General features: G+C 46.1%; 59 protein-coding genes (1 of these 59 running past the window's edge). 36 read left to right on the top strand and 23 right to left on the bottom strand.

Annotated features, from left to right (window positions below; genetic code table 11):
* On the bottom strand, nt 1–272 hold the start of the coding sequence (gene dnaN, locus AB4133_RS20910) for a DNA polymerase III subunit beta (protein ID WP_017058809.1). The gene continues 829 nt to the left of window position 1, outside the view; only the first 272 of its 1,101 coding nucleotides appear in the window; the start codon lies at nt 270–272; its stop codon lies off the left edge, out of view.
* An 81-nt stretch (nt 273–353) separates the two neighbouring features.
* On the bottom strand, nt 354–1,775 hold the full coding sequence (dnaA, locus tag AB4133_RS20905) for a chromosomal replication initiator protein DnaA (protein WP_017058808.1): 1,422 nt from the start codon (nt 1,773–1,775) through the stop codon (nt 354–356).
* A 311-nt stretch (nt 1,776–2,086) separates the two neighbouring features.
* Between dnaA and AB4133_RS20900 the strand changes: the two genes are divergently transcribed.
* The 24 genes from AB4133_RS20900 to AB4133_RS20785 all read left to right on the top strand — a co-directional run bounded on the left by AB4133_RS20900 (nt 2,087) and on the right by AB4133_RS20785 (nt 24,119).
* Entirely contained in the window at nt 2,087–2,836 is a 750-nt protein-coding gene (locus AB4133_RS20900) for an amino acid ABC transporter substrate-binding protein (RefSeq protein WP_009848135.1), read from the top strand.
* A 135-nt stretch (nt 2,837–2,971) separates the two neighbouring features.
* Entirely contained in the window at nt 2,972–3,643 is a 672-nt protein-coding gene (locus AB4133_RS20895; protein ID WP_009848134.1) for an amino acid ABC transporter permease, read from the top strand.
* On the top strand, nt 3,640–4,377 hold the full coding sequence (locus AB4133_RS20890) for an amino acid ABC transporter ATP-binding protein (protein ID WP_017063027.1): 738 nt from the start codon (nt 3,640–3,642) through the stop codon (nt 4,375–4,377). Before AB4133_RS20895 ends, AB4133_RS20890 begins: the two co-directional genes overlap by 4 nt.
* 206 nt (nt 4,378–4,583) lie before the next feature.
* Nucleotides 4,584–4,718, top strand: coding sequence for a 50S ribosomal protein L34 (gene rpmH / locus AB4133_RS20885; RefSeq protein WP_004735800.1), 135 nt, complete (start codon nt 4,584–4,586; stop codon nt 4,716–4,718).
* 45 nt (nt 4,719–4,763) lie between these two features.
* On the top strand, nt 4,764–5,087 hold the full coding sequence (gene rnpA, locus AB4133_RS20880) for a ribonuclease P protein component (protein ID WP_017055478.1): 324 nt from the start codon (nt 4,764–4,766) through the stop codon (nt 5,085–5,087).
* Nucleotides 5,054–5,311, top strand: a complete 258-nt coding sequence (yidD, locus tag AB4133_RS20875; protein ID WP_004735802.1) for a membrane protein insertion efficiency factor YidD — start codon at nt 5,054–5,056, stop codon at nt 5,309–5,311. The genes rnpA and yidD overlap by 34 nt, the downstream gene beginning before the upstream one ends.
* A 2-nt stretch (nt 5,312–5,313) precedes the next feature.
* Complete coding sequence (yidC, locus tag AB4133_RS20870; RefSeq protein WP_017058806.1) at nt 5,314–6,936, top strand: membrane protein insertase YidC; 1,623 nt, start codon at nt 5,314–5,316, stop codon at nt 6,934–6,936.
* Nucleotides 6,937–7,066: 130 nt separating this feature from the next.
* On the top strand, nt 7,067–8,428 hold the full coding sequence (mnmE, locus tag AB4133_RS20865; protein ID WP_029235098.1) for a tRNA uridine-5-carboxymethylaminomethyl(34) synthesis GTPase MnmE: 1,362 nt from the start codon (nt 7,067–7,069) through the stop codon (nt 8,426–8,428).
* A 50-nt stretch (nt 8,429–8,478) separates the two neighbouring features.
* Nucleotides 8,479–8,913: an FMN-binding protein MioC gene (mioC, locus tag AB4133_RS20860; RefSeq protein ID WP_017058804.1), complete on the top strand. Its 435-nt coding sequence runs from the start codon at nt 8,479–8,481 to the stop codon at nt 8,911–8,913.
* A 482-nt stretch (nt 8,914–9,395) separates the two neighbouring features.
* Nucleotides 9,396–11,291, top strand: a complete 1,896-nt coding sequence (gene mnmG, locus AB4133_RS20855; RefSeq protein WP_017058802.1) for a tRNA uridine-5-carboxymethylaminomethyl(34) synthesis enzyme MnmG — start codon at nt 9,396–9,398, stop codon at nt 11,289–11,291.
* Nucleotides 11,291–11,923, top strand: coding sequence for a 16S rRNA (guanine(527)-N(7))-methyltransferase RsmG (rsmG, locus tag AB4133_RS20850; RefSeq protein WP_017058801.1), 633 nt, complete (start codon nt 11,291–11,293; stop codon nt 11,921–11,923). Before mnmG ends, rsmG begins: the two co-directional genes overlap by 1 nt.
* Nucleotides 11,924–11,937: 14 nt before the next feature.
* Nucleotides 11,938–12,711, top strand: coding sequence for a ParA family protein (locus AB4133_RS20845; protein WP_136978676.1), 774 nt, complete (start codon nt 11,938–11,940; stop codon nt 12,709–12,711).
* A 23-nt stretch (nt 12,712–12,734) separates the two neighbouring features.
* Complete coding sequence (locus tag AB4133_RS20840; protein WP_017058799.1) at nt 12,735–13,616, top strand: ParB/RepB/Spo0J family partition protein; 882 nt, start codon at nt 12,735–12,737, stop codon at nt 13,614–13,616.
* A gap of 192 nt (nt 13,617–13,808) precedes the next feature.
* Nucleotides 13,809–14,198, top strand: coding sequence for a F0F1 ATP synthase subunit I (locus AB4133_RS20835; RefSeq protein ID WP_017058798.1), 390 nt, complete (start codon nt 13,809–13,811; stop codon nt 14,196–14,198).
* Between the two features lie 8 nt (nt 14,199–14,206).
* Nucleotides 14,207–15,004 (top strand): F0F1 ATP synthase subunit A, encoded by a 798-nt coding sequence (gene atpB / locus AB4133_RS20830; protein ID WP_017058797.1) that lies wholly within the window; start codon nt 14,207–14,209, stop codon nt 15,002–15,004.
* Between the two features lie 48 nt (nt 15,005–15,052).
* Nucleotides 15,053–15,310: a F0F1 ATP synthase subunit C gene (gene atpE, locus AB4133_RS20825; protein ID WP_004411110.1), complete on the top strand. Its 258-nt coding sequence runs from the start codon at nt 15,053–15,055 to the stop codon at nt 15,308–15,310.
* Nucleotides 15,311–15,369: 59 nt separating this feature from the next.
* On the top strand, nt 15,370–15,840 hold the full coding sequence (atpF, locus tag AB4133_RS20820) for a F0F1 ATP synthase subunit B (protein ID WP_032545592.1): 471 nt from the start codon (nt 15,370–15,372) through the stop codon (nt 15,838–15,840).
* 15 nt (nt 15,841–15,855) lie between these two features.
* Nucleotides 15,856–16,389 carry a F0F1 ATP synthase subunit delta gene (atpH, locus tag AB4133_RS20815; protein WP_017058795.1) on the top strand — a complete coding sequence of 178 codons (534 nt, stop codon included), beginning with the start codon at nt 15,856–15,858 and terminating at the stop codon, nt 16,387–16,389.
* 13 nt (nt 16,390–16,402) lie between these two features.
* A complete protein-coding gene (atpA, locus tag AB4133_RS20810; RefSeq protein WP_102321083.1) occupies nt 16,403–17,944 on the top strand; it encodes a F0F1 ATP synthase subunit alpha in 1,542 nt (513 codons plus the stop codon).
* A 48-nt stretch (nt 17,945–17,992) separates the two neighbouring features.
* Nucleotides 17,993–18,859, top strand: coding sequence for a F0F1 ATP synthase subunit gamma (atpG, locus tag AB4133_RS20805; protein WP_017058793.1), 867 nt, complete (start codon nt 17,993–17,995; stop codon nt 18,857–18,859).
* A 34-nt stretch (nt 18,860–18,893) separates the two neighbouring features.
* Nucleotides 18,894–20,297 (top strand): F0F1 ATP synthase subunit beta, encoded by a 1,404-nt coding sequence (gene atpD, locus AB4133_RS20800; RefSeq protein ID WP_017058792.1) that lies wholly within the window; start codon nt 18,894–18,896, stop codon nt 20,295–20,297.
* Nucleotides 20,298–20,315: 18 nt separating this feature from the next.
* Nucleotides 20,316–20,738: a F0F1 ATP synthase subunit epsilon gene (locus tag AB4133_RS20795; RefSeq protein WP_017058791.1), complete on the top strand. Its 423-nt coding sequence runs from the start codon at nt 20,316–20,318 to the stop codon at nt 20,736–20,738.
* Between the two features lie 182 nt (nt 20,739–20,920).
* Complete coding sequence (glmU, locus tag AB4133_RS20790) at nt 20,921–22,279, top strand: bifunctional UDP-N-acetylglucosamine diphosphorylase/glucosamine-1-phosphate N-acetyltransferase GlmU (RefSeq protein WP_372153141.1); 1,359 nt, start codon at nt 20,921–20,923, stop codon at nt 22,277–22,279.
* Nucleotides 22,280–22,499: 220 nt separating this feature from the next.
* Nucleotides 22,500–24,119, top strand: a complete 1,620-nt coding sequence (locus AB4133_RS20785) for a diguanylate cyclase (RefSeq protein ID WP_372225624.1) — start codon at nt 22,500–22,502, stop codon at nt 24,117–24,119.
* A gap of 71 nt (nt 24,120–24,190) precedes the next feature.
* Here AB4133_RS20785 and punC read toward each other — a convergent pair whose 3' ends face one another.
* Nucleotides 24,191–25,402 carry a purine nucleoside transporter PunC gene (gene punC, locus AB4133_RS20780; RefSeq protein ID WP_017063021.1) on the bottom strand — a complete coding sequence of 404 codons (1,212 nt, stop codon included), beginning with the start codon at nt 25,400–25,402 and terminating at the stop codon, nt 24,191–24,193.
* A gap of 163 nt (nt 25,403–25,565) precedes the next feature.
* On the opposite strand from punC, the gene punR reads away from it, so the two are divergent.
* A complete protein-coding gene (gene punR / locus AB4133_RS20775; RefSeq protein ID WP_017063020.1) occupies nt 25,566–26,480 on the top strand; it encodes a DNA-binding transcriptional activator PunR in 915 nt (304 codons plus the stop codon).
* Between the two features lie 97 nt (nt 26,481–26,577).
* On the opposite strand, the gene ilvA is transcribed toward punR, so the two are convergent.
* The 5 genes from ilvA to ilvG are packed head-to-tail and all read right to left on the bottom strand — an operon-like array spanning nt 26,578 to nt 32,914.
* Nucleotides 26,578–28,122: a threonine ammonia-lyase, biosynthetic gene (ilvA, locus tag AB4133_RS20770; RefSeq protein ID WP_372225622.1), complete on the bottom strand. Its 1,545-nt coding sequence runs from the start codon at nt 28,120–28,122 to the stop codon at nt 26,578–26,580.
* A 3-nt stretch (nt 28,123–28,125) separates the two neighbouring features.
* Nucleotides 28,126–29,967, bottom strand: coding sequence for a dihydroxy-acid dehydratase (ilvD, locus tag AB4133_RS20765; RefSeq protein WP_372225619.1), 1,842 nt, complete (start codon nt 29,965–29,967; stop codon nt 28,126–28,128).
* A 33-nt stretch (nt 29,968–30,000) separates the two neighbouring features.
* A complete protein-coding gene (locus AB4133_RS20760) occupies nt 30,001–30,969 on the bottom strand; it encodes a branched-chain amino acid transaminase (RefSeq protein WP_017063017.1) in 969 nt (322 codons plus the stop codon).
* 12 nt (nt 30,970–30,981) lie between these two features.
* Entirely contained in the window at nt 30,982–31,266 is a 285-nt protein-coding gene (ilvM, locus tag AB4133_RS20755) for an acetolactate synthase 2 small subunit (RefSeq protein ID WP_017055442.1), read from the bottom strand.
* Between the two features lies 1 nt (nt 31,267).
* Nucleotides 31,268–32,914 (bottom strand): acetolactate synthase 2 catalytic subunit, encoded by a 1,647-nt coding sequence (gene ilvG / locus AB4133_RS20750; RefSeq protein ID WP_017058784.1) that lies wholly within the window; start codon nt 32,912–32,914, stop codon nt 31,268–31,270.
* 472 nt (nt 32,915–33,386) lie between these two features.
* On the opposite strand from ilvG, the gene AB4133_RS20745 reads away from it, so the two are divergent.
* Nucleotides 33,387–34,910 carry a YifB family Mg chelatase-like AAA ATPase gene (locus AB4133_RS20745; RefSeq protein ID WP_017058783.1) on the top strand — a complete coding sequence of 508 codons (1,524 nt, stop codon included), beginning with the start codon at nt 33,387–33,389 and terminating at the stop codon, nt 34,908–34,910.
* Nucleotides 34,911–34,972: 62 nt separating this feature from the next.
* On the opposite strand, the gene AB4133_RS20740 is transcribed toward AB4133_RS20745, so the two are convergent.
* From AB4133_RS20740 to AB4133_RS20715, 6 genes are all read right to left on the bottom strand, one after another.
* Complete coding sequence (locus tag AB4133_RS20740) at nt 34,973–35,929, bottom strand: DUF2860 domain-containing protein (protein ID WP_372225617.1); 957 nt, start codon at nt 35,927–35,929, stop codon at nt 34,973–34,975.
* A 140-nt stretch (nt 35,930–36,069) separates the two neighbouring features.
* Nucleotides 36,070–36,669, bottom strand: coding sequence for a thiol:disulfide interchange protein DsbA/DsbL (locus AB4133_RS20735; RefSeq protein ID WP_017063015.1), 600 nt, complete (start codon nt 36,667–36,669; stop codon nt 36,070–36,072).
* A 55-nt stretch (nt 36,670–36,724) separates the two neighbouring features.
* Nucleotides 36,725–37,711, bottom strand: coding sequence for a serine/threonine protein kinase (locus tag AB4133_RS20730; RefSeq protein ID WP_017058781.1), 987 nt, complete (start codon nt 37,709–37,711; stop codon nt 36,725–36,727).
* A 73-nt stretch (nt 37,712–37,784) separates the two neighbouring features.
* Nucleotides 37,785–39,203, bottom strand: coding sequence for a cytochrome c oxidase accessory protein CcoG (gene ccoG, locus AB4133_RS20725; protein WP_017063014.1), 1,419 nt, complete (start codon nt 39,201–39,203; stop codon nt 37,785–37,787).
* A 326-nt stretch (nt 39,204–39,529) separates the two neighbouring features.
* Nucleotides 39,530–39,793: a YihD family protein gene (locus tag AB4133_RS20720; RefSeq protein ID WP_009848104.1), complete on the bottom strand. Its 264-nt coding sequence runs from the start codon at nt 39,791–39,793 to the stop codon at nt 39,530–39,532.
* Between the two features lie 131 nt (nt 39,794–39,924).
* Nucleotides 39,925–40,092 (bottom strand): hypothetical protein, encoded by a 168-nt coding sequence (locus tag AB4133_RS20715; RefSeq protein WP_004739323.1) that lies wholly within the window; start codon nt 40,090–40,092, stop codon nt 39,925–39,927.
* Between the two features lie 283 nt (nt 40,093–40,375).
* Between AB4133_RS20715 and AB4133_RS20710 the strand changes: the two genes are divergently transcribed.
* A complete protein-coding gene (locus AB4133_RS20710) occupies nt 40,376–41,167 on the top strand; it encodes a sporulation protein (protein ID WP_017058778.1) in 792 nt (263 codons plus the stop codon).
* 156 nt (nt 41,168–41,323) lie between these two features.
* Nucleotides 41,324–41,977, top strand: coding sequence for a hemolysin III family protein (locus tag AB4133_RS20705; protein WP_017063010.1), 654 nt, complete (start codon nt 41,324–41,326; stop codon nt 41,975–41,977).
* On the opposite strand, the gene AB4133_RS20700 is transcribed toward AB4133_RS20705, so the two are convergent.
* The 6 genes from AB4133_RS20700 to def all read right to left on the bottom strand — a co-directional run bounded on the left by AB4133_RS20700 (nt 41,974) and on the right by def (nt 48,488).
* Nucleotides 41,974–42,564, bottom strand: a complete 591-nt coding sequence (locus AB4133_RS20700) for a DUF3157 family protein (RefSeq protein ID WP_065584150.1) — start codon at nt 42,562–42,564, stop codon at nt 41,974–41,976. The two genes, AB4133_RS20705 and AB4133_RS20700, sit on opposite strands and share 4 nt — an antisense overlap.
* 26 nt (nt 42,565–42,590) lie before the next feature.
* Nucleotides 42,591–44,036 carry a TrkH family potassium uptake protein gene (locus tag AB4133_RS20695; protein WP_372225614.1) on the bottom strand — a complete coding sequence of 482 codons (1,446 nt, stop codon included), beginning with the start codon at nt 44,034–44,036 and terminating at the stop codon, nt 42,591–42,593.
* Between the two features lie 95 nt (nt 44,037–44,131).
* Entirely contained in the window at nt 44,132–45,508 is a 1,377-nt protein-coding gene (gene trkA, locus AB4133_RS20690) for a Trk system potassium transporter TrkA (RefSeq protein WP_004735766.1), read from the bottom strand.
* Between the two features lie 109 nt (nt 45,509–45,617).
* Entirely contained in the window at nt 45,618–46,898 is a 1,281-nt protein-coding gene (gene rsmB / locus AB4133_RS20685) for a 16S rRNA (cytosine(967)-C(5))-methyltransferase RsmB (protein WP_372225641.1), read from the bottom strand.
* 92 nt (nt 46,899–46,990) lie between these two features.
* On the bottom strand, nt 46,991–47,938 hold the full coding sequence (gene fmt, locus AB4133_RS20680; protein ID WP_017058773.1) for a methionyl-tRNA formyltransferase: 948 nt from the start codon (nt 47,936–47,938) through the stop codon (nt 46,991–46,993).
* Nucleotides 47,939–47,975: 37 nt separating this feature from the next.
* Nucleotides 47,976–48,488: a peptide deformylase gene (def, locus tag AB4133_RS20675; protein WP_017058772.1), complete on the bottom strand. Its 513-nt coding sequence runs from the start codon at nt 48,486–48,488 to the stop codon at nt 47,976–47,978.
* A gap of 140 nt (nt 48,489–48,628) precedes the next feature.
* Between def and AB4133_RS20670 the strand changes: the two genes are divergently transcribed.
* The 4 genes from AB4133_RS20670 to AB4133_RS20655 are packed head-to-tail and all read left to right on the top strand — an operon-like array spanning nt 48,629 to nt 51,891.
* Entirely contained in the window at nt 48,629–49,720 is a 1,092-nt protein-coding gene (locus AB4133_RS20670; protein WP_136979559.1) for a LysM peptidoglycan-binding domain-containing protein, read from the top strand.
* Nucleotides 49,717–50,829, top strand: coding sequence for a DNA-processing protein DprA (gene dprA / locus AB4133_RS20665; protein ID WP_017071760.1), 1,113 nt, complete (start codon nt 49,717–49,719; stop codon nt 50,827–50,829). Before AB4133_RS20670 ends, dprA begins: the two co-directional genes overlap by 4 nt.
* Nucleotides 50,830–50,832: 3 nt before the next feature.
* The gene (locus AB4133_RS20660; protein ID WP_029235095.1) at nt 50,833–51,309 is read left to right on the top strand and encodes a DUF494 family protein; all 477 of its coding nucleotides are present in this window, start codon (nt 50,833–50,835) and stop codon (nt 51,307–51,309) included.
* A gap of 12 nt (nt 51,310–51,321) precedes the next feature.
* Nucleotides 51,322–51,891, top strand: coding sequence for a type I DNA topoisomerase (locus AB4133_RS20655; protein WP_017063003.1), 570 nt, complete (start codon nt 51,322–51,324; stop codon nt 51,889–51,891).
* An 88-nt stretch (nt 51,892–51,979) separates the two neighbouring features.
* Here the strand turns inward: AB4133_RS20655 and AB4133_RS20650 are convergent, their stop codons facing one another.
* Together AB4133_RS20650 and purE are read right to left on the bottom strand one after the other, a co-directional pair.
* Nucleotides 51,980–53,110, bottom strand: coding sequence for a 5-(carboxyamino)imidazole ribonucleotide synthase (locus tag AB4133_RS20650; RefSeq protein WP_372225609.1), 1,131 nt, complete (start codon nt 53,108–53,110; stop codon nt 51,980–51,982).
* 5 nt (nt 53,111–53,115) lie between these two features.
* The gene (gene purE / locus AB4133_RS20645; protein WP_004735777.1) at nt 53,116–53,601 is read right to left on the bottom strand and encodes a 5-(carboxyamino)imidazole ribonucleotide mutase; all 486 of its coding nucleotides are present in this window, start codon (nt 53,599–53,601) and stop codon (nt 53,116–53,118) included.
* A 195-nt stretch (nt 53,602–53,796) separates the two neighbouring features.
* Here purE and AB4133_RS20640 point away from each other — a divergent pair, with 195 nt between their 5' ends.
* The 4 genes from AB4133_RS20640 to AB4133_RS20625 all read left to right on the top strand — a co-directional run bounded on the left by AB4133_RS20640 (nt 53,797) and on the right by AB4133_RS20625 (nt 56,484).
* Nucleotides 53,797–54,354, top strand: a complete 558-nt coding sequence (locus tag AB4133_RS20640; RefSeq protein ID WP_371725277.1) for an L-threonylcarbamoyladenylate synthase — start codon at nt 53,797–53,799, stop codon at nt 54,352–54,354.
* A 19-nt stretch (nt 54,355–54,373) separates the two neighbouring features.
* Nucleotides 54,374–55,291 (top strand): oxygen-dependent coproporphyrinogen oxidase, encoded by a 918-nt coding sequence (gene hemF, locus AB4133_RS20635; protein WP_372225605.1) that lies wholly within the window; start codon nt 54,374–54,376, stop codon nt 55,289–55,291.
* Nucleotides 55,292–55,366: 75 nt separating this feature from the next.
* Nucleotides 55,367–56,197: a shikimate dehydrogenase gene (gene aroE / locus AB4133_RS20630; protein WP_017067739.1), complete on the top strand. Its 831-nt coding sequence runs from the start codon at nt 55,367–55,369 to the stop codon at nt 56,195–56,197.
* Nucleotides 56,198–56,214: 17 nt separating this feature from the next.
* Nucleotides 56,215–56,484 carry a DUF1488 domain-containing protein gene (locus AB4133_RS20625; protein ID WP_017058764.1) on the top strand — a complete coding sequence of 90 codons (270 nt, stop codon included), beginning with the start codon at nt 56,215–56,217 and terminating at the stop codon, nt 56,482–56,484.
* Here the strand turns inward: AB4133_RS20625 and AB4133_RS20620 are convergent.
* On the bottom strand, nt 56,481–57,026 hold the full coding sequence (locus AB4133_RS20620; protein WP_017058763.1) for a gamma carbonic anhydrase family protein: 546 nt from the start codon (nt 57,024–57,026) through the stop codon (nt 56,481–56,483). The two genes, AB4133_RS20625 and AB4133_RS20620, sit on opposite strands and share 4 nt — an antisense overlap.
* Between the last annotated feature and the right edge of the window lie 210 nt (nt 57,027–57,236).

Genomic DNA, 57,236 nt, shown 5'->3' with positions numbered 1-57,236 from the left:
ACCACCGTGATCACTGAGTTATCTGGCAATCCACGGCAGATATCTAGGAATTTACGTGAAGGTACGGTAATGCTACCCGCTTCGAAATCACCTTCAAGCGTTACACGGCTGATCAGTTCAACTTCTAGATCCGTCGCTGTCATCGACAACACGTTATCTTCTACTTTAATCAGTAGGTTTCCTAGAATTGGAAGCGTTGGCCTGCCACCGAGTGCGCCAGATACTTGTTGTAATGGCTTAATCAGGTGACTACGTTCAATGGTAAATTTCATATCTTGCTCTTACGGTCTAAATGGCACTGCGTAATAGTACGTGGCCAAGATTCTGCTTATTAAGGTTAAGAATACTGTGTATTAAGAAGAAAGGGTACGAATCAAGTTCGAATAATCTTCTTTAATGTCGTGGCTCTCTTCACGCAGCTGAGCAATCTTACGACAAGCATGCAGTACCGTCGTGTGGTCACGACCACCGAATGCATCGCCAATCTCAGGCAAGCTGTGGTTTGTTAGCTCTTTCGCCAGTGCCATCGCCAATTGACGTGGACGAGCAACAGAACGAGAACGACGCTTAGACAATAGATCAGCGACTTTGATTTTGTAGTACTCGGCTACTGTCTTTTGAATGTTATCAATAGTGACCAGTTTTTCTTGCAGTGCAAGTAGGTCACGCAGTGCTTCACGCACGAAGTCGATCGTGATCGGGCGGCCAGTGAAGTTTGCATTCGCAATAACACGGTTCAATGCGCCTTCCAGTTCACGAACGTTAGAGCGTAGACGCTTGGCAATAAAGAACGCCACTTCATCCGCAAGGTGAATTTGGTGGTCTTCGGCTTTCTTCATCAAGATCGCAACACGTGTCTCAAGCTCTGGTGGCTCAATCGCTACCGTCAAACCCCAGCCGAAACGAGATTTAAGACGATCTTCTACCCCGTTGATCTCTTTTGGATAACGGTCAGACGTTAGGATGATCTGTTGATTGCCTTCAAGCAGCGCGTTAAAGGTATGGAAGAACTCTTCTTGAGAACGCTCTTTATTAGCAAAGAATTGGATGTCATCGATAAGCAATGCATCAACACTACGGTAGTAGCGCTTAAATTCTTCGATCGCGTTGTTTTGCAGAGCCTTTACCATATCCTGAACAAAACGCTCTGAGTGCATGTAAACCACTTTCGCATTCGGCTTATTATCAACAATGGCGTTACCCACCGCATGCAACAAGTGCGTTTTACCTAAACCAGTGCCGCCGTATAGGAACAACGGGTTGTAGGCTGTACCTGGGTTATCAGAAACCTGACGTGCCGCAGCCAAACCGAGTTGGTTCGACTTACCTTCAACAAAGTTATTGAACTTATGTTTTGGGTTCACGTTTGAGCGGTGATTCAAGTCAACCGCGACAGGCTCTTCATCACGCCAGATATTATGGACAGGTTTGCGAGCTTGTAATTGCGCAGGTGCTGATGACTCAGCGGCCACATCAGCTGCAGTGCGAGTCTGAGTTGGTGTCGGTGTCGCAGGCTTTGGTGCAATCACACGCTTGCTTCCCACTTCAAAATGAAGATGTGGGATATCGTTACCGCAATATTCTTGCAGCAGACGGTTAATGCTATTTAGATACTTATCACGAACCCAATCGAGTACGAAACGGTTCGGTGCAAATAGAGTTAGAGTATTGTCATTGAGTTCCGCTTGTAACGGACGAACCCACATACTGAATTCTGTAGCTGGTAACTCTTCTTGAAGCTGTTGCAAACACTGCAACCAAAGCGAAGATGACACGGTGCCCTCACTCTATTTAAAGTAATATGAAATGACCGCTAATTTTACCTGTTGATAAGTCAGATCACCAGCAATTGATCACAGATCCAGTGAATAAGATCCAAGTTATTCACAATAAATTTGTAATTTATCGGTGGATCCACACATCTTGCCCCTAATTTACTCACACAATGATCCACTTATGCCCGGATCCTTGCTAGTTATCCCCAAATCGGGAATTCAATCTGGTTATGGTTAATAACATCTGGTTATTTATTCTAGTGAGCATTTTCCCAGTAACATCCAAACCCATAAATATAAGGAGTTACCAAATGAATAACTGGATTAAGGCTGCAATTGCGGCTATCGCACTCTCTGCTGCTACTGTTCAAGCTGCGACTGAAGTTAAAGTCGGCATGTCTGGTCGCTATTTCCCGTTTACGTTCGTTAAACAAGACCAGCTACAGGGTTTTGAAGTGGATTTATGGGATGAGATCGGTAAGCGTAACGATTACAAGGTTGAATACGTAACGGCAAACTTCTCTGGTCTGTTTGGTCTTCTTGAAACGGGTCGCATCGATACCATTTCAAACCAAATTACAATGACGGATGCACGTAAAGCGAAATACCTATTCGCAGACCCATACGTAGTAGACGGCGCACAAATTACCGTTCGTAAAGGTAATGACAGCATTAAAGGCATCGAAGACCTTGATGGCAAGACGGTTGCGGTAAACCTAGGCTCAAACTTTGAACAACTGCTTCGCAGCTACGACAAAGATGGCAAGATCAATGTAAAAACCTACGATACAGGTATTGAACATGACGTGGCACTGGGTCGTGCCGATGCATTCGTAATGGATCGCCTATCAGCACTAGAGCTTATCAAGAAGACTGGTCTACCATTACAACTAGCAGGTCAGCCATTCGAAACAATTGAAAACGCTTGGCCTTTCGTCGACAACGATAACGGCAAAAAACTGCAAGCAGAAGTAAATGAAGCATTAGCAGCAATGCGCGCAGATGGTACGCTAGAAAGTATCTCTCAGAAATGGTTTGGTGCGGACATTACTCAGAAGTAATTACTCACTTTCTCCATTCAAGGCCCACTGCTTTATACAGCGGTGGGCTTTTTGCTTTTGTGCACTGATTAAAAAACCTGATACAACAGTACTTACATATAGAACAACACTGCCAATAAAAATACGAGATAGATTATGGGATTTGACTTTAATTACATGCTAGAGCTGTTGCCAATACTACTGAAGTATTTAGGCACCACGATGGAGATGGCGACCTGGGGCTTGTTCTTTGCTCTGATCCTGTCTCTGATACTGGCGAATATTCGTGTATTCAAAATCCCAGTGCTCGACCAACTGAGCCAGCTGTACATTAGCTTCTTCCGAGGCACACCACTGTTGGTGCAGCTGTTCCTCCTTTATTACGGCTTACCACAAGTCTTCCCGTGGATGGTTGGGTTGGATGCCTTCAGCGCCGCTGTGATTGGCTTAACCCTGCACTTTGCCGCGTATATGGCAGAAAGTATTCGTGCCGCGATTATCGGTATTGATCGCAGCCAGATGGAAGCCAGCCTTTCGGTCGGTATGACAACCAGCCAAGCGATGCGCCGAGTGATCTTACCGCAAGCAACTCGCGTGGCACTGCCGTCGTTGATGAACTACTTCATCGATATGATCAAGTCGACTTCACTTGCCTTCACCCTAGGTGTCGCCGAAATCATGGCTAAAGCTCAGATGGAGGCTTCTTCAAGTTTCCGCTTCTTCGAGGCTTTCTTAGCAGTCGCACTGATTTACTGGGGCGTGGTGGTTATCCTCACTCGTATTCAAATTTGGGCCGAAGTGAAACTGAATAAGGCGTATGTACGATGATCAAATTACAAAGTATCCACAAGCAGTTTGGTGACACCGAAGTTTTGAAAGGGATCGACCTAGAAATCAAACAAGGTGAGATAATTGTCATCATAGGTTCAAGTGGTACGGGTAAATCTACCCTACTGCGTTGTGTGAATTTTCTAGAGCAGGCCGATCAAGGCACGATTTCGATTGATGATATCAAGGTTGATACTCAGAAACACACTAAGGCAGAGGTGCTTGCACTGCGTCGTAAGACCGGTTTTGTGTTCCAAAACTATGCACTGTTCGCTCACCAAACCGCGAGACAGAATATTGCTGAAGGTTTAATTACCGTTCGTGGTTGGAAAAAACAGCAAGCCCATGAAAAAGCACAACAAATACTTGATGATATTGGCTTAGGTGACAAAGGTGATAGCTACCCAGCCGCGCTCTCTGGTGGCCAGCAACAACGGGTGGGTATTGGCCGTGCAATGGCACTACAACCCGAGCTTTTACTGTTTGATGAGCCGACTTCAGCGCTCGATCCTGAGTGGGTTGGCGAAGTGCTTAACCTAATGAAGAAACTGGCAAATCAGCATCAAACCATGCTGGTGGTTACCCATGAAATGCAGTTCGCGAGAGAGGTCGCAGACCGAGTGATCTTCATGGCTGACGGTCATATTATCGAGCAGGGATCTCCACAGGATATTTTTGGTAATCCACAGGATCCTAAATTAAAAAAATTCTTAAATAAGGTTGGGATCGACTAAGGATCCTTGTGATTTTAGTTATTCTACGTATAATCCCCCGACCGGAATTTTAGTTAACCCAATCATTGACACTTTTTGTGACAGTGATTACAATTCCGCCTCTTTGTTGAGAGGCGTCGGTTTTCCTTTCTTATATAAAGAAGAGAAAAAATGCCCACGCCGGGTTTAACAAAAACCTAAAACTACTGATCAGTAAGGTAATTACAATGAAACGCACTTTTCAACCTACAGTTCTAAAGCGTAAGCGTACTCACGGTTTCCGTGCTCGCATGGCTACTAAGAACGGTCGCGCAACAATCAATGCACGTCGTGCAAAAGGCCGTAAGCGTCTTTCTAAGTAATCTTTGATTATTTTGAATAAGCTAGCCTTCGGTCGGGAGTTACGCTTGTTAACTCCCGAACATTATCAAAATGTCTTCAAGCAAGCTCATCGAGCTGGCTCCCCTCATTTCACCATCATTGCCCGAAATAACTCTCTTTCAAATCCTCGTCTTGGATTAGCCGTTCCGAAAAAGCAGATTAAAACCGCCGTGGGTCGTAACCGATTCAAGCGTCTTACTCGTGAAAGCTTTCGTAACACTCAACACAAACTTCCTAACAAAGATTTTGTTGTAATCGCTAAGAAGAGCGCGCAAGATTTAAGCAATGAAGAAATGTTCAAGCTACTCGACAAATTATGGCTTCGCCTGTCTCGCCCTTCGCGTGGATAGCGCTAATACCCATCTATTTTTATAGATGGTTTATTAGTCCACTCATCGGCCCACGCTGCCGATTTACTCCAACCTGCTCTTTATATGCGATAGAAGCGTTGAAAGCTCACGGTTTTGTAAAAGGGTGTTGGTTATCAGGCAAACGTCTATTAAAATGCCATCCTTTGAACGAAGGGGGCTTTGACCCCGTTCCACCAGTCCAAAAACAAGACAGAGATAAATAACGATGGATTCTCAACGTAATATCCTGTTAATCGCATTGGCTTTGGTTTCTTTCCTACTGTTCCAACAATGGAACGTAGCTCAGAATCCAGCACCACAAGCGGTTGAGCAGGCACAATCTGGCAGCACCCTACCAGCGCCATCTTATGCAGATGATCTAGACCCGGCTCCTGGTCAAGTTGCTTCTTCTGCTAAAACTATCACAGTAACAACTGATGTACTGACTCTGTCAATTGATACGGTTGGTGGTGATGTCGTTAAAGCAAACCTAAACGATTACTCTGCTGAGTTCGATTCTGAAGATACGTTTGTTCTTCTTAAAAACGAACCAGGTCACCAATTTATCGCACAAAGCGGTCTAGTGGGTCCTCAAGGTATCGATTTAAGCAGCACAAACCGCCCAAGCTACACAGTTTCAGCAGACAGCTTCACGCTTGCTGATGGTCAGGATGAACTACGCATCCCGATGACTTACCAAGCGAACGGCCTTGATTACACGAAAACATTCATCCTTAAGCGTGGCAGCTACGCAATGGATGTTGAATACGATGTAGTCAACAACTCTGGTAACAACGCGACATTCGGCATGTACGCTCACCTGCGTCAGAACGTAATGGATGACGGCGGTAGCCTAACAATGCCAACTTACCGTGGTGGTGCTTACTCTACGGAAGATACGCGTTACAAAAAATACAGCTTCGACGACATGCAAGATCGCAACCTGTCTCTTAACCTAGCAAACGGTCAAGGTTGGGCAGCGATGATTCAGCACTACTTTGCAAGTGCATGGATCCCACGCGACGAAGCAGGCAGCAACCTTTACACTCGTGTAATTGGTAACCTTGGCGACATCGGTGTTCGCATGCCGAACAAAACCATCGCTACTGGCGACGAAGCAAACTTCAAAGCAACGCTTTGGGTTGGTCCTAAACTTCAAGACCAAATGGCTGCTGTTGCACCTAACCTAGACCTAGTAGTTGACTACGGTTGGTTATGGTTCATTGCTAAACCACTTCATACTCTGCTTTCGTTCATTCAAGGCATCGTTGTGAACTGGGGTCTGGCAATCATCTGTCTAACTTTCATCGTTCGTGGTGCTATGTACCCACTAACGAAAGCTCAGTACACGTCTATGGCGAAAATGCGTATGCTTCAGCCTAAGCTGACTGCAATGCGTGAGCGTATCGGCGACGACCGTCAACGCATGAGCCAAGAAATGATGGAGCTTTACAAGAAAGAGAAAGTAAACCCACTAGGTGGCTGTTTACCTATCCTTCTGCAAATGCCTATCTTCATTTCGCTATACTGGGCACTAATGGAGTCTGTTGAACTGCGTCACTCACCGTTCTTCGGTTGGATTACTGACCTTTCAGCACAAGACCCATACTACATCTTGCCACTTCTGATGGGTGCTTCAATGTTCCTAATCCAGAAGATGAGCCCGACAACTGTAACGGATCCAATGCAGCAGAAGATCATGACCTTTATGCCGGTTATGTTCACATTCTTCTTCCTGTTCTTCCCTTCAGGTCTGGTTCTATACTGGCTAGTATCGAACATCGTAACTCTGATTCAGCAAACGCTTATCTACCGCGCGCTGGAAAAGAAAGGCTTACATTCTAAGTAAGTTCGATAATAGAAAGAGACAAAGAAAGGCGACCAAAAGGTCGCCTTTTTGTTTTTAGCTGATTACAATTCAGCTAATTGATTAATCGTGAGCGCCCCTTTTTGGCTTTCACATGCTAGCAGGCACAACTATGACTACAGATACGATTGTTGCTCAAGCGACTGCACCCGGCCGTGGCGGCGTCGGTATTATTCGCGTTTCAGGCCCACAAGCAGCCCAAGTTGCGCTTGAAGTTACCGGCAAAGTACTGAAACCACGTTACGCTGAGTACACCCCTTTTAAATCTCACGATGGTTTAGAGCTAGACCAAGGCATCGCGCTTTACTTTCCTAACCCGCACTCGTTTACCGGTGAAGACGTTTTAGAGCTGCAAGGCCACGGTGGTCCTGTGGTAATGGATATGCTCATCAAGCGCATCCTCGCTATTCCAGGGCTACGCGCAGCACGCCCAGGTGAGTTCTCGGAGCGTGCCTTCTTGAACGACAAGATGGATTTAACCCAAGCAGAAGCGATTGCTGACCTCATTGATGCCAGTTCAGAAGAAGCGGCGAAATCAGCTCTGCAATCGTTGCAAGGTGAGTTCTCGAAACGCATTAATACGCTGGTGGACTCTCTGATTCACTTACGCATCTATGTTGAAGCCGCTATCGACTTCCCAGAAGAAGAGATTGATTTCCTTGCTGACGGTAAAGTAAGTGCTGACTTACAAGCTATCATCGACAACCTCGAAGCGGTTCGCCAAGAAGCCAATCAAGGTGCCATCATGCGTGAAGGTATGAAGGTGGTGATTGCAGGTCGTCCTAATGCCGGTAAGTCGAGCTTACTGAATGCATTATCGGGTAAAGACTCCGCGATTGTGACTGATATTGCAGGTACAACCCGTGATGTACTTCGTGAACATATCCATATTGATGGTATGCCACTGCACATTATTGATACCGCAGGCCTGCGTGAAGCCTCGGATGAAGTCGAAAAAATCGGTATTGAACGCGCTTGGGAAGAAATTGCTCAAGCCGATCGCGTTTTATTTATGGTCGATGGCACCACTACCGATGCAACCGACCCGAAAGATATCTGGCCAGATTTCGTTGATCGTCTGCCGAATAACATCGGAATGACCGTGATTCGTAACAAAGCCGATCAAACCGGTGAAGATCTCGGGATTTGCCATGTTAATGATCCAACTCTGATTCGACTATCAGCAAAGACGGGACAAGGCGTTGATGCACTACGTAATCACTTAAAAGATTGCATGGGCTTTGCTGGTGGCAATGAAGGTGGCTTCATGGCACGTCGTCGCCACTTAGATGCCCTAGAACGCGCATCTGAGCATCTAGATATTGGCCAGCAACAGCTCGAAGGCTATATGGCAGGGGAAATCTTGGCAGAAGAACTGCGTATAACGCAGCAACACCTTAACGAGATTACTGGTGAATTCAGTTCCGATGACCTACTCGGCCGTATCTTCACCTCTTTCTGTATTGGTAAATAACCTTTAAAGGCCGGCTCATGCTGGCCTTTTTCTTTAGTAAGGACAGCTTAATGATCCACATTATTACAGGCAGCACCTTAGGTGGTGCAGAGTACGTTGGCGATCACCTTAATGATCTTCTTGAAGAGCAAGGCCACGAGATCACCCTTCATAATCAGCCTGAATTCGATGATATTCCCCAACAAGGCTTTTGGTTGCTGGTGACTTCAACTCATGGTGCGGGTGAATTTCCAGATAATATTAAGCCGTTTATCGACGCATTGACCCAGCAATCTCCAGATTTAAGCCCGGTTCGCTTTGCTGTCGTGGCGCTTGGTGATTCGAGTTACGATACCTTCTGTTTGGCGGGAAAATCAGTCCACAGCCAGATGAAAGAGCTCGGTGCTCAGCCTATTTCTGACTGTTTTACCATCGATGTATTGGAAACTCCGGTACCAGAAGACGCAGCAGAAGCTTGGTTCAACGATCATAGCGACCAGTTTTAACCTCTCTCCTCTCTCAAAAAGCGGCTTATGCCGCTTTTTTTGTCTCTGAACATCGTGATTGTGAATAACTTTTTTTCAAAAACATCGAAAATTAGCGATCTATTTTCAATTTCTGCTGTGGATAAGATCATACATATACGGTGATTAACCTATAGTTATCCAAATAACAAGTTTTAGGCTAATTTCCTCCTGTGAATAAGTAGCCATTTTGATCCCAGCTAATCCTCATCCTGATCAAAGTTAGATCACATCATTTGATCCAAAAAAGATCCATGATCTCGTTGATCATTTCCGACTTATCCACAGATACCCTCGATCCTAATAATAGGTCTAATAAAAGATCTCCTTAAAGATCTTATCTATATTAATTAAAAACAGCTTTTTCGAAAAATCCCAAAAACGTTTTCTCAGGCTATGAAAACAGGTAGAATATCGCTCCTTTTTATCAATCTAGAAAACGTTTGAATACCTGAGGTCGGTTCATGCTTTATCACGAAAAATTTGACGTCATCGTTGTTGGTGGTGGCCATGCAGGAACGGAAGCCGCACTCGCATCTGCACGTACTGGTCAAAGTACGTTATTACTTACTCATAATATCGATACACTAGGACAAATGTCTTGTAACCCAGCCATTGGCGGGATCGGTAAGGGCCACTTGGTAAAAGAGGTCGATGCAATGGGTGGATTAATGGCGCAAGCTATTGATCATGCAGGTATTCAGTTCAGAACATTGAACGCATCAAAAGGCCCTGCGGTTCGTGCTACTCGTGCACAAGCTGACCGCGCACTGTACAAAGCCTTTGTTCGTAACGTTCTTGAAAACACGCCAAACCTGACTTTGTTCCAACAGTCGGTTGATGACTTGATCGTTGAACAGGATCAAGTGGTAGGTGTGGTAACGCAGATGGGCCTTAAGTTCCGCGCAAGCGCTGTGGTTCTGACTGTGGGCACATTCCTAGGCGGCAAGATCCATATTGGTATGGAAAGTTCTTCAGGTGGCCGTGCTGGTGATCCACCATCGATCGCACTGGCTGACCGTCTTCGTGATCTTCCATTCCGAGTTGATCGCCTGAAAACAGGTACTCCTCCTCGTATCGATGCGCGTAGCGTTGATTTTTCTGAGCTTGAGGTTCAGCACGGTGATAACCCGACGCCTGTTTTCTCGTTCATGGGCAGCCGAGCTCAACAACCTCGTCAAATTCCATGTTACATCACGCATACCAATGAAAATACGCATGACGTAATTCGTGCCAACCTTGATCGCAGCCCTATGTACGCGGGTGTGATTGAAGGCATTGGCCCTCGTTACTGCCCTTCGATTGAAGACAAAGTAATGCGTTTTGCTGACAAGAACAGTCACCAAATTTTTATTGAGCCAGAAGGTCTAACGACTCACGAGCTATACCCGAATGGTATCTCTACCAGTCTGCCGTTTGATGTACAGGTTCAAATTGTTCGTTCGATGAAGGGCTTTGAAAATGCTCATATCGTTCGCCCTGGCTATGCGATTGAGTACGATTTCTTTGATCCTCGCGACCTTAAGCTGACTTACGAAACTAAGTTTATCAAAGGTCTATTCTTTGCGGGTCAAATCAACGGTACCACTGGCTATGAAGAAGCGGCTGCACAAGGCTTGATGGCCGGTCTGAATGCAAGTTTGTTTACTCAAGGCAAAGAAGGCTGGAGTCCACGTCGTGACCAAGCTTACATGGGCGTGCTTATCGACGACCTATCTACCATGGGTACCAAAGAACCTTACCGCATGTTTACGTCTCGCGCGGAATACCGTCTGCTGCTTCGTGAAGACAACGCCGATATCCGCTTGACTGAAAAGTCGCGTGAACTTGGCCTTGTTGATGACGCTCGTTGGGCTCGTTTCAACGAGAAGATGGAAAACATGGAGAAGGAGCGTCAACGTCTGAAAGAGACTTGGATTAATCCAAAATCTGAAGATATTGATCAACTGAACCAAATTCTGAAAACACCAATGTCTCGTGAAGCGAGCGGTGAAGATCTTCTTCGTCGCCCTGAAATGACTTATTCACAGTTAACCGCATTGGATCGTTTTGGTCCTGCACTGGAAGATCAACAAGCGTCTGAGCAAGTTGAGATCCAAGTGAAGTACGATGGTTACATTCAGCGTCAACAAGACGAAATTGAAAAATCACTGCGTCATGAAAACACCAAACTGCCTGCTGATATCGATTACAGCAAGGTAAAAGGACTTTCTAACGAAGTGGTTCTTAAACTAACGACAGCTAAGCCTGACTCAATTGGTATTGCTTCGCGAATTTCAGGTATCACACCTGCAGCAATCTCAATTCTGTTGGTTTACTTGAAAAAACACGGCCTGTTGAAAAAAGGTGAGGAAGCATAATGAGCGCATTACGCGAAAAACTGGATCACCTTATTGGCCAGACTGAACTTGAAGTATCTGAAAAACAACGTGGCCAGTTGGTTGGCTACGTTGAGTTACTGAACAAGTGGAACAAAGCTTATAACCTAACATCAGTTCGTGACCCACAAGAAATGATGGTGAAACATATCTTAGATAGCATCATTGTTAGCACTCACTTACAAGGTAAGCGCTTTATCGATGTGGGTACGGGACCTGGTCTTCCTGGGATTCCGCTCTCAATCATGAATCCAGACTGCGAGTTTTACTTGCTAGACAGCCTAGGTAAGCGTATTCGTTTTATCAAACAGGTGATTCATGAGCTGGGTATCGACAACGTGGTACCGGTTCAAAGTCGCGTTGAAGAATTTCAACCAGAAGAAAAGTTTGATGCAGTGCTCAGTCGTGCATTTGCGTCAATGACAGACATGGTAGAGTGGTGTCACCATTTACCTAAAGAGCAATCCGGTGTATTTTTGGCTCTTAAGGGACAACATCCTAGAGACGAAATCGACCTGTTACCTGAATGGTGTTCAGTGACAGACATTAAAGCTTTGCAAGTGCCAGAGCTTGATGGAGAGCGTCATCTAGTTACTTTATCGCGTCAGGGATAATCAGCGAGGCCATAGTGGGTAGAATCGTAGCAATTGCCAACCAGAAGGGCGGCGTAGGAAAAACAACAACTTGCATTAATTTGGCAGCATCAATGGCGGCAACAAAACGCAAGATATTGGTTGTTGACCTCGATCCTCAAGGTAATGCCACTATGGCGAGCGGTGTCGATAAGTATCAAGTTGAAGCAACTGCTTACGATTTGCTGGTTGAAGACACCCCATTTGATGAGGTAGTTTGCCGAAGTACATCTGGCAATTATGACCTCATCGCCGCAAACGGTGATGTGACTGCGGCAGAAATCAAGTTAATGGAAGTATTTGCTCGTGAAGTTCGTTTAAAAAACGCACTCGAATCCATTCGCGACAACTATGATTTCATCTTTATTGATTGCCCGCCTTCATTAAACCTTCTTACAATCAACGCGATGGCTGCGGCCGACTCCGTATTGGTTCCTATGCAATGTGAATACTTTGCTTTGGAAGGTTTGACTGCATTGATGGATACCATCAGTAAGCTAGCGGCTGTTGTAAACGAGAACCTGAAGATCGAAGGTCTTCTGCGTACTATGTACGATCCTCGCAACCGCTTATCGAACGAAGTATCTGATCAACTCAAAAAACACTTCGGTAGCAAAGTTTACCGAACTGTGATCCCTCGAAATGTACGTTTGGCAGAAGCGCCGAGTCATGGCAAGCCAGCAATGTACTACGACAAGTATTCCGCAGGTGCTAAGGCATATCTTGCTCTTGCAGGCGAAATGTTGCGTCGTGAAGAAGTCCCAGTATAGGTCTAACCAAAGGAATTCGCTCAATGTCTAAGCGTGGTTTAGGAAAAGGGTTAGATGCATTACTTGCAACTAGCTCATTGGCTCGTGAAAAACAGCAAGTTGCTTCTCATAGTCAGGCGTTGTCGGCTGATGGTGAGCTTATTGAACTGGCTGTTGGTTGCTTGAAGCCTGGTGTATATCAACCGCGTAAGGATATTGCGCCTGAAGCGCTAGAAGAGCTGGCAGCATCAATTCAATCTCAAGGCATTATCCAACCGATCGTAGTTCGCCCATTGGCGCACGACCAGTTCGAGATTATTGCTGGTGAACGTCGTTGGAGAGCGGCTCGTCAAGCTGGCCTTAAACAAGTGCCATGTTTGGTCAAGAGAGTCGAAGACAAAGCCGCTATCGCGATGGCGTTGATTGAGAATATTCAGCGTGAAGATCTGAATGTTATCGAAGAAGCACAAGCGCTAGAGCGACTACAGAACGAATTTGAGCTGACACACCAACAAGTCGCTGATGTAATCGGTAAATCGAGAGCTACGGTGAGTAACTTATTACGTCTAAATCAGCTCGAAAATGAAGTAAAAGGTTTAGTTTCCAATAAACAACTGGAAATGGGGCATGCTCGAGCACTGCTTGCGCTTGAAGGTGATACCCAGGTTGAAGCAGCAAACACTGCGGCAACCAAAAAAATGACCGTGCGTCAAACTGAGCAACTTGTCAAAAAGTGCTTAAAACCAGACGTTGAAGGTGAATCGAAACCTGAAGACACAGAAGCTATCGAACTTTCACGAAGACTCACGGAAAAATTGCAAGCAAACGTTTCAGTTACTCGTTCTGTTAGCGGTAAGTCAAAAGTGACAATTACTCTTGATGAGCCTCACAAATTAGAGCAACTTATTGCTAAACTAGAGTACTAAATGAGATAATTGATTTAGGTCAATTATGTAATAAACAAGTAATTTCGTACAAAAGTTGTAGGTTTGTATGCAAAAATGTAAATGATTGCTGCATTGTTATTGCAATCAATTTGGCTGAACGTATAATTTTCGCCAATTTCTCAGCACGCTTTTAAGCGAGTAGTAAAGAAGGCTTAAAAGAGGAACGAATACATGGTAGCGGCGTTAGCAAGACCAGGACGAGTGCTTGCAAAGCAAATGTTATTGATCGAGCTTAGCGCGGTTATATTAGTGGCGATAGGGTTAGGTTTAGCTGTTAATCCTGATTGGGGTTTTGCTGCATTAATCGGTGGCGGTATTTTTGTCATCGCAAATGCAGTTTTTTGTGTGTGTGCTTTCCTATTTAGTGGAGCTCGCGCAACTAAGTTAGTTGCGGCGTCGTTCTATGCAGGCGAAGCGCTAAAAATCCTTATCACAGTTCTACTATTCTCTATTGTCTACATGTATATGCAGGTGGAATTAGTTCCCCTCAAACTGACCTATTTACTGGTTCTAGGTATTAATATCTTTGCGCCAGTGCTTTTCATTAACAATAAAAAATAGGATGAGTTATGGCTGCGCCAACAGCATCCGGATACATTGAGCACCACTTACAAAACCTTTCTTTAGCTAAGTTTGGTCTTGTAGAGGAGACAAGTTTCTGGAACGTACATATAGACAGTCTGTTTTTTTCGGTGTTGACAGGGATGTTATTCCTTTGGGTTTTTCGCTCAGTCGCTAAGAAAGCAACAGTAGGTGTACCTGGTAAGCTTCAGTGTTTTGTTGAAATGGTAGTTGAATTCGTTGATGGCAACGTTAAAGACACTTTCCATGGCCGCAACCCTCTGATTGCTCCATTAGCACTGACTATATTCTGCTGGATTATTTTAATGAACTTGATGGACTTAGTGCCTATCGATTTCTTACCATATCCTGCGGAGCATTGGCTAGGTATCCCTTATTTGAAAGTGGTTCCTTCAGCTGATGTTAATATAACCATGTCAATGGCCTTAGGTGTTTTTGCTCTGATGATCTACTACAGCATCAAAGTAAAAGGCTTAGGTGGATTCGCCAAAGAACTTGCTTTACATCCATTTAATCACCCAATCATGATCCCGTTTAACCTACTGATTGAAGTGGTATCGCTACTCGCGAAGCCTCTATCACTTGGTATGCGTCTATTCGGTAACATGTTCGCAGGTGAGGTTGTATTCATTCTTTGTGCGGCAATGCTACCGTGGTATTTACAATGGGTAGGCTCTCTACCTTGGGCTATCTTCCATATCTTGGTTATTTTGATTCAAGCATTTGTTTTCATGATGTTAACAATTGTTTATTTATCAATGGCCCATGAAGATGGCGATCACTAAAAATTTTTAAGTTTTATTCTAACTATTAATGTTAATCGGAGAACGTAAATGGAAACTGTACTAAGTTTTTCAGCAATCGCTGTTGCTATTATTGTTGGTCTTTGTGCCGTAGGTACTGCAATTGGTTTTGCTATTCTTGGTGGTAAATTCCTAGAAGGCGCTGCGCGTCAACCTGAAATGGCTCCAATGCTACAAGTTAAGATGTTCATCATCGCTGGTCTACTGGATGCTGTTCCAATGATCGGTATCGTAATCGCACTACTATTCACGTTTGCTAACCCATTTGTTGGTCAACTAGCAGGCTAATTAACTGTTAATTAGTTAATTAAATTTTTGTAGTTGATTCTTAACGAGGGGTAGCTGTTGTGAATATGAACGCAACTCTGTTAGGTCAAGCAATTGCTTTTTCTATGTTTGTTTGGTTCTGCATGAAATATGTATGGCCACCAATCATGCAAGCAATTGAAGAGCGTCAGAAAAAAATTGCTGACGGTCTAGTAGCCGCTGAACGCGCTGCTAAAAACTTGGATCTAGCACAAGCCAACGCTTCTGACCAATTGAAAGAAGCGAAGCGCACCGCAACTGAGGTTATTGAACAGGCAAATAAACGCAAGGCTCAAATTATTGATGAAGCTCGCGAAGAGGCTCAGGCAGAACGCCAGAAAATCTTAGCGCAAGCGGAAGCCGAAATTGAAGCTGAGCGCACACGTGCCCGTGATGACCTGCGCAAACAAGTCGCAACTCTGGCAATTGCTGGTGCTGAGAAAATCCTTGAGCGTACAATCGATAAAGATGTACACGATGATCTTCTTAACAACATTACTGCAAAACTTTAAAGCAAGGGGCTGTATATGTCTGATTTGACTACAATCGCACGCCCCTATGCTAAAGCAGCGTTTGACTTTGCGGTAGAGAAAGGTGAGCTAGACCAATGGGGTCAGATGCTTACTTTTGCTGCCGAAGTGGCACAAAATGATGATGTTCACAATTTCTTAAGCAGCTCTCAAACTGCTGAAAAATTAGCTGAAGTATTCATTGTAATTTGTGGCGAACAATTTGATGAATTCGGCCAGAACTTGATAAAAGTAATGGCAGAGAATGGCCGCTTAATGGCTTTTCCTGATGTTTGCAAAGAGTTCTTATTGCTCAAACAAGAGCACGAGAAAGAGATCGACGTTGAAGTCACTTCAGCGGTTGAACTTTCTAAAGAACAACGCGCAGAGATCAGCAGCAAATTGGAACAGCGCTTAGCGCGCAAAGTTCAGCTGAATTGCAGTATAGATGAGACTCTACTTAGTGGAGTTATTATTCGAGCCGGAGACCTAGTCATCGATAACTCAGCGCGCAGTCGTTTAGACCGCCTGAGCGATGCATTGCAGTCTTAATGGGGATTGGAGCATGCAACTTAATTCCACTGAAATTAGCGATCTAATTAAACAACGTATTGAATCTTTCGACGTTGTTAGTGAAGCTCGCAATGAAGGTACTATCGTTTCGGTAAGCGATGGCATCCTTAGCATTCACGGCCTAGCGGACGTGATGCAAGGTGAAATGATTGAACTACCGGGTGGCCGTTACGCGCTAGCACTTAACTTGAACCGTGATTCGGTTGGTGCTGTTGTAATGGGTCCATATGCTGACCTACAGGAAGGCATGAAAGTTACAGGTACGGGTCGTATTCTCGAAGTACCAGTAGGTCCTGAAATGCTTGGTCGTGTGGTAAACACGCTAGGTGAGCCAATTGATGGTAAAGGTCCTATTGATGCGAAATTGACTTCGCCTGTAGAAATTATCGCACCAGGTGTAATCGACCGTAAATCGGTAGATCAACCTGTTCAAACTGGTTACAAGTCAGTTGACTCAATGATCCCTATCGGTCGTGGTCAGCGTGAACTTATTATCGGTGACCGTCAGACTGGTAAAACAGCGATGGCGATCGATGCGATTATTAACCAAAAAAATTCTGGTATTTTCTCTATCTACGTTGCAATCGGCCAAAAAGCGTCGACTATCGCTAACGTAGTTCGCAAACTAGAAGAGCACGGCGCACTAGCAAACACTGTTGTTGTTGTTGCATCGGCTTCTGAATCTGCAGCGCTGCAATACCTTGCACCGTATGCTGGTTGTGCGATGGGTGAATACTTCCGTGATCGCGGTGAAGATGCACTGATTGTTTATGATGATCTATCTAAGCAAGCTGTCGCTTACCGTCAGATCTCACTACTGCTTAAGCGTCCACCAGGTCGTGAAGCGTTCCCTGGTGATGTTTTCTACCTTCACTCTCGTCTACTAGAGCGTGCTGCTCGTGTAAGCGAACACTACGTAGAAGAATTCACTAAAGGCGAAGTGAAAGGCAAGACGGGTTCTTTAACTGCTCTTCCTATCATCGAAACGCAAGCTGGTGACGTATCTGCATTCGTACCGACGAACGTAATCTCGATTACCGATGGTCAGATCTTCCTACAAACTGAGCTATTCAACGCGGGCGTACGTCCAGCTGTTGACCCTGGTATCTCAGTTTCTCGTGTAGGTGGTTCGGCGCAGACTAAAATCATCAAGAAGCTATCTGGCGGTATCCGTACTGCTCTAGCTCAATACCGTGAACTTGCAGCATTTGCTCAGTTCTCTTCGGATCTTGATGAAGCGACTAAGAAGCAGCTAGACCACGGTCAAAAAGTTACAGAACTGATGAAGCAGAAGCAATACGCTCCTATGTCTGTATTTGACCAAGCTCTAGTAATCTTCGCTGCAGAGCGTGGATACCTTCAAGACGTTGAACTTTCTAAAGTTCTAGACTTTGAAGCTGCTTTACTGTCGTTTGCTCGTGGTCAATATGCCGATCTAGCAACACAGATCGACACAACGGGTGCTTTCAATAAAGAAATCGAAGCTGAGCTGAAGAAGCTTGTTGACGATTTCAAGGCAACCCAGACCTGGTAATTGGTAGGTGGTCTTAGGGCCACCTCATACCATTAACGGAGAGTAACGATGGCCGGCGCAAAAGAGATACGTAATAAAATCGGTAGTGTTAAAAGCACACAGAAGATTACGAAAGCAATGGAAATGGTAGCAGCTTCAAAAATGCGTCGTTCTCAAGACGCAATGGAAGCTACTCGTCCATATGCAGAAACAATGCGTAAAGTGATCGGTCATTTGGCTAATGGTAGCCTCGAGTATAAGCATCCTTATCTTGAGGAACGTGAAGCCAAACGTGTTGGTTACATCATCGTTTCTACAGACCGTGGTCTTTGTGGTGGTTTGAACATTAACTTGTTCAAAAAAGCCATGAACGACATGAAAGATTGGTCTGAGAAAGGTGCTGACGTTGAACTTGCAATTGTAGGTTCAAAAGCGACAGCATTTTTCAACAACAGCGGCGCGAAAGTAGCAGCTCAAGTTTCTGGTCTGGGCGATCGCCCAAGCCTTGAAGACTTGATTGGCTCTGTAAGCGTTATGCTGAAGAAATATGATGAAGGCGAATTGGATCGCCTGTTCGTAGTGTTCAACAAGTTTGAAAACACTATGGTACAAGAACCAACGATCGATCAATTACTTCCTTTGCCTAAATCAGACAGCGAAGACATGAAACGCGATCATGCTTGGGACTACATTTATGAGCCTGAGCCAAAACCACTACTAGATGCACTACTGGTTCGCTACGTCGAATCTCAAGTATATCAAGGTGTGGTCGAGAACCTTGCTTGTGAGCAAGCGGCTCGAATGATTGCTATGAAATCAGCAACAGATAACGCTGGTGACATTATTGATGACTTAGAACTTGTGTACAACAAAGCGCGTCAAGCGGCAATTACACAAGAACTTTCTGAGATCGTTTCAGGCGCAGCTGCGGTTTAAGCTTAGGTAAAACTAAATAGTTAGAGGATTAACGATGGCTACAGGTAAGATCGTACAGATCATCGGTGCGGTAGTCGACGTAGAGTTCCCACAGGGTGAAGTACCTCGTGTATACGACGCTCTGAATGTTAATGAAGTACAAGAACGTCTAGTTCTTGAAGTTCAGCAACAACTTGGCGGTGGCGTAGTTCGCGCAATCGTAATGGGTAGCTCTGATGGTTTACGTCGTGGTTTGACAGTTGAAAATACTGGCGCTCCAATCTCAGTACCAGTAGGTACTAAGACATTGGGTCGTATCATGAATGTCCTAGGTGACGCGATTGATGAGTGTGGCGAGATTGGTGCTGAAGAGCATTACGCCATTCACCGTGAAGCTCCAAGCTACGAAGAGCAGTCTAACGAGACAGCTCTTCTAGAAACTGGTGTTAAAGTAATCGACTTGATTTGTCCATTCGCTAAGGGTGGTAAAATCGGTCTATTCGGTGGTGCTGGTGTAGGTAAGACCGTTAACATGATGGAACTTATCAACAACATCGCACTTCAACACTCAGGCCTATCTGTATTTGCAGGTGTAGGTGAGCGTACTCGTGAAGGTAACGATTTCTACTTTGAGATGCAGGAAGCAGGTGTTGTAAACATCGAAAAACCTGAAGAATCAAAAGTAGCGATGGTTTACGGTCAGATGAACGAGCCACCAGGTAACCGTCTACGTGTTGCCCTGACAGGCCTAACAATGGCAGAGCGCTTCCGTGACGAAGGTCGTGACGTTCTACTGTTCGTTGATAACATCTACCGTTACACACTAGCAGGTACTGAAGTATCAGCACTTCTAGGTCGTATGCCTTCTGCGGTAGGTTACCAACCTACACTGGCTGAAGAAATGGGTGTTCTACAAGAGCGTATCACGTCAACTAAAGCTGGTTCTATCACGTCTGTACAGGCGGTATACGTACCTGCGGATGACTTGACTGACCCGTCTCCAGCAACAACGTTCGCTCACTTGGATGCAACGGTTGTACTTAACCGTAACATCGCATCTATGGGTCTATACCCTGCGATCGACCCGCTAGATTCTACTTCACGTCAACTGGATCCATTGGTAGTTGGACAAGAGCACTACGACATCGCTCGTGGCGTTCAGTCTACTCTTCAGCGCTATAAAGAGCTGAAAGATATCATTGCTATCCTAGGTATGGACGAGCTATCTGAAGAAGATAAGCAAGTTGTATCTCGTGCTCGTAAGATTGAGAAGTTCCTAACTCAGCCTTACCACGTAGCGGAAGTATTTACAGGTGACCCAGGCATTTACGTACCTCTTAAAGAGACTCTACGTGGCTTCCAAGGTCTTCTATCTGGTGAATACGATGACATTCCAGAGCAAGCGTTCATGTACTGTGGTGCAATTGACGAAGCTATCGAGAATGCTAAGAAGCTATAAGGCTAACTAGGAGGCGATATGGCAGCAATAACCTTTCACCTAGACGTTGTAAGTGCAGAGAAACAAATTTTCTCAGGCCTTGTTGAGACGTTTCAGGTGACCGGTAGTGAGGGTGAACTTGGTATTTTCCATGGTCACTGTCCACTGCTGACCGCTATCAAGCCTGGCATGGTGCGTATTGTTAAGCAGCACGGCCACGAAGAAATCATTTATGTTTCTGGTGGTATGGTAGAAGTTCAGCCTGGTACAGCAACTGTACTGGCTGATACAGCTATCCGTGGTGAAGAGCTAGACGCAGCAAAGGCGGAAGAAGCTAAGCGCAAGGCTGTGGAGAATATCCAAAATCAGCATGGCGACATAGACTTCGCACAAGCGGCCGGTGAACTGGCTAAAGCCATTGCTCAGTTACGAGTTATCGAACTGACAAAACAGCGTCGTTAATCTTTTTAAGATTACAGACTCTGAGATAAAGGCGACCTAAGGGTCGCCTTTTTGCATTTTTAGATTCTCAAAAATGCTTCTTTTACGTATCACTACTGGTTAAATGGTTATTGCGATTTAATTTTTTGCCCAAAAACGGTTACAATATCGGCTTAATAAAAATAACGTTGGATAGGTTTACAATGAAGTTTAGCGCGGTAATTCTCGCGGCGGGCAAAGGCACTCGCATGTATTCAAACACACCAAAGGTTCTGCACACACTTGCGGGTAAGCCAATGGTGAAGCATGTTATCGATACATGTAATGGTCTAGGCGCTCAAAACATCAACCTGGTTTACGGCCACGGTGGTGATCAGATGAAGGCTACTCTAGCTGAAGAATCTGTAAACTGGGCACTGCAAGCTGAGCAGCTGGGTACAGGTCACGCTGTGGATCAAGCATCTGCACATTTCGCTGATGATGAAAAAGTATTGGTGCTCTACGGTGATGTTCCACTGATCTCACCTGAAACCATTGAAAACCTATTAGACGCTCAACCAAACGGTGGCATCGCGCTACTTACTGTCGTGTTAGACAACCCGATGGGCTACGGACGTATTATTCGTCGTAATGGCCCTGTTGTGGCTATCGTTGAACAGAAAGATGCAACGGATGAGCAGAAGCTTATCAAAGAGATCAATACCGGCGTTATGGTGGCGACTGGTGGCGATCTGAAGCGCTGGTTGTCAGGTCTAAGCAACGACAACGCACAGGGTGAATATTACCTGACTGACGTTATCGCTGCGGCTCACGACGAAGGTCGTGCAGTTGAAGCGGTACACCCAGTAAGCCCAATTGAAGTGGAAGGCGTAAACGACCGCTCTCAACTGGCTCGCCTAGAGCGCGCTTACCAAGCTGAGCAAGCAGACAAACTATTGAAGCAAGGCGTAATGCTACGCGACCCAAGCCGCTTTGATCTGCGTGGTGAACTGCAGTGCGGTATGGACGTTGAGATTGATACTAACGTTATCATCGAAGGCAGCGTAAGCATTGGCGATAACGTGGTTATCGGCACTGGCTGCGTGCTGAAAGACTGTGAGATCGATGACAACACAGTTATTCGTCCATACAGCGTAATCGAAGGAGCGACTGTTGGTGAAGACTGTACGGTTGGTCCATTTACTCGCCTACGCCCTGGTGCAGACATGCGTAACGATTCGCACGTTGGTAACTTTGTTGAAGTGAAGAACACTCGCCTTGGTGAAGGTTCTAAAGCGAATCACCTAACGTACTTGGGCGATGCTGAAATTGGTCAGCGTGTAAACGTAGGGGCGGGTGCAATTACTTGTAATTATGATGGTGCGAATAAGTTTAAGACCATCATTGGCGACGACGTATTCGTTGGTTCAGACAGCCAATTAATCGCGCCTGTTACGATTGGTAATGGTGCTACCGTTGGAGCTGGCTCTACCGTAACACGCGATGTTTCTGAAAATGAGCTGGTTATCAGCCGTGCGAAAGAGCGTAAGATTGCTGATTGGAAACGTCCAACTAAGAAATAATCTCTAACGTTCAAAAGATATTCTTACGAAAGCCAGTAGCATCGCTACTGGCTTTTTTGTATCGGTCACTCACTGCTAACAAAATAATCAATTTGGCAATTGTATTTTTTTTATAGATTGTTAATATTCGGGCAGTAGTTCGGTATAAATGGGTTGATGTACGGTGATATTGGTTGAAAAGAAATGGCAAACATTGCCGATCATTATTTTGTCTTTTTCAATGTTAATAGGTCTCTATGGCTTTTATGTAACGTTGGAAAAGCTGGTTGTTGAGAATGAGCGTGATCACCTTGTCTCTTTGATGTCAGATGTTATCTATGAAATTCGTGAAGACAGTGAGTTATTTACGGCTGGCGTGGATGTTGATCACTACATTGGAGGGTTAACCCAAGCCAATACTCGCCTTCGAATTCAAGTGATCAATACCGATGGGGTAGTGATAGGGGATACGGACTTATCTGAGCATGCATTGGCGAGAGTGGAAAACCACGCTAACCGCCCCGAATTCCAACAAGCGCTTCAACAAGGTATTGGCAGTGATGTCCGTTTTAGTACCGTGACCTCCATCGACCGAATCTATTATTCAATGAAAGAGAGCGTTAACGGACAAGATTTCGTTGTCGTGATCTCCTCGCCAATGCATCAATTGAAACAGATGAACTTCCAATTAATGGGAATACTGGTGGGCATGGTCGTGCTGAGTTTAAGCTTCTTGATTGGCACCTCTTACGTGAGCAATCGCCAAATCGTTCAGCGAGTGGAAGAGGAGCAAAAGAAGCAAGATGAACGGATTCGCCAAAGAACCCATGAAATCGAGTTGATGCACCGCCTCGCGAATATGCTGGCCGCGTGTAACAATATGGTGGAAGCTCAGCAGATTGTTTCGGATATCTTGCCGCGAATTCTCGGTAACGTGAACGGCAGTGTTTCTTTGATGCGTGCATCTCGTAACCAGTTGATCACTCAGCTCGATTGGGGAGAGACTTGGCCGGGAAGTGCGAGCTTTGCTCCAGAAGAGTGTTGGTCACTGCGAAAAGGCCGTGCACATCAATCGAATGATGATTTCCACTCGTTAACCTGTGGTCACATGCATGAGATGGAAAACAACCAAACCCTGTGTATTCCGTTGACAGCACACGGCAACACCATCGGCATCATGCACCTTTACTTCGGTGTTGGTGACATCAAGATAGATCCCATTACCGAGCAATTGGCGTTCAGCGTTTCCGAGCACTTAGGCTTGGCATTAGCTAACCTGAGCCTGCAAGAGAAGCTTCGCTCACAAGCATTGAGCGACCCGCTGACTGGCTTATTTAACCGTCGTTTCTTCGAGCAAAAACTGGAAGAGCACTCAATGAATTCGGCCACCAGCGAGCAGCCATTATCGCTATTGATGCTCGATTTGGATCACTTCAAACGCTTTAATGACAACTTTGGTCATGATGCGGGTGATTTCGTATTGAAAGAGATCAGTGCACTACTTAAACAGAGTGTTAGCGAAGACGAGATTGCTTGCCGACTCGGTGGTGAGGAGCTAGCGGTATTGCTTCCACATTATTCAATGCAAGAAGCGACGGAGTTTGGTCAAACCTTGTGTGATGCGGTGCGTTCGATGCACCTTGAACATAAAGGTCTGTCATTAGGTCAGTTGGGTGTTTCGATAGGTGTCGCCACTTATCCTAAGCCAGCGTCTGATACTGAATCTCTGGTTAAGATGGCCGATAATGCTTTGTACATGGCAAAAGATATGGGCCGCAGCCGAGTGGTTAACTATGATGAATATAGCCGCCATAAAGCGCCAACGTTAGAAGTAGTCGATGGTGACGTTGCTGCTAAATAAGTAGAAGTAAAATTTAGATATAAAAAAAGAGCGAGTAATCTCGCTCTTTTTTGTTTTCGTTAACTTAGAAACTAGTCTTGTTTCTCGTCAGCGACTACTCGAGAGTTGTCAGGTGTCGCGAAGTGTTCAGAAAGCTCTTTGTTCGAAACAATATAGCCAACCCACAACGCACCCAAACAGATCACAACGGCAATACCCGTCGCGCTTAGTGCTTGGCTAGCCATTGCCGCGACCAATGCACTTGATAGGCCACTGATACTGATTTGCAGGCTGTTTTGTAGACCAGCAGCTGTTGCTGGGCTTTGTTTAGCGCTTGATAGAGCACGGTTTACTACGATTGGGTAAAGTGCGCCGTTTGCGACAGCAATCAAACAGAAAGGCGCAAGTAGAGGCCAGATTGACGTCAGTTCCCACTGTGATGCGATAAAGATAAGCATCGCCGCTACACTGAACAAACCGATAAGGTTTCTTAGTACAACGCCATCGCCATATTTCTTCACTGCTTGCTTACCGAAGTAACCACCCGCCATGAACGCGATTGTTTGTGGGATAAAGCTCAAACCGATGTCTTTTGCTTCATAACCTAGTTGAGCCATGATCTCTGGCATACCCGTTAGGTAAGCGAAGAACGCTGCAGATGCTGAAGCAAACATTAAGACATTACCCATGTAAGGCTTTGATTTAAGCAACATCTTGATGTCTGTCTTAATCGATGTCTGTTTTACTTCAGGCGCTTCTTTTGGTTGAGCCATTGTTGTCGCCACTAGCAGTGCACCCATCAAGGTTAATGTGATGAAGATGCTGTGCCAGCCAAAGCTATCCGCCAGTAACACACCTAGCTGAGGTGCTAATGCAGGAGATAGCGCAACCAAAGGCATGATGGTTGCAAAAATTTGTTGGCTACTGCTTTGTGAGTAACGCTTGATAACCATTGCTTGCCAGATTACCGCAGGAGCACATACGCCGATCGCTTGAATGAAGCGCAGTGTCAGTAGATGCCATACCTCGGTGCTGAATGCTAAGCCGAATGAAGCTGCAGTAAAGATAACAAGACCAACCGCCAGCGTATTACGGTGACCATACTTGTCACTCGCCAGACCCCAAAGAAGCTGACCCATTGCCATACCGCCAAGGAATACCGTTAAAGACAGGGCAATCTGCTCTGGGCCGGTTGCGAAATCAACTTCCATTGCCTTAAATGCAGGAAGGTACATATCGGTCGCAATAAAGCCAAGCATTGAAAGAACTGCAAGGTAGACCAATTGAAATTTAGAAATATTCATAAGATGCCATTAAGCTAAAGGTAGTGATGTTTTTATCATCAAAAAAATTGTTTGATATACAGAAGTGAAAGCCCCTGTTTATTTATGCTGACATTCTATTTTTCGAACCTGATAAAATAAAACGCTAAAATATGTGGTTATCAATCAAAAAATTTGAAGGCTTATGTTCTCTAAATCCTCTTTAGAAATGCTCGATACGGTAGCTCGCTTAGGCAGTTTTACTGCGGCGGCAGAACAATTGCACAAAGTACCATCGGCGATCAGCTACGGTGTTAGGCAGGTTGAGCAAGAACTGGATGTTCTACTTTTCAGACGTTTACCAAGAAAAGTAGAGCTGACACCGGCAGGTGAATTGTTCATTGAAGAGGCACGTGCGTTACTGAGACAGATGGAAGAGGTCAGTGCCCAGACTCGCCGAGCAGCGCGTGGCTGGAAGAAAACCTTGCGCCTAACGCTCGATAACGTGGTTAAGCTCGACAAAATGAAGCCGATGATTGAAGAGTTCTACCAAACCTTTGAGTTTGCAGAGCTTCAGATCAACATGGAGGTGTTTAATGGCTCTTGGGAGGCGATTGCACAGGGCAGAGCGGATATTGTGATTGGTGCGACCTCGGCGATTCCGGTCGGCGGCGACTTTGAGGTTAAAGATATGGGACGCCTAGATTGGGCGTTTGTAATGTCGCCAAGTCACCCGTGTGTGCGCGAACAGAACCTCAATGAAGAGTTCGTGAGCCAATATCCAGCCATCTGCTTGGATGATACCTCCAGTGTGCTCCCTAAGCGACACACAGGCCACTACTCAAGTCAAAGACGCCTGTTGTTACCCAATTGGTATAGCGCAATTGAATGCCTTAAAAATGGAGTAGGGGTGGGTTATATGCCGAGGCACATTGCCGCGCCAATTATCGAACAAGGCTTGCTGGTGGAAAAAATACTGCCTGAACCGAGTCCGCAGAGTCATTGTTGTTTGGTGTGGCGAAAAGACGATAACCATAAGTTGATCGAGTGGATGGTGAAATACCTAGGATCGAGTGAACAACTTCACCAAGATTGGTTGGATCATCGCAAGGCGGTCTAATGATCTTAGCGAGAAGATCCTTTTCAAGTTTGAGTTGAATCAGCACCAATAAAAAGAGCGAGTAAATACTCGCTCTTTTTGATTCGGTCGTTAACTCTTATGACAAGAAGAACTTGTAGGAAGGGTTATCGGTTTCATCTTTACACTGATAGCCAAGCTCTCGTAGATGTGTTGAGAACTGAGCCAAATCATCGTCATCAAGTTCAAAGCCACACAATACACGGCCGTAGTCGGCACCGTGGTTACGGTAATTGAATAGGCTGATATTCCAGTGTGTCCCTAAGGTATCAAGGAATTTAATCAATGCACCTGGGTACTCTGGGAACTCAAAGCTGTATAGGCGTTCTTTCAGTGGCTTCGATGGTTTACCGCCAATCATGTAGCGAATGTGCAGTTTTGCCATCTCATCATCAGAGAGATCGACAACCGGGTAGCCGCCCTCACGTAAGTCATTGATGATGTGTTCGAGTTCTTCTTGACCACCTTGTAGGCGTACACCAACGAAGATATTCGCTAGGCTTTCGTCGTTGTGGCGGTAGTTAAACTCAGTTACCGCTCGACCACCAATAATATTACAGAACTCTAGGAATGCTCCTTGTCGCTCTGGAATCGTAACCGCAAGTAGACCTTCTCGCTTCTCACCTAGTTCACAACGTTCAGAGACATAACGCAGACCGTGGAAGTTGGTGTTAGCACCAGACAATACCGTTGCTAATTGCTTGTCTTGCAGTTGGTTCTGTTCAGCAAACTTTTTCAAACCAGCCAGAGCAAGCGCTCCTGAAGGTTCAGCAATCGCACGAGTGTCTTCAAAGATGTCTTTCACCGCAGAGCATATCTCATCGCTAGAGACTGCAATGTGACCGTCAATGTACTGTTGGCAAAGACGGAATGTCTCTTCACCAATGCGTTTAACCGCAACACCATCAGCAAACATGCTGACTTGATCCAGTACTACTGGCTCACCGGCATCCAGTGCTGCTTTCAAGCAAGATGAATCTTCAGGTTCAACCGCGATGACTTTTATTTCCGGCATCAATTGCTTAACTAGCACGGCAACACCCGCAGCCAAACCACCACCACCGACAGGCACAAAGATGTAATCCATGTGACCATTTTGCTGAAGCATTTCCATACCCATGGTGCCCTGTCCGGCGATCACCAATGGGTGATCGAATGGAGGCACAAAGGTGTAGCCATGTTCAGCGGAAAGGCGTTCTGCTTCAGCTTTAGCTTCATCAAAGTTGCTGCCGTGTAGAACTACGTTACCGCCAAAGCCACGTACCGCATCAACCTTGATGTCTGGTGTGGTTTTTGGCATCACAATCGTGGTTTGAATACCAAGCTTAGAACCGGACAGCGCCATACCTTGAGCATGGTTACCTGCCGATGCTGCAATCACACCTGCGGCTTTCTGTTGCTCTGAAAGGCTTGATACCATGTTGTAGGCACCACGTAGCTTGAACGAGTGGACCGGCTGACGGTCTTCACGCTTTAGCTGAACCTGATTACCAATGCGAGCACTTAAGCGAGGCATCTCTTGCAGAGGTGTCACGATTGCGGCTTCGTAAACTGGCGCTCTCAGGATCTGACGCAGATAATCTGCGCCAGTTTGTTTTTGGGGACTGACCGTGTCATCACTCATAGATTAGCCCTCAAGCTTCGACTTATCACGCACCGCGCCTTTGTCGGCACTGGTTGCCATGCTTGCGTAAGCTTTCAGTGCGAACGACACTTCACGCTGACGGTTTTCTGGTTTCCAGCCTAGTGCGTCTTGCTTAACACGACGCGCTTCTAATTCAGCTTCAGGCACGTCAAGTGTGATCGAGCGGCTAGGGATGTCGATAGTGATGATATCGCCAGTGTTTACTAGACCAATCACACCGCCACTTGCTGCTTCTGGAGAAGCGTGACCGATAGACAAACCGGATGTACCGCCAGAGAAACGTCCGTCAGTTAGAAGAGCACAAGACTTACCTAGACCCATAGATTTTAGGTAGGTAGTTGGGTAGAGCATTTCTTGCATGCCCGGACCACCTTTAGGACCTTCGTAACGGATAACAACCACTTCGCCTGCTTTTACTTTACCCGCTAAGATGCCGTCTACGGCTGTGTCTTGGCTTTCAAATACGATAGCAGGACCTTGGAATTTCAGGTTCTCTTCATCAACACCTGCTGTCTTAACGATACAACCGTCAACGGCGATGTTGCCTGAAAGTACCGCTAGGCCACCTTCTTGGCTGAATGCATTCTCTTTGGTACGGATACAACCATCGACGCGGTCGTTATCAAGACGATCCCAACGGCAATCTTGTGAGAAGGCTTTGGTGGTACGAATACCTGCTGGGCCCGCGCGGAAGAACTTAAGTACCGCTTCGTCTTCTGTCTGCATGATGTCGTATTGAGCTAGCTGCTCTTGCATGCTTAGGCCAAGTACAGTGCGAGTTTGGTTGTTCAGTAGGCCTGCGCGGTCTAGTTCACCTAGGATAGCCATAACACCACCAGCGCGGTGAACGTCTTCCATGTGGTATTTAGGTGTTGAAGGCGCAACCTTACATAGGTGTGGAACGCGGCGAGACATCTCGTCGATATCACCCATATCAAAGTCGACTTCACCTTCTTGAGCTGCTGCCAATAGGTGAAGAACGGTGTTACTAGAACCGCCCATTGCGATATCTAGAGCCATTGCATTTTCAAAGGCTGCGCGGTTCGCGATGTTACGAGGCAGTGCTGATGCGTCATCTTGCTCGTAGTAACGCTTAGTCAGGTCAACGATACGCTTACCAGCATTGATGAATAGCTCTTCACGGTCAGCGTGCGTTGCTAGCATAGAACCGTTACCAGGCTGAGATAGGCCTAGCGCTTCAGTTAGACAGTTCATTGAGTTAGCCGTGAACATACCTGAACATGAACCACATGTCGGACATGCAGAACGCTCTACTTGCTCACTTTGCTCATCAGAAATGGTTGGATCGGCACCTTGGATCATTGCGTCAACAAGGTCTAGCTTGATGATTTGATCTGAAAGCTTAGTTTTACCCGCTTCCATTGGGCCGCCTGATACAAAGATCACTGGGATGTTAAGGCGCATTGCTGCCATCATCATTCCCGGAGTGATTTTGTCACAGTTAGAGATACACACCATCGCATCCGCACAGTGTGCATTGACCATGTATTCTACTGAATCCGCGATAAGCTCACGTGATGGCAGTGAGTACAGCATGCCGCCGTGGCCCATTGCGATACCATCATCGACTGCGATGGTGTTGAATTCTTTAGCGATACCGCCCGCTTTCTCGATTTCACCCGCAACCAGTTGACCCATATCTTTAAGGTGAACGTGGCCTGGTACGAATTGAGTGAACGAGTTTACAACTGCGATGATTGGCTTACCGAAGTCATCATCTTTAACGCCAGTTGCACGCCATAAAGCGCGCGCACCAGCCATGTTGCGTCCGTGGGTAGTCGTTGCTGAACGATAGATTGGCATTGCTTAAATCCTTATAAAATATTTGGCTGTTGCTTACTTAGTTGTTTGCGTTTGGTTTTCTGAAGTTTGGTCTGCTGGGTAAACGTAGTCTAACCAGCCCCACTTATCTTCAGTGGTTCCATTGAATAGACCAAAGTAAGCCGCTTGAACTTTTTCAGTGATAGGACCGCGTTTGCCTTCACCTACTGTAATTTTGTCTACGCTGCGAACCGGAACGATTTCCGCCGCTGTGCCTGTCATGAATACTTCATCGGCAAGGTATAGCGCTTCACGAGCAATGTTCTCTTCACGGATCTCATAACCCATGTCTTTTGCTAGTGTCATGATCGAATCACGCGTGATACCCGGCAGAATCGCACTGGTCGCTGGTGGTGTGGATAGCACGCCGTTACGTACCACAAAGATGTTCTCACCAGCCCCTTCAGAAAGGTAACCATCAACACTCAGTGCGATGCCTTCATCGTAACCATGACGGCGAGCTTCGCCACCAACTAATAGTGAAGATAGGTAGTTACCACCGGCTTTTGCTGCGGTTGGGATCGTGTTTGGAGCGGCACGGTTCCAGCTAGAAATCATTGCATCAACGCCGTTTTCTAGTGCTTCTTCGCCTAGGTAAGACCCCCAAGGGAAAGCAGCGATGATCAGTTCCATCTCAGTATTTTCTGGCGGGCAGACACCCAAACCAACGTTACCTACGAAACCTAGAGGGCGGATGTACGCTGACTCTAGCTTATTTTGGCGTAGCGTTTCGCGAGTCGCTTCCATAATTTCTTCCTCAGTGTAAGGAATAGGGAAGCGATAGATTTTTGCTGAGTCTTTTAGGCGCTTAGCATGTTCAGGGTGACGGAAGATAACCGGCCCTTTTGGTGTGTTGTAACAACGAACACCTTCAAACACAGAAGTACCGTAGTGCATTGCGTGAGTCAGGACGTGAACGTTCGCCTCTGCCCAAGGAACCATCTCACCGTTAAACCAAATATAGTCTGCTGTTTTAGCTGTCATGTTTGCGGTTCCTTATGCGTTTATCTTTTGTTGTAAGTTGTTGTTTGGCAGTTCATTACGGCTGATCGAGATAACGTCAACGGTACGTACATCCCACAGCTTTTCGATTTGGTTTACCAAGAACGAGATCGGACGGTCACTGTCTACGATGATCTCAACACTCGCCACTTTGCTTTCGTGGTTTTGAGTGCCCGCAACTTGCTTAACAATGAAGCCACGGTGGCGGATAACACGAAGAACACGCTCTAGTAGTACAGGCTTATCATCGGCTTTGATGTCTAATAGGTATCTTTTCATGTTATGTGTTCTCCAACATCTCACTGTTTGAAGCACCTGGCGGTACTAGTGGCCATACGTTTTCTTCTTCATCGATAAGAACATGAAGTAGGTAAGCGGTTTTGCTCTCTAGCATCTCTTTCAATGCTGGTTCTACTTCTTCTTTACGAGTGATGGTTTTGCCCGGGATATCGAACGCTTTCGCGAGCATCACGAAATCAGGGTTGTCATCTAAGATAGTTTCACTATGGCGGCCATCGAAGAACAACGATTGCCATTGGCGAACCATACCCAAGCGAGAGTTGTTAAGAAGTACCATCTTCACTGGGATTTGGCGGCGTTTCAGCGTGCCAAGCTCTTGCACGTTCATCATGAACGAGCCATCACCAGAGATAAGAATAGATTGGTCATCAGGACGCCCAACCGAAGCACCCATTGCAGCTGGCAAGCCAAAGCCCATGGTGCCTAAACCGGCAGAGGTAATGAAGTTCTGTGGATCGCGAGGCTGAATGTGCTGAGCTGCCCACATTTGGTGTTGGCCCACATCAGTCGATACGATAGAGCTTGCTGGCATCATGTCTGACAGTTGCTTCAACAGCAGTGGAGCAAAAATCAGATCACCAGGGTGGTCGTAACGCCATTTGAATGAGCTACGAAGACCTTCAGAGTGATGAACCCAAGAGGAGATGTCTTGGCTTAGCTCTAGTTGAGGCATGATCTTGTTGATGTCACCGCGAATTGGCGCATTGGCAAGACGCAGTTTGCTGAACTCAGCGGCATCGATATCGATATGGATAACCTTAGCATGCGGCGCAAAGGTATCGAGTTTGCCAGTTACTCGGTCATCAAAACGAGCACCGACAACAATCAACAGGTCACTCTCTTGAACCACAAGGTTAGCGGCTTTAGTGCCGTGCATACCCAGCATGCCAAGGTAGTGTGGGTCGTCACGTTCGATAGTGCCCAAGCCTTTCAGTGTGCTTACTGCTGGCATTGGGTTTAGGCGTAAAAACTCACGAACCGCATCGGTTGCTTTAGCAAGTTGAACACCACCACCTACGTATAAAACAGGACGGGTCGCTTGAGACAAAAAGTACTGTGCCTGTTCAATGGCATCAGTTGTCGCAACAGGAATTGCGGGTGGAGTAAATTCAGGAAGAGCGTTAACAGGTGCTTCTGCTAGTTGAACGTCTTTAGCGATATCGACGATAACCGGGCCAGGGCGGCCAGACTTTGCTACCACAAACGCTTCAGCGAGGGTTGGAGCTAGCTCTTCAATATCAGTTACTAGGTAGCTGTGTTTAGTACATGACAGAGACATACCAATCACATCCATTTCTTGGAATGCATCGGTACCAATGTGGGAACTTGCAACCTGACCTGTGATAGCAACCAATGGGATTGAATCCATAAAGGCATCAGCAAGGCCAGTGACTAGGTTGGTTGCACCTGGTCCCGAGGTTGCCATACAAACAGCGACATCTTGTGTTGCTCTAGCCATGCCGATCGCGGCCATAGCGGCGCCTTGCTCATGGCGACATAGGATATGTTCAACCCCGCCGTCATAGAGTGCATCGTAGATTGGCATGATGGCACCACCGGGGTAACCAAATACGGTCTCAATTCCTTGTTGCTTGAGTGCGGATACGACTAGTTCTGCGCCTTTCATCGGAATTCTCCCGTATTACCTTTATTTTGGTAACTGTTTCCTTTGTCTCTGCACATCTTGTGCTCCCATTCTTCCTGTAAATCGGCAAAGCCGAAAATGCTCAAAAATATAAAAATCGAATGTTTAAATTAGAAAAAACCCCCGGACTTGTCAGTGCGGGGGTTTTTTCTAATTCGTGGTTACTTTCTTCCCACTCGCCCCCGCGCAGTCTTAATAATGACTACGATAATCAGGTTAATCAGTGCGTAAATGCGAGCGTTAAAAATCATAATATTCGAGTTTTCTCGTTTATTGTCTTCAGTAAATGTCTACATCTCTAGTGTTATCACACAAATCTGCCGCATGACAAGGGAAATGTCATTCTTTTTTCACATTAAAATACCATTCCACCAAGCTATATAACAACCTTATCGCTTTGGTGAGCAACGAATATCCAGAGCGAATACTTTTAAATCAAAGACAAAGGAAAGTTATGGGACTCGCGATAATTCATAGCCGAGCTAGTGTGGGTGTAGAGGCGCCAGAAGTGACCGTTGAGGTGCATATAAGCAACGGAATGCCTGGCTTCACGCTGGTGGGTCTACCTGAAACAACGGTCAAGGAATCTAAAGATCGAGTGAGAAGCGCGATCATCAATTCTCGCTTTGAGTTTCCATCGAAAAGAATCACGGTTAATCTCGCCCCAGCCGATTTGCCCAAAGAAGGTGGCCGTTTTGACCTGCCCATCGCGCTTGGGATTTTGGTGGCGTCAGATCAGCTTCCGACATCAAAAATAGCTCAACATGAATTTATCGGTGAGTTGGCATTGTCAGGAGAACTTCGCTCGGTAAAGGGCGTTTTGCCTGCGACGTTAGCCGCCGACAGTGTAGAGCGATGCTTAGTTGTCCCACATCATAACGGTGATCAGGCTGCGCTGGTGGGCAAGGGAGCGCATAAATCTGCACAAACCTTGTTGGAGGTTTGTGCTGACATGTGTGGACAGGCTCAGCTTGGGCTATATAGAACGGAACATCATCAGGCTGATGTTTCAGTGCTTCGCGACCTACAAGATATTATCGGCCAACAACAAGGCAAGCGAGCTCTAGAGATAGCCGCTGCTGGGAATCATAACTTATTGTTTCTTGGCCCACCCGGAACCGGAAAAACTATGCTCGCTTCTCGACTGCGTGACCTATTACCTGAAATGAGTGATGACGAAGCGATGGAAACCGCGTCGGTGGCCTCGTTAACGCAACAAGAAATCAATCAATACAACTGGAAGCAACGACCTTTTCGCTCTCCTCACCATTCCAGTTCAATGGCGGCATTAGTGGGTGGTGGTTCGGTGCCTCGCCCCGGAGAGATCTCTTTAGCGCATAACGGTTTATTGTTCTTAGATGAGATGCCGGAGTTTGAGCGCAAGGTGCTTGATTCATTACGAGAGCCACTAGAGTCGGGCGAGATCATTATCTCCCGTGCTGCGGGCAAGACTCGTTTTCCTGCGCGTTTTCAATTGGTCGGTGCACTTAACCCAAGTCCAACGGGTTATTACGAAGGTAACCAGGCGCGCGCCAACCCACAGATCATTCTGCGTTACCTCAATCGCTTATCTGGGCCCTTGCTGGATAGGTTCGATATGTCATTGGAGATACCTCTGTTGCCAAAAGGAATGTTGGCCGAAGGCGGTGATCGCGGTGAAACCACTCAAGTAGTTAAGCAAAGGGTTAGGCAGGCGCGAGAGTTAATGCTATCTCGCAACCATAAATCGAATGCACTGTTAGGTAGCCGAGAAATTGAGAAGTATTGCCCACTGCGACGCGAAGATGCAGAGTTTCTTGAGACAGCACTACATCGCTTGGGTTTATCGATTCGTGCTTATCATCGAATTATTAAGGTGGCACGAACCATTGCCGACCTTGACGGTAACGAGCAGATCGAAAAGAAACATCTATCAGAAGCGCTAGGCTATCGCGCGATGGATCGCTTGCTGAAACAACTCACGGCTCAAGCTGTCTAGCAAGCAGAAAAAGCCTGCTTAGATGCAGGCTTTCGTTGGATTGCAGTTCATACTCGCTAAGGTTAGAACTTGTAGTTCAAGCCAACTGAAACGATATATTGAGACTCGTCGTAGAAGGTAATGTTCGAGTCGCTGGTGCCGTAGCCTGCCAGTGAAATAAACGACCAGTTTTCCCAATCCATGAATTGATCATACTCATAGGCGGCGAATAGGTTGATATTGTCGTCGCTGCGTTTCTTGTCGTAGATCGGGTTGCTCGCATCGTAAGAGCGTTGGTTGTAACCCGCTGTTAGTGCGTACTTGTGACGCCCCATGCCACCAAACAAGCTTACCTCACCACCGAATTGGTCGTAAGATTCAGCTTTACCATCAGCATCACGTGTTTGATAGATGGCGGATGGAATAAGCATCATGGTACGACTAAGTGGCAGGCGATATTGACCTTTCAAGTAGAGAGTATTGGCATCTCGTTTGAGCTCTTGATCTTGAATATCATCCTTGTCGACATCTTTGGTCGCATAGGCCATGTCTAGCGAGAAAGCTGAGCCCGCAATGTTGCTTAGCTTCAAACGAAACGCATTGCCAGTTTCATCGGTCTTGGTGCGAGCTGATGTGGTGTTGTATGGATCAGCCCAAGTTTCACCAGACATAATGGTTGGCAGCAGTGAAGCGTCGATCACCATGCCTGACTCAAGTTGGTATTTGTAACCGACTTCGAGAACTACAGTACCTGTTGCTACATCATCTCGCGCGGTACCTGTGTATACCTGATGGTTTAGCTTTTCACCAAAGGTATAAGCAACACTACCTAAAGGAGCAACCAGAAAAGAGCTTTCCGAAGAAGCCTTCTGATCTGTGGATGAAAGATTGCTATCAGCATCGGTATTAAAGTTCGAGGTGGAAGAGGTAACCCCGGTATTGAGAGAGATTTCACCACTGAAACCTTGTTGGTCTGCAAGCTTGGCAAAAGCGGGAGAAGCCGCAACGCTCAATGCCAAGAGAGTTATTTTTATTTTCATTCAAGGGCTCCTTGCCCACCGGTTCTTAGGACGGGTTATTAATAGCAGTAAAGCTTTAAACTTCCAGGTTAATTATTTATCAATAATGATTTTTGAACTAACAAAAAAAAAGGAAGCCGAAGCTTCCTTTCATCAATGGCTTACTTCTTTAATAAGAAGTTCACGAGCTCGAAGTACTCATCAAGAGAGTTGATACCTTGAGCTTCTACTAGGTAGCGGTTGTTAACCACAACAGCGGGTACACCTGAAAGGCCGCTGTCTTTGAATGCTTTGTCGAAGCGACGAACCATAGAATCTACAGCAAAGCCGTTATACGCAGCATCGAATTTCTTCGCATCAACGCCTTCGTCTAGGAAGATTTGACGCAGTTCTTCTTCATCACGTGGTGGCTTGTTCATTGTGTGGATGCGGTTAAACATCACTGGCACCATTTTATCTTCAACTTTCAGTGCAATCATTGTCGCGTAAGCTTTGCTCATTGGCAGACCCATGTTGCCACCCATGAATGAAACATGGTTCTTCTGTAGCTTAGCGTCTTTAGGTAGCTGTTGTTTTAGCTGCTGGATGATTGGCTCAAAGCTATTACAGTGTGGGCAGTAAAAAGAGAAGAACTCTGTCACCATTGGTTTTTTTGATGCTTCTAGGTCGAGAACTTTGTAGTGTTCACCTTCGTTAAATTTCGCAGCGTGAGCGGTAAGGCTCAACATGATCAATGAGAAAAATGCGAATAGCTTTTTCATTTATCCAATCTCCATTATGTTTGAATTTTTATCTAGTTGTATGTTGCGATTGCTGTTACCACTGAGGCATTAACGAAAGTGGTGGCTCTTGCAGGGTAGCAATTTGCTCTTTACAAGCAAGTACTTGTTGCTCCCAATATTTCGGATCATTAAACCACGGGAAGGCCAGAGGAAACGCAGGATCGTGCCATCGTTTCGCCAACCATGCCATGTAATGCACCATACGTAGACCGCGTAGTGGTTCGATTAGTTTCAGTTGTGCGGTATTAAAATCGCAAAACTCTTGGTAACTCTCTAGCAAAATATCCAGTTGCATCAGCTTATCTTGGCGCTCGCCATTGAGCAGCATCCACAGATCTTGTATCGCAGGGCCGTTACGTGCGTCATCAAGATCGACGAACATTGGCCCATCGCGCCACAAAATATTGCCAGGGTGGCAGTCACCGTGCAGGCGGATATTCTCAATGTTGCTCGGCCACTGGCTCTCTAGCTCTTTGATCAGAAGGTCAACGTCATTGAAGAAGGCATTTTCTAGGTGCGTCGGGATAAACTGAGAGTTCTCTAGAATCTTACGTGGCTGATAAAGGTATTCATCTAAGCTGATGGTCGGGCGATGTTGGAATGTTCTTCCCGCGCTGGCTTTATGAATACGACCAAGAAAGCGTCCTACGCCTTCCAATTGATCTAGATTGTCAACTTCATACTGTCTGCCGCCAACACTTTCAAATAGTGCAAATAGGTAGCCTTGGTATTCATGTAAGGTTGCACCGTTGATTCGCATTGGAGGCGCAACCGGCATCTCTTGTTCGATAAGCTCGAGTGCGAAGTCATGCTCTTCTTGGATCTGTGCCTTGTTCCAGCGTTGTGGACGGTAAAACTTAACGACGTAGCGCTTACGGTCTTCATCGGTGAACTGATAGACACGGTTTTCGTAACTGTTGAGAGCGAGAAGCCCGGATTCAGCGCGAACTCCGATGCTCTCCAGTGCGTACCACATGAAGTCAGGAGTCAGGTTATCAAAGTTAAAGGCTTGCATCGTCATAGAATAAAAAAGGCTCATTACTGAGCCTTTTTCCATTTATTGGGTTGTTATACCAAGCACTACGGTGCGGGTATCAGAGCTTCTTGATAAAGCGGCTTTCGACTTCCATCGTAAACTCTTCATTATCCGAGAGTATAAACTGAATTGTCGAAACTGGTGAGCTCAGTTTTTCTGGGTCGGCGCCCAAACTGATAGGTAGGTTCAAAACCTCGCCTGGATCGACAGTAATCGTCTGTTTACCATACCAGATAGAATCGGGCAGTCCGCTAACATCGAGTTTGTACTCTTGCTCTTGTTGAGTCTTGTTGATCACTTTCAAGGTGTAGGTGTTTTCAACCAACCCTTGGTTATTGACTCTAAACAGTTGGTTTCGGTCACGCAGAACACTTAGGCCGGCAGGATCAACGCTCGCGATTTGGGCGAAGAACAAGCCCAGCATCACGATCAAGATAGCGCCATAGCCCAACAGCTTGGGACGCATTACCTTGGTCGAGTGACCTTCAAGTCTGTGCTCGGTGGTGTAATTGATCAGGCCTTTCTCATAGCCCATACGCTCCATCGTGTTGTCACAGGCATCAATACACGCGCCGCAGTTAATACACTCGTATTGCAGGCCGTCACGGATATCGATACCCGTAGGGCACACTTGTACACACAGATTACAGTCAATACAGTCGCCTAGACTAAGCTCTTTTGGATCGGCTTTACGAGAGCGAGGGCCACGGCTTTCACCACGTTCTGTGTTGTAACCAACGATGAAGGTGTCTTTATCGAACATTGCCGACTGGAAACGCGCGTAAGGACACATGTGCAGACAAACAATTGAACGCATCCAACCCGCATTGGCATAAGTACATCCAGCAAAGAACAGTACCCAAAACACCGGCCAGAAAGACGAGTTAAAGGTAAAGAAGCCAACCACTAACTCTTTGATTGGGATGAAGTAACCAACAAAGGTTAAGCCCGTCGCAATGGCAATCGCCCACCACGCAATGTGTTTGAGGGTTTTTCTGAGGATTAAATTGCTCGTCAGTTTGCCCGAGTCTTGTTTTCTTCGCTTATTGGCAGCGCCTTCTAGCTTCTCTTCGAACCAGATATACATGAAGGTCCAGACGGTTTGTGGGCATAAATAGCCACACCAGACACGGCCTAAGAAGGTGGTTATGAAAAACAGGCCAAACGCGGCAATCATAAATAGGATCGCGAGTAGGGTCAGATCTTGCGGGTATAAGGTGGTGCCAAAGAAGTTGAACTGTTGGCTGCCGATATCGAGCAAGATCGCTTGACGTTCACCAAAGGGAATCCATGGGATAAGCGCAAAAAGTAAAAGTAAGAACCAACCGCCATAGCGACGCAGTTGTTGGAATTTACCTTTGCTTTCTCGAACATAGATTCGGTTACTTGGGTTAAATCGATCTCCATTACCTTTATGTGTTTTCGGGTTAAAGGTTTTAGGAGTCACATCTTTGATATCGATTTTATCCTGACTCATGGACTATCCTTTTTGTGGCTTGTTTGCCCGGTTAAGTCGGGCATGACGACATTACTTGAAAGTATGGTTTAGAGAACCTGTTGAAATTGAGCTTGGTGCATTTGTTGTTATCGCACTCACTCTTATTATTTTAGAAGATTCTTATGGATGGCGATTATAACGACAATCTTGTTCTCATTTCTTTAACGCTATCAACCTTTAACAACAAAAGTCATAACAGTTGTGACGAAAAAATAGCGAACAGAAACAAAAAAGCGACCTGGTGGTCGCTTTTTAAAATTGAGTGTTTTATCTATACGGCAATTGAGCTCTAAACTAACGGGCGACTAAAGAAGGCCACGTGCTTTTAGAATTGCGGTTTTGAAATCATCTTCTTGGTCTTTTTTCAGGCCCGGGATCATCTCATCTTTTTCGCTGTTGCGCATTTTTAGGTGATAGATAAGAACATCGTCAGTCAGTTCTTCAAGCTTGCCTTGGTAGCCCGCTTCTTTTGATAGCTTAATGATGAACTCTAATAGGTTAAGCTCTTGATCTTTCTGCCACTCAGGCTCCATCAGTTCAAGCAGTTCTTCAATGCGGTGACACTTCATACTTTATTTCTCCACAAATTTTATAATGATTTGTGGCTAAGGTATCAAATCGGGTAGGGAATACCAATGTGTAAACACATTTCAAGATGGGAGCGGGCAAGAAAAAAGCGCAGTAAAAACTGCGCTTTTTGTTAAGCGGCTTTAATCACTTTCGTTGTAGTCGGTGCTAATAAAGCAGTCTTCTCAACTAGAGTCATTGTAGGAGCCAATTTCTTAGCCGTTGGAGCAGCAACAAAGCCACTACGACGACGCATCGCACTACGGTTGGTGTGCGAGAACCTGACAGCTGTTGGGCGCATTAATTTACCTAACGGTCAGGCATATCCATTGCCAATCTAATGGCCTGACTTATCATGAGCTTCGCTTCAATTACTTGAAGAGTCACTCGTCTGGCTTTCGCCAATCCGAAAAATAAATCAGGATAATGATATGCATGCATATCAAGGCTTAGATTATCACTATCTAACTTATCGATCGACGCCTGAGTGATAATTAAACGATATTAGAGCTAAAATAGTGTGAGCAGTATATTTGAGTTTGAACCTCTTTCAGGCTTAAGATGATGCTTTAAAGGAGGTGCATATGTCGTTCTTAAAGAAAACGTTAGCAAGTTTTGGAATTGGATCTGCCAAGGTGGATTCTGTATTGCAACAGGAAGTGCTTTATCCAGGTAAGAAGGCGAGCATTATTGTGCATGTCTATGGTGGCGCTCAGCCACAAGAGATCGACAATATCGATCTCAACTTGTGCTGTCGTTACGTCAAAGAAATTACTATGAATTCGCAAAGGCAAGAGGGCGGTCAAACACGTCGAATGCACCAGACATACTCGTTGGCCAAATGGAGCCTGCCGTATGCCTTTGTTATTCAGCCGGGTGAAACCCGTGATTTTGAATGTGAGTTTGATGTCCCGCTGAACACACCTGTCACGATTGGTGATTCAAAGGTGTGGCTAGAAACCGGGCTCGATATTGCGATGGCGATTGATCCATCGGATAAGGATATTTTAACGGTTCGCCCAGATGCACTTCTTGATGGTATTTTTAATGAACTAGAAGCTCAAGGTTTACGCATTCGCCAAGTTGAGTGCGAAGCAGTAGAGGGCTTTGAACTGCCATTTGTTCAAGAGTTTGAGTTTGTCCCTACCACTGGTCCATATCATGGCCGCTGGCGTGAACTGGAAGTGGTTGCTCATCGTGATGAAACCGAGCTTAAGTTGTGGTTTGAGATAGACCGTAATCGCGATGGTGCAAAAGGCATGTTGGCGAGCTTGTTAGGCATTGGCCAACTGCAGCGTCAATTGAGTGTGCCATTGGATACGTCACCACAAGATGCGGGCAAGATGGTACTTGAGTATCTAGACAACGCATCTTAGTTAGCTCTTTGGTTCTGTAGCTTTAGAGACCTTAGCTTCATCACACCGTTTAGGCGTTATTAATGTCATAAAAGATGTCATAAAAATTTAAGCTTACACGTGTAAGCTTAATGTGCAATACTAGGCAAATCGAACATTTACTCTAGTAGGATAATCATGTCTGCATCATCGGCGAGCGAATACAGTGACATCGAAGAACGCGCCAATGCGATAACCCATGGCTTGGGTGTTGTGCTTGGCGTGGTTGGTTTAATCCTGCTGCTGATTCGTGCGTTTGACCATCAAGCCGACATACTGACTATTGCGAGTATGGCGGTATATGGCAGCAGTATTATCCTACTCTTTCTCGCTTCCACGCTTTATCACTCGATCACCACAGAAAAGACCAAGCGATTACTGAAAACTCTCGATCACTGTGCGATCTACTTATTGATCGCGGGCAGTTACACGCCATTTTTATTGGTGAGTTTAAGAACACCATTGGCGATGGGTTTGATGGCAGTGATTTGGGGTATCGCGCTAGTCGGAATTATTATGAAGATTGCCTTCGTCTACCGATTTAAGCGTTTGTCATTGGTGACTTACTTGGCGATGGGTTGGTTATCGCTGATTGTGGTTTATCAACTGGCGATGAATATCGAGATGGGTGGTTTGGTGCTACTAGCACTCGGTGGCGTGATTTACTCGTTGGGTGTGATTTTCTATGTGGCAAAACGCATCCCTTACAATCATGCCATCTGGCATTTGTTTGTGTTGGCGGGCTGCGCTTGCCATTTCTTCGCTATTTATTTGTACGTGACTCCGGTTTAGCGAGCCAGTACCTCAGTAATCTCAGCTTTAATCTGATATTCAGGGTGTTGTTCTAGGTCGAGCTTGATGAGCTTGCCTTCTTCACCCGTCTTTGGTCGTAGGTATGTGTCGGCCATTCGTTTGATTGATTTCCACACAGCAACTTCTTCTTCTGCCAACAACTCACCTTCTGCAGTAAATACGCTGATGTTAAGTGATACCAAAATGACCGCTTGAGTGCCTTGGTTAGTGATGGCTGTCGGAATGATAAGCTCACCATCTTCATAGCGACTTGCACCCAGTACAACATCCACTCCTGACTGAGACAGCTGTAAGCTAGGCTTTTTACTATTAACCACAATCGTAGTGCCACGCGTGTTCGTTGCGACAGGTACGGCTACGACAGGGGCTGCTGCAATAGGCGCTTCGATCTCTGATGTTGTCGCTGCTGTTTCCGTTTGCTTCGGTGCCACGTATTGCCAAGTAAAATCATCTTTGAGTAACACTTGCTTGCCATCAGGCAGTGTGACCATTTGATCAGCAAAGGCAGAACTTACGAATACTGAGTTTGCGAGCAATGCGCTAGCGAGAAGTACGTATGATTTCATCTGTGTTTCCTTGATTTTGTGCTTGGTTAACGTCGCCAAAAGGCTGGGAAAAATAGAACAATGAGCGTCAATATCTCGAGTCGCCCCATCAGCATTCCTAAGCTTAGCAACCATTTAGCGGCGTCGGGCAGTGGAGCAAAGTTCCCGGTTGGACCGATAACGCTGCCCATACCAGGACCAACGTTGGCAACGGCTGTGATAGCGCCAGATATACTGGTCACGGGATCAAGCCCCATCGCGCTCAAGCCACCTGCAATTAAGATAATCGTAATAAAGAACATCAAACCAAATGCGACTAGTGAACGCACAATATCGTCATTCACCGGTCGCTGATTGTAGCGTTGAACAAACACGCCCGACGGGTGAATCAGTTTCATCATCTGCTTATGAAGCATGGTCATCGCGATCTGGAAGCGGAAGATCTTGATACCACCAGAGGTTGAACCTGAGCACGCGCCCGCCATCATTAAAAAGGCAAACAGCGTGGTAGGCAAAGCGCCCCACGCGGTGAAATCTTCTAAGCCAAAACCGGTTGTGGTTACGACTGACACAATGTTGAACATCGAAACACGCATCGCATCCATGACTGTGTAGCCATCTCTAACCACCAACCATGTCGATATCACGGCACTGGTGACCAAGAATAGATAGGTGAAACCTCTCACTTGCGCGTCTTTGTAGAGGATTGAGAGTTTTCTACCACGCAGTGCGCTAACAAACAGTAGGAACGGCAGACCACCAAGGAACATGAACAGGGTTCCTACCCAGTGAGCACTGTTAGAGAAGTGGTTCATTGAGCCATCTGATGTTGAGTAACCACCCGTAGACAGTGTTGTGAAGGCATGATTGATTGCGTCAAAGATACTCATGCCTGCAAACAGGTAGCTAATGATGCACAACCCAGTCAGAACCAGATAAACCGCCACGATGTTCTTGGCGACCGTTTTCGCTCGTGGGCTGCTTTTATCTGACCAATCGGATGATTCGGTTTGGAACAGGCGCATACCACCGACGTTGAGCATTGGCAGAACCGCTACCGCCATAACGATGAAGCCGATGCCACCTAACCATTGCAGTATAGAACGCCACAACAGAATACTTGGAGCCATGCTGTCTAAGCCGCTTAATACGGTTGAGCCTGTCGTGGTGATACCAGACATGGTTTCAAAATAGGCGTCAATGAAGCTGATGTGGTTGATGAAGACAAACGGCAGTGCAGCAAAGGCACTGGCTATCGTCCATACCAGAGAGGTGATCAGGAACATGTCCCGTACCCCAAGTCGGAACTTAGCTGAACGGCCTAAGCTCAAGCAGATGAACGCCACAATGTGCGTGATCACTACCGACTGACCAAACTCGAGGAAGCCACCGGTGCCTGTGAAAAAGGCAACCAATGTAGGGATGTACATGAAAAGGGCGAGTTTTGATAACACTAACCCTATCACTAATAATATCGGACGAAAGTTGACCATAGCTTAATAGACCATAGCTTTAATTGATTACAGCTTTGTGCCGGAGCGCCGTTCTCACAAAAGAAAGTTGCGAGAAGAAGCTCACGAGAACAAGGCTATAAGAAGAACGGGCTCGGTTGGAATAGAGACTCAACATCCGGTACGTATTTCTTGTCCACTAGGAACATCACTACGTGGTCATCCTGTTCGATTACGGTTCTATCGTGCGCGATAAGTACTTCTTCTCCGCGAACAATCGCACCAATAGTGGTGCCCGGTGGTAACTTGATGTCGCCAATCGCTCGGCCAACCACTTTAGAGGTGGTTTCGTCACCGTGAGCAATCGCTTCGATCGCCTCTGCAGCGCCGCGACGTAGAGAGGATACGTTTACGATATCAGCACGACGAACGTGAGTAAGCAGCGCAGAAATGGTCGCTTGCTGTGGCGAGATAGCAATATCAATCACACCACCCTGAACAAGGTCTACGTAAGCACCACGCTGAATCAGTACCATTACCTTCTTGGCACCCATTCGCTTCGCCAGCATGGCTGACATGATGTTGGTTTCATCTTCATTGGTTAGGGCGATGAACACGTCCACTTGATCGATGTTCTCCTCGGTCAGCAGCTCTTGATCGGCGGCATCACCACAGAATACGATGGTGTTTTCTAATTCTTCAGACAGCTTCTCGGCGCGAGTGTAGCTGCGCTCGATAAGCTTGATACTGTAGCTCTGCTCAAGGCGTTTTGCCAAGCTTGCACCAATGTTACCACCACCGACAATCATGATGCGGCGGTACGGTTTCTCTAGGCGCTGTAGCTCACTCATTACTGAGCGGATGTGGTTACTCGCTGCGACGAAGAACACTTCATCATCGGCTTCAATGATGGTGGTGCCTTGTGGACGAATAGGGCGACCTTGACGGAAAATAGCGGCAACACGGGTATCAATGTGCGGCATGTGCTCACGCAAAGCAGACAATGCGTTACCAACCAGTGGACCACCGTAGTAGGCTTTTACTGCTACTAGGCTAACCTTCTGTTCAGCAAAGCTCACAACCTGCAGTGCGCCTGGGTATTGAATCAGGCGCTCGATGTAGCTGGTCACTAGCTCTTCGGGTGCGATCAGGTGATCGACTGGGATGGCACCTGATTTGAATAACGCTTCTTTCTCTTCTAGGTATTGAGGAGAGCGAATACGAGCAATTCGGTTCGGCGTATTGAAAAGAGAGAAAGCAACCTGACACGCAGCCATGTTGGTTTCATCCATGTTGGTTACGGCAACCAACATGTCGGCATCTTGCGCACCCGCTTCACGTAGTGTGTTTGGGTGGCTGGCATAACCGTTTACAACCCTAAGGTCGTACTTATCCTGAAGTTCACGAAGTCGGTCAGCATTACGGTCGACAATGGTGATGTCGTTGTTTTCACCAACCAGGTTTTCAGCAAGGGTACCGCCAACTTGTCCAGCACCTAGGATAATGATCTTCATAGCCTTTCTCTTTTCTTTACCGTGGTAATTCTAGTTATCTAACTTTATTTTGATAATGCACTAGAAAGAAACAGCGGCTAAGAAATAAATTCTTAGCCGCTGTTAGTTGTTATGCCTGTTTTACTAGAACTGCGTAGTAGAAGCCATCCATATCTTCTTCTCCAGGTAGTATTTGACGACCCGGATTTTCGATATCAGACCCAACCAACGTAGCGTTCTCAGTGCGTGCTAGGAATGCTTTCACTTGCAGCACGTTTTCTTGCGGCGTGATAGAACAAGTCGCATAAACCATGGTGCCGCCTTCTTTCAGCTGACGCCACATTGCATCCATAATCTCGCTTTGCAGTTCAGCCAGCGCATCAATGTCAGACGCACGACGTAGCCACTTGATGTCAGGGTGACGGCGAATGACGCCAGTCGCTGAACAAGGTGCATCAAGTAGGATACGGTCGAACTTATCACCCATCCACCACTCTTCTGGGTAGCGAGCATCACCACAAATTACGTCGGCACGCAGTTGTAGACGCTCAAGGTTATCGTAAACACGGTCTAGACGTTTAATGTCGCAGTCAATCGCAACCACTTCAGTGTCTTGAGTGTGCTCAAGAATGTGTGCCGTTTTACCACCTGGCGCAGCACAACAATCTAAGATCAGCTCACCATCTTTTGGTGTTAGGTAGTCAACCGAAAGCTGAGCGGCAGCGTCTTGCACTGATACCCAACCTCTGTCGAAGCCAGGAAGCAAAGTAACATCACAAGGTGCAGCTAATTTTATGGCATCGGCTGCTTCTGGGTGCAATGTGTATTCAATTTTTTCGTTTTTAAGTAGTTCAACATACTCGTCACGAGTGTGGTGTTGGCGGTTAACGCGCAGCCACATTGGTGCCTTACTGTTGTTTGCTTCAACCAGTTGCTCCCATTGATCTGGGTAGCTCTCTTGAAGCATTTTTAGAATCCAGCTTGGGTGGCCGTATTTGCCTGCATTGTGACTAACGGCTTTCTCGTCCAGTTCTTCTTGGTCACGTAGGTAGCTACGTAGCACAGCGTTGATCAAACCACTCAGGCTTGGACCACGCAGTGTTTTAGTGCCCTCAACCGTTTCAGCAACCGCGGCATGCGAAGGGATACGCATGAAGCTTAGTTGGTAAATGCCCACCAAGATTAGGTGGTGGAATACACGCTTTTTACCTTTAAGCGGGTTTTCCATCAGTTCGTTAGCGATTGACTCTAAACGAGGCAGGTAACGAAGTGCGCCGTAGCAAATCTCTTGCAGTAGAGCATGGTCTCGTGGACGGATCGTTTTTTGAGCCGCAGGGAGAGCGTGTGACAGAGAGTGGCCTTTATCGACAACTTGGAATAGGACATTTGCAGCAGCAGCGCGAACATTCATGAGGGGTACCGAATATTTATTTGAATACATGAGGGCATCTCTGCCCTCGTAAAGGTTTTCTAAGCTGCGTAATTAGCAGCTTTAAAAGCGGATTAAGAAAGTTGTGTACCAACTTCAAACCAGCTTGCACGTGAGTTCAAGATATCCTGAACTGACATGGCTTTTTTACCTGGAACTTGCAGTTGTTCAAGAACAAGTACGCCTTGCCCTGTCGCAACATAGATACCAGTTTTATCCGCTTGCAGAATGGTACCTGCAGGCTTATCAGAAGTTTGCTCTGCCACACGGCTTTGCCATACTTTAATGCTGTTCTCAGCAGCTTCAAAGTGACTCATTGGCCATGGGTTGAAGGCACGAACGCAGCGCTCAATATGCGCAGCTTCATCACTCCAGTTGATACGCGCTTCTTCTTTGCTTAGCTTCTTCGCGTAGTTCGCAAGCTCATCGTCTTGCTTTTCTGCAACTGCTTTGCCAGAAGCGATGTCCGCTAGACATTCAACAAGCGCATCAGGGCCAAGGCCCGCTAATTTCTCGTACATAGATGCGCTAGTATCTGTCGCTTCGATAGGCAGCGTCGCGATACTTAGCATGTCGCCAGTATCTAGGCCGATATCCATCTGCATGATCGTCACGCCTGTCTCTTTATCACCCGCCCAAATAGAGCGTTGAATCGGAGCAGCACCACGCCAGCGCGGTAGGATAGAGCCATGTACGTTGATACAACCTAAGCGAGGCGTATCTAATACAACCTGCGGAAGCAATAAGCCGTAAGCGACAACAACCATGATGTCAGCGTTCAATTCAGCTAGCTCTTGCTTAGCCTCATCTGACTTGAAGTTTTCTGGTTGGTAAACCGGAATATTGTTTTCAAGTGCGATGTTTTTTACTGGGCTCGCAGTGAGTTTTTTACCGCGGCCTGCTGGGCGATCTGGCTGTGTGTAAACAGCAACAACTTCATGCTCCGAAGACAACAACGCCGCCAAGTGACGGGCGGCGAAATCCGGAGTACCTGCAAAGACAATTCTTAAAGACTGACTCAAGGTAGGCTTCCTTCTAATTTAGTAATAGCAGCGGTTATTAACCTTGTTTCTCGTTGAAACGTTTAATCTTCGCTAGCTTATCTTGGATACGTTTACGCTTTAGTGGCGATAGGTAATCAACAAACAACTTGCCTTCTAGGTGGTCAAGTTCGTGCTGAACACAGATAGCCAGAAGGTCGTCAGCGTCGAATGTGAATTCGTTGCCGTCACGGTCTAGTGCTTTAACCGTTACTTCTGCAGCGCGAGGTACTAGAGCTCGAGCGCCTGGTACAGATAGGCAGCCTTCTTCGATTCCATCTTCGCCGCGCTTCTCAGTAATTTCAGGGTTGATAAGCACCATTGGCTCATCACGTGTTTCTGAAATATCGATAACAACGATGCGTTGGTGGAAATCTACTTGCGTTGCCGCAAGGCCGATACCTTCTTCGTCGTACATGGTTTCAATCATGTCATCAACGAACTTTTGAATCTCTGGGGTAACTTCTTTTACCGGTTTCGCCACGGTACGTAGACGATCATCTGGTAATGTTAATACTTGTAATACAGACATATACACTCGAAATATTGAACTGTGCCGAAACAGCTTAAACCTTGTTGGCTCAATTCTAGACATTTTAGAGGTCAAATGACAGCATCCTGAAGGTAATTCTCCAATCAGATGTCATATATTCAGACCAAGGAACCTAGGTCATGCGTCATTTATTGCCTGCTTTATCTCTTATTTGTGCCTCGATTTCGTTCGCCGCTACGGCTGAAAATAGTGAGCAACCTTTAACCATTAAACAGGGCGCACCTGAGGCGTATGTGGTGGTTAAGGGCGATACTTTGTGGGATATCTCTGCGATGTATCTCGATAGTCCATGGTTGTGGCCAAGGTTATGGCAGGTCAATCCAGAGATAGAAAACCCTCATCTCATTTATCCCGGAGATAAACTGTCTTTGGTTTGGATTAATGGCGAGCCTGTATTGAGCCTCAAGCCTGTTATCAAGCTTAGCCCTAAGATTCGTGTCTCTGAGAAGAAAGCAGTACCTACCGTCAATGAAGGGCTGGTTTTGCCATATTTACAGTCTGATCGCTTGGTAGAGCAGCAAGATATCGAATCAGCGCAACGAGTATTAGGTACCAGCGATGGCAAACGCTTCTTATCGGGTGTAGAACGGTTATTTATCTCAGGTAACCAACAGCATCAAAAGTGGGGTATCTACCGCGCAGTTGAAACCTACCAACGGCAGCAACCCCAAGCAAGTATGACCTCTTTGCGTTTGGTCGCCACGGCGCGCTTAAAAGAAGTGGATGCTGAGTTCAGCAGCTTGCAGATAGACACTCAGCTGCAAGAGGTATTGCTGAACGACCTTGTGCTACCAGAACTTGGTGTTGATCAGGTGAAGCTCTCTACCACGTTTTATCCTGCACCTAGTGCGGCGGGTCAATTTGCTAATATCTTGGGCTCATTAGATGGCAGCCAATACAGCGCGAAGAATCAGGTGGTAGTGATCAACAAAGGTTCACAGGATAACCTTCGCCAAGGTTCTATGTTTACCCTCAGCGAAAGCGGTGCGGTGGTGTTTGGTAAGCAAGGTGAATACAGTTATAAAGAGTCTGCGGCGAGCGATAAGGTGCAATTGCCAAGTACCTCGCTGGGTAGCTTGATGGTCATTCGTCCTTATGAGTATTTTAGCCTCGCGTTGATCACTCAGAGCTCTAAGCCTGTTAGCAAGGGCATTCTGGCAGTATCGCCTTTGGATCTTGCTTTGACAGAAGAGGTTAAGGGCACCGAGTGAATGAGCAACAACTGAGTGCTTGGCTAACTCTAAGTTTTGTTCCTCAATTGGGTGGCAAACGCCTTTCTCGCCTGCTGAGTATCGATTCCCCTTCGAACATTGTTGGCTACTCAAGCCAGCAGCTGCAAGTGATGGGTTTATCAGGCAAACAAATTTCTTATCTAAGAGAGCAAGCCCCAAGAGAAGTGGAGGCTTGCTTATCATGGCAAGCAAAACAGCCTAACCATCACATCATTACCCCTAATTGCCCACATTATCCCAAACTGCTTAATGAGATTGCCTCTGCGCCCAGTGTTCTTTTCGTTAAAGGTCACGTTGAAAAACTGATCGAGCCTCAAATCGCGATGGTCGGCAGCCGCAATGCCAGTATTGAAGGACTGCAGACCGCCAAGTCCTTCGCCAAAGAGTTTGTCCAAAACGGTTTAATTGTCACCAGTGGCTTAGCTTTAGGTATCGATGGCTATGCTCATGATGGTGCTCTAGATAAAAGAGGGGAAACTTTTGCAGTGTTGGGGTCTGGCTTGGACTCCATTTATCCTGCCCGCCACCGAAATCTAGCTGAGAGGATCTGTGAGAACGGAGCGCTGATTTCAGAGTTTCGACCGAGTGCTAAACCAAGACCTGAACATTTCCCCCGTCGTAACCGTATTATAAGTGGCTTGTCGTTAGGAACCTTGGTGGTGGAAGCGGCTGAGAAGAGTGGCTCTTTAATTACCGCTCGCTATGCCATGGAGCAAGGTCGAGAAGTGTTTGCGCTGCCCGGTTCTATTCATAGCCCAACCAGTCGCGGAGGTAACAGTCTCATCAAAGCTGGAGCATGTTTAGTGCAAAATGCTCAAGATGTTCTGATTGAAATAAAGAGTCTGTTAAACTGGTCTATAGATCAGCAGCCGAGCTTATTCGAACCTACGCCGAATGAGGGTGAAAATGAACAATTGCCATTTCCACAGCTGTTAGCTAACGTAGGATTAGAGGCGACACCCGTTGATATTTTGGCACAGAGAACCCATATACCTGTGCATGAAGTCATGATGCAGCTTTTAGAGCTTGAGCTCTCAGGGCATGTTGTTGCAGTTTCCGGTGGCTATATTCGAAAGGGGAGAGGCTAAGCTATGATGATGGACATACTGATGTACTTGTTTGAAACCTACATCCATAGCGATTCTGAATTGCAGGTGGATCAAGACGAACTTGAAGATGAACTTCTTCGAGCGGGGTTTCACCAAGATGATATTTATAAGGCTCTCCATTGGTTAGAAGACCTTGCTGCACTGCAAGATACCGATAACCAAGCGGCGATTACTATGTGCTCTAATACCTCGATGCGTGTTTACACAAGTAAAGAGATATCACGTATTAATATGGAGTGTCGTGGTTTCTTGTTGTTCCTTGAGCAGATCAACGTCCTCACGACAGAGATTCGTGAAATGGTGATTGATCGTGTCATGGGGTTAGAGACCAATGAATTTGAGTTGGATGATCTGAAGTGGATTATCTTAATGGTACTGTTCAATGTACCGGGTAATGAAAGTGCTTACACGCAAATGGAAGAGCTGTTGTACACCAAAGAGCAAGGTATCTTGCATTAATACAGGCTTATCATGAGTAGTAAGATTGATAATCAGCTTTTTTCAGCACATGAACATGCGTTAGAGCATGAACCATGTCCACAGTGTGGTGGGGAGCTTCAGCTTCGCCATGGTAAGCACGGCCCATTTTTAGGCTGTAAGCAGTATCCGAGCTGTGATTACATCAAGCCTCTTCATCAAAATGATGGTCATGTGGTGAAAGAGCTGGGCGTTCCGTGTCCTAAATGCCAAAACGAATTGGTATTAAGGCAAGGTCGCTTTGGGATGTTCATTGGCTGTAGCAGTTATCCAGAGTGTAATCACATCGAATCTTTGGACCAACCGAAAGAACAACCTGAAGAGCAGCCACTTGTTGCCTGCCCTGAGTGTGGTCGAGGCCACTTGGTTGAGCGTAAATCTCGCTATGGCAAAACCTTCTATGCGTGTGATAACTACCCTAAGTGTAAGTTCGCCGTTAATCAGCCACCTGTTATAGGTCGTTGTGAACAGTGCCAGTTCCCGTTGTTACTTGAGAAGAAAACAGCCAGTGGTACCAAGAAGCAATGCGCTGATCGCAAGTGTCACCACATTCAATCTCAATAACTCGATATTATAGACACAAAAAAACGGCGCTCACTGAGCGCCGTTTTTGTATCCAATAAACTTTTTATATCAATAAGCCAATGTAGGCTTACTTCATCTGCTCAGCAAACTCATGCACAGCAGGGTAGGCTTGCTTATCAAGAATCTCAGCCAATGAGCACAAAGCTCTTTGTAATTCTGCGTTGTAGTCAGCGCTCACGTTAATGTGACCCATCTTGCGACCTGCACGCTTTTCTTTGCCATACCAATGAACATGACAACCACCTTGAGCAAGAATAGCCTCAGGAAGAGTATCTTCGCCAAGAATGTTGATCATTGCGGTTGGACGAATCAGTTTAGTGCTACCTAGTGGCATGCCACACACTGCACGTAGGTGGTTTTCAAACTGACAAGTCTCTGCGCCTTGTTGCGTCCAGTGGCCCGAGTTATGAACACGTGGTGCAATCTCATTAACAAGCAGTGAACCTTGAACATCAAAGAACTCAAGTGCTAGCACGCCAACGTAATCTAAACGCTCAGCAATGGCAGTGAACATGGCTTTAGCTTGCTCTTGCAGTTCAATGTCATCAATCGCTGTCGATAAGCTCAACACGCCGTCGGTGTGAACATTCTCAGCCAGTGGATACACTTGAACCTCGCCATTGGTATCACGAGCACCAACCAGTGATACTTCGCGGTCAAACGGAACAAACTCTTCAGCCACAATCGCTTGGTTGTCGGTCGCGGTAATGCACTCAGCTATTTCTGCCCAAGTCGCGTCAACATTGTCTAATGTCTTTAAGCGCCATTGGCCCTTGCCGTCGTAGCCGCCAAGTGTGCTCTTCAACACCATTGGTAAGCCAACGTGAGCAATTGCAGCGTCAAAGTCTTCGCGAGAGTTAACCACGTAGTACTTAGCATTCTTCACGTTCGCTTCGTCTAACAGGGCTTTTTCAAGACGACGGTCACCGCCAGCTTTGATTGCTTCTGTTGTCGGTAAGAACTTACCGCTGCGCTCACACACCTCAAGTACATCGTGAGGAATATGTTCGAATTCAGCAGTAATGACGTCCGCACGCTCAATCGCATTTTCTAAGCCGTTACCTAGAATCGCTTGCGTTAATGGGTGAACAATATTTTTGCTGCCAACATCAAAAGCAGAAATTTCAATATTCAGCGGTGCCCCAGCTAGGGACATCATGCGAGCAAGTTGGCCCGCGCCTAACACAAGAACATGCATGGAAATTAGTCCTCTGCAGGGTTTGGATTAGCCAAAACCGTTTCTGTTTGCTCAGAACGGAATGCTTCTACTTTTGCCATTACTTCTTCATTGTGTGTACCAATGATTTGAGCCGCTAGGATGCCTGCATTGGCAGCGCCAGCTTCACCGATAGCCAAAGTACCTACCGCGATACCTTTTGGCATCTGCACGATAGAAAGCAGAGAGTCCATGCCTTTCAGTGCTTTAGACTGAACTGGAACACCCAGAACTGGTACGCTTGTGAAAGCAGCAGCCATGCCCGGAAGGTGCGCTGCACCGCCAGCACCAGCAATAATTACTTTAATACCGCGCTCTTTCGCACTGGTTGCGTAGTCTGCAAGCAATTGAGGTGTGCGGTGAGCAGAAACCACTTTTGTTTCGTACGCCACGCCAAACTGATCCAACATTTCTGCAGCTAGCTTCATTGTTGGCCAATCAGATTTAGAACCCATGATAATACCGACAGTCATCTCAAACTCCTTCAGGTACGATTTAATTAGTGATTAGATATTTTGCGCGCATTATACGGGTAAAATTACTTAAGGAAAACGTTTGCGTCAGTCTAAGTTGTTAATTGATACATTTTATAAACAAATAGCTTTAGTCACAGTGAATGATAATTTGTACACTTAGCGAGTTCGATAACTGACTTAATGAGGCAACCCGTGGATAACTTTCAACATACATTGCAGGCATTACAACAAGGTGAAGTCATTGCTTACCCGACCGAAGGCGTTTTTGGGGTTGGTTGTGATCCTGATAATCCACATGCCATCAAGAAATTACTCGAGTTAAAACAGCGTCCAGTTGAAAAGGGCTTGATCTTGATTGCTGCAAGTTACGAGCAGCTGCTTCCTTATATTGATGAAAGCCAGTTGACGGAAGAACAGTTGGTAACAGTGAAAGCGACATGGCCAGGTCCGGTCACTTGGATTATGCCAACCAGCAGCAAAGTTACTGACTGGGTCAGCGGCCAGTTTGATTCCATCGCGGTACGAGTGACGGATCACCCTTTGGTTCAAAGAATGTGTAATGAGTTCGGCAAGCCGTTAACCTCTACCAGTGCCAACCTGACTGGCGAGCCGCCTTGTATGACGACTGAAGAAGTTAAGCAGCAACTTGGCCAACATTTGGTGGCTATTTTAGAAGGTCAAACGGGTGGTCGTGAGAAGCCAAGCGAAATTAGAGATGCAAAAACGTCGAAAATATTAAGACAGGGCTAAACCCTGCAAAGGAAGTAAGATGTCAGCAATTGATAAAGAAGCAGTAAAACAGTTTTTACTGAGTCTACAAGATTCGATTTGCCAGCAGCTTGAGCAAGCTGATGGTACTGCACTGTTTGAAGAAGATGCATGGCAGCGTGAGCCTGGCGAGCGCCTTGGTGGCGGTGGTCGAACTCGTGTGATGACCAACGGTGCGGTATTTGAGCAAGGTGGGGTTAACTTCTCTCACGTAGCGGGTAAGGCTATGCCTGCCTCAGCTACAGCTCATCGACCTGAATTAGCCGGACGTAAGTTTGAGGCGATGGGGGTTTCATTAGTTGTCCACCCTAACAACCCATATATCCCAACCTCACACGCGAACGTTCGATTCTTCATTGCGGAAAAAGAAGGGGAAGACCCGATTTGGTGGTTTGGTGGTGGTTTTGACTTAACGCCATTTTATCCTGTCGATGAAGATTGCCAATCTTGGCACCAAACAGCCAAAGATCTTTGTGCGCCATTTGGAGATTATGTTTATCAAGAGCACAAAGAGTGGTGTGATAAGTACTTCTATCTTCCTCACCGAGACGAAACACGTGGTGTTGGTGGGTTGTTCTTTGATGATCTTAACGAGTGGGGCTTTGAAAAGAGCTTTGCTTATATGCAGGCGGTCGGTGAAGGTTTTGCAGCCGCATACTTACCAATTGTAGAACGACGCAAACAGACGCCTTATGGTGAGCGCGAGCGTGATTTCCAACTTTATCGTCGTGGTCGCTATGTTGAATTTAACTTAGTCTATGACCGTGGCACTCTATTTGGTTTACAAAGCGGCGGTCGTACAGAGTCTATATTAATGTCGATGCCGCCATTGGCTCGCTGGGAATACCGCTACGAACCACAAGCGGGTTCACCGGAAGCTCTGCTTTATAGCGACTACCTAAAGCCTCGAGTTTGGTAGTTCTTCCTTCCTTATAGGGATAGTGATAGGGTCATCTATATAGATGACCCTTTTTTATTTCTGTTAGGTAAGGATATGACACAGCAAGTAGATCGTTATGCCGTTTTCGGTAACCCTATTGGGCAAAGCAAATCGCCATTCATTCACACATTATTTGCTCGCCAAACCAGCCAACAACTTACCTATACAGCATTACAGCCAGAGCACGGTCAATTTATCACTGCTGCCAAAACCTTTTTCAGCGAAGGTGGTCGAGGGTGCAATGTCACAGCGCCTTTTAAAGAAGATGCCTATCAGTTAGCCAATCGCCTAACTGAGAGAGCTGAACTAGCTGGTGCCGTAAATACCCTTAAGAAGTTAGATGATGGAGAGATCATTGGTGATAACACCGATGGTGAGGGCTTAGTTCAAGACCTGCTTCAACATCAAGTCACGCTAAAAGGAGCACGTGTTCTTCTTCTTGGCGCTGGTGGTGCTGCGAGAGGAGTGATTCAACCTCTTCTCGACCAAAAGCCACAACAGCTGGTGGTCGCTAATCGAACCAGCTCCAAGGCTGAACTTCTGGCTGAGATGTTTTCGTCGCATGGCAACATCAAGGGGATGGGGCTAAGTGATGTTAATGAAGGCTTTGATGTCATTATTAACTCTACCTCATCTGGTCTAAGCGGGCAGCTTCCTGAAGTGTCTGAGGTGATTTTCAATTCTACTAGCGCCGTTTATGACATGGTTTATGGATCTGGAACGACGGTATTCAATCAATGGGCATTAGATAATGGTGTTCATGCTGCTTATGATGGTTTGGGTATGCTAGTGGGGCAGGCAGCAGAAAGCTTTATGCTTTGGCGTGGTCTTCGTCCGGGAACAAAACAGATTTTAAGAGAATTACGTAAAAATCTAGAGATGTAATGGGGTGTTTATAAAAAATGAATCAATCAATTCTATTTCCTGATATCCAAGATTGGGATGAAGAGAGCCGAACAATCACGTTCCCAGCACAACAGTCGGGCGCATTGATTGAATGTGTCATGTCTATTGAGGAATTATCACGATTGGCAGGTAAAGATATAGAAGAAGGCGATCAAGCTTTAGTTATCTTTTCAGAGTTACGTTTCGATATTGAAGAGCTAGCGGAAGAGTTAATAGAAGAAGAGGAGTATGACTCCTCTAATCGGATTCAGATCAAAGCGCTTTAGACTGAAATTACAGAGTCTAGATAGTCATTTTTATTCTGAACGTAGTTGTCTGCAGACTTCTGTAGAAAGGCACGCTCTTTATCATTTAATGGGCGAGCTTGTTTTACTGGGCTTCCTACATAGAGGTAACCGCTTTCAAGTACCTTGTTTGGTGGCACTAAGCTACCAGCACCAATCATCACTTCTTTTTGGATAATCACGCCATCCAACACGATCGCTCCCATACCAACAAGTACACGATCCTCAATAGTGCAGCCATGCAGCATTACTTTATGCCCGATAGTGACATCATTACCTATTAAGAGAGGATAACCGTCAGGGTTTTCAGCATTCTTATGGGTGACGTGCAAGACACTACCATCTTGGATATTCGTTCTCTCTCCAATATGAATGTGGTTCACATCCCCTCGAGCTGCAACCAAAGGCCACACGCTAGAGTCGTTACCGATTTTGATATCACCAACCAGTACTGAACTGGTATCTATATAGACACCTTGCCCAATCTGAGGGGATATTCCTTTATAACTGCGTATTGAACTCATAAATCCTCCTTTATATAGGCACCTTAAGCCCTTAATTAAGAGGAATACTAGTGAAAATGGGGTGTTTTGAACAAAAAACGCTCGAACAATCAAAAAAGTAAGAAAAACTTCAAAAAGGGCTTGCCAGTGTGATCGAAATCTCTATAATGCCACCTCGCTGACACGGGATGGCTTCGTAAGAAACCAAAACGAATCAGCAGGTCAAATTAG

It is taken from the genome of Vibrio sp. 10N.286.52.F8 (genome assembly GCF_041468745.1).
Classification (GTDB): domain Bacteria; phylum Pseudomonadota; class Gammaproteobacteria; order Enterobacterales; family Vibrionaceae; genus Vibrio; species Vibrio crassostreae_C.
Note: the sequence above shows the minus strand (reverse complement) of the source record. Positions and strands in the feature narration are given on the sequence as shown.

What these genes read in the sequence shown, in the direction of transcription:
- rsmB (WP_372225641.1), bottom strand. Translation starts at nt 46,898, where the DNA reads ATGAATGTTCGCGCTGCTGCTGCAAATGTCCTATTCCAAGTTGTCGAT.
- glmU (WP_372153141.1), top strand. Translation starts at nt 20,921, where the DNA reads ATGAAGTTTAGCGCGGTAATTCTCGCGGCGGGCAAAGGCACTCGCATG.
- punC (WP_017063021.1), bottom strand. Translation starts at nt 25,402, where the DNA reads ATGAATATTTCTAAATTTCAATTGGTCTACCTTGCAGTTCTTTCAATG.
- hemF (WP_372225605.1), top strand. Translation starts at nt 54,374, where the DNA reads ATGTCAGCAATTGATAAAGAAGCAGTAAAACAGTTTTTACTGAGTCTA.
- atpE (WP_004411110.1), top strand. Translation starts at nt 15,053, where the DNA reads ATGGAAACTGTACTAAGTTTTTCAGCAATCGCTGTTGCTATTATTGTT.
- AB4133_RS20700 (WP_065584150.1), bottom strand. Translation starts at nt 42,564, where the DNA reads ATGAAATCATACGTACTTCTCGCTAGCGCATTGCTCGCAAACTCAGTA.
- AB4133_RS20660 (WP_029235095.1), top strand. Translation starts at nt 50,833, where the DNA reads ATGATGATGGACATACTGATGTACTTGTTTGAAACCTACATCCATAGC.
- def (WP_017058772.1), bottom strand. Translation starts at nt 48,488, where the DNA reads ATGTCTGTATTACAAGTATTAACATTACCAGATGATCGTCTACGTACC.
- ilvA (WP_372225622.1), bottom strand. Translation starts at nt 28,122, where the DNA reads ATGAGTGATGACACGGTCAGTCCCCAAAAACAAACTGGCGCAGATTAT.
- AB4133_RS20715 (WP_004739323.1), bottom strand. Translation starts at nt 40,092, where the DNA reads ATGCGCCCAACAGCTGTCAGGTTCTCGCACACCAACCGTAGTGCGATG.
- AB4133_RS20745 (WP_017058783.1), top strand. Translation starts at nt 33,387, where the DNA reads ATGGGACTCGCGATAATTCATAGCCGAGCTAGTGTGGGTGTAGAGGCG.
- AB4133_RS20730 (WP_017058781.1), bottom strand. Translation starts at nt 37,711, where the DNA reads ATGACGATGCAAGCCTTTAACTTTGATAACCTGACTCCTGACTTCATG.
- AB4133_RS20655 (WP_017063003.1), top strand. Translation starts at nt 51,322, where the DNA reads ATGAGTAGTAAGATTGATAATCAGCTTTTTTCAGCACATGAACATGCG.
- AB4133_RS20835 (WP_017058798.1), top strand. Translation starts at nt 13,809, where the DNA reads ATGGTAGCGGCGTTAGCAAGACCAGGACGAGTGCTTGCAAAGCAAATG.
- AB4133_RS20760 (WP_017063017.1), bottom strand. Translation starts at nt 30,969, where the DNA reads ATGACAGCTAAAACAGCAGACTATATTTGGTTTAACGGTGAGATGGTT.
- AB4133_RS20785 (WP_372225624.1), top strand. Translation starts at nt 22,500, where the DNA reads ATGTTAATAGGTCTCTATGGCTTTTATGTAACGTTGGAAAAGCTGGTT.
- AB4133_RS20620 (WP_017058763.1), bottom strand. Translation starts at nt 57,026, where the DNA reads ATGAGTTCAATACGCAGTTATAAAGGAATATCCCCTCAGATTGGGCAA.
- atpD (WP_017058792.1), top strand. Translation starts at nt 18,894, where the DNA reads ATGGCTACAGGTAAGATCGTACAGATCATCGGTGCGGTAGTCGACGTA.
- rsmG (WP_017058801.1), top strand. Translation starts at nt 11,291, where the DNA reads ATGAGCGCATTACGCGAAAAACTGGATCACCTTATTGGCCAGACTGAA.
- ilvG (WP_017058784.1), bottom strand. Translation starts at nt 32,914, where the DNA reads ATGAAAGGCGCAGAACTAGTCGTATCCGCACTCAAGCAACAAGGAATT.
- atpH (WP_017058795.1), top strand. Translation starts at nt 15,856, where the DNA reads ATGTCTGATTTGACTACAATCGCACGCCCCTATGCTAAAGCAGCGTTT.
- AB4133_RS20895 (WP_009848134.1), top strand. Translation starts at nt 2,972, where the DNA reads ATGGGATTTGACTTTAATTACATGCTAGAGCTGTTGCCAATACTACTG.
- trkA (WP_004735766.1), bottom strand. Translation starts at nt 45,508, where the DNA reads ATGAAGATCATTATCCTAGGTGCTGGACAAGTTGGCGGTACCCTTGCT.
- atpA (WP_102321083.1), top strand. Translation starts at nt 16,403, where the DNA reads ATGCAACTTAATTCCACTGAAATTAGCGATCTAATTAAACAACGTATT.
- AB4133_RS20710 (WP_017058778.1), top strand. Translation starts at nt 40,376, where the DNA reads ATGTCGTTCTTAAAGAAAACGTTAGCAAGTTTTGGAATTGGATCTGCC.
- AB4133_RS20705 (WP_017063010.1), top strand. Translation starts at nt 41,324, where the DNA reads ATGTCTGCATCATCGGCGAGCGAATACAGTGACATCGAAGAACGCGCC.
- AB4133_RS20890 (WP_017063027.1), top strand. Translation starts at nt 3,640, where the DNA reads ATGATCAAATTACAAAGTATCCACAAGCAGTTTGGTGACACCGAAGTT.
- AB4133_RS20740 (WP_372225617.1), bottom strand. Translation starts at nt 35,929, where the DNA reads ATGAAAATAAAAATAACTCTCTTGGCATTGAGCGTTGCGGCTTCTCCC.
- AB4133_RS20650 (WP_372225609.1), bottom strand. Translation starts at nt 53,110, where the DNA reads ATGCATGTTCTTGTGTTAGGCGCGGGCCAACTTGCTCGCATGATGTCC.
- punR (WP_017063020.1), top strand. Translation starts at nt 25,566, where the DNA reads ATGTTCTCTAAATCCTCTTTAGAAATGCTCGATACGGTAGCTCGCTTA.
- ilvD (WP_372225619.1), bottom strand. Translation starts at nt 29,967, where the DNA reads ATGCCAATCTATCGTTCAGCAACGACTACCCACGGACGCAACATGGCT.
- atpB (WP_017058797.1), top strand. Translation starts at nt 14,207, where the DNA reads ATGGCTGCGCCAACAGCATCCGGATACATTGAGCACCACTTACAAAAC.
- rpmH (WP_004735800.1), top strand. Translation starts at nt 4,584, where the DNA reads ATGAAACGCACTTTTCAACCTACAGTTCTAAAGCGTAAGCGTACTCAC.
- mnmE (WP_029235098.1), top strand. Translation starts at nt 7,067, where the DNA reads ATGACTACAGATACGATTGTTGCTCAAGCGACTGCACCCGGCCGTGGC.
- AB4133_RS20735 (WP_017063015.1), bottom strand. Translation starts at nt 36,669, where the DNA reads ATGAAAAAGCTATTCGCATTTTTCTCATTGATCATGTTGAGCCTTACC.
- mioC (WP_017058804.1), top strand. Translation starts at nt 8,479, where the DNA reads ATGATCCACATTATTACAGGCAGCACCTTAGGTGGTGCAGAGTACGTT.
- AB4133_RS20720 (WP_009848104.1), bottom strand. Translation starts at nt 39,793, where the DNA reads ATGAAGTGTCACCGCATTGAAGAACTGCTTGAACTGATGGAGCCTGAG.
- AB4133_RS20625 (WP_017058764.1), top strand. Translation starts at nt 56,215, where the DNA reads ATGAATCAATCAATTCTATTTCCTGATATCCAAGATTGGGATGAAGAG.
- aroE (WP_017067739.1), top strand. Translation starts at nt 55,367, where the DNA reads ATGACACAGCAAGTAGATCGTTATGCCGTTTTCGGTAACCCTATTGGG.
- AB4133_RS20840 (WP_017058799.1), top strand. Translation starts at nt 12,735, where the DNA reads ATGTCTAAGCGTGGTTTAGGAAAAGGGTTAGATGCATTACTTGCAACT.
- yidC (WP_017058806.1), top strand. Translation starts at nt 5,314, where the DNA reads ATGGATTCTCAACGTAATATCCTGTTAATCGCATTGGCTTTGGTTTCT.
- yidD (WP_004735802.1), top strand. Translation starts at nt 5,054, where the DNA reads ATGGCTTCGCCTGTCTCGCCCTTCGCGTGGATAGCGCTAATACCCATC.
- ccoG (WP_017063014.1), bottom strand. Translation starts at nt 39,203, where the DNA reads ATGAGTCAGGATAAAATCGATATCAAAGATGTGACTCCTAAAACCTTT.
- AB4133_RS20695 (WP_372225614.1), bottom strand. Translation starts at nt 44,036, where the DNA reads ATGGTCAACTTTCGTCCGATATTATTAGTGATAGGGTTAGTGTTATCA.
- mnmG (WP_017058802.1), top strand. Translation starts at nt 9,396, where the DNA reads ATGCTTTATCACGAAAAATTTGACGTCATCGTTGTTGGTGGTGGCCAT.
- atpG (WP_017058793.1), top strand. Translation starts at nt 17,993, where the DNA reads ATGGCCGGCGCAAAAGAGATACGTAATAAAATCGGTAGTGTTAAAAGC.
- ilvM (WP_017055442.1), bottom strand. Translation starts at nt 31,266, where the DNA reads ATGAAAAGATACCTATTAGACATCAAAGCCGATGATAAGCCTGTACTA.
- AB4133_RS20670 (WP_136979559.1), top strand. Translation starts at nt 48,629, where the DNA reads ATGCGTCATTTATTGCCTGCTTTATCTCTTATTTGTGCCTCGATTTCG.
- purE (WP_004735777.1), bottom strand. Translation starts at nt 53,601, where the DNA reads ATGACTGTCGGTATTATCATGGGTTCTAAATCTGATTGGCCAACAATG.
- AB4133_RS20900 (WP_009848135.1), top strand. Translation starts at nt 2,087, where the DNA reads ATGAATAACTGGATTAAGGCTGCAATTGCGGCTATCGCACTCTCTGCT.
- AB4133_RS20795 (WP_017058791.1), top strand. Translation starts at nt 20,316, where the DNA reads ATGGCAGCAATAACCTTTCACCTAGACGTTGTAAGTGCAGAGAAACAA.